This window comes from Gloeocapsopsis crepidinum LEGE 06123 (assembly GCF_015207655.1).
GTDB classification, from domain to species: domain Bacteria; phylum Cyanobacteriota; class Cyanobacteriia; order Cyanobacteriales; family Chroococcidiopsidaceae; genus Gloeocapsopsis; species Gloeocapsopsis crepidinum.
In genome coordinates, this window is record NZ_JADEWN010000035.1 from 1 (window position 1) to 57618 (window position 57618).

A 57618-nucleotide genomic window follows, 5' to 3' on the forward strand; every position below is an offset into this window, starting at 1 on the left:
CTGGTGTCGGAGACTGAGCAAAGATTATGAGGTTTTACCTGCCACTTCTGAGGCGATGATTCAAGTTGCGATGATTCGTCTTATGTTGAGACGATTGGTATAGTCTTTGACTTTTCAGACATCCTCTTAGAGCGTCAGTATTTAACCGTATCAGAAATTACTAAGCAAGCGGAACAAGGAGCAATACGCTTTCCCTCAAAGCCATGTAATACACTTCAAATTGATACCGGAACAGAAGTAAAAAAAGCGCTACATGCGTTTAATAATGGAGTATTCATTATTTTAGTAAATGGTCAGCAAGTAGAAAGCTTAGAAGCAAAAATAACGTTGAGTCAAGAAACAAAAGTTACGTTCTTGCGGTTAATGCCATTGGTAGGTGGTTAATACGATTGTGGATTGAAGAAAGTCTGAAGAAGCTTTAAAGGTATAAACTATGGAAATACCGACCTCGCTGCAAGAAAGAGTAACATTATTTGAACGAGAAATTTCTCGTCTATTTGTAGATGTATGGCAAATAGATCAGATTAAAAATTACCAGCATTTGTCTACTCAACAAGGAATCTACGAGTTGCTATTTAGGGATGAAATGGCAACATTGAGAAATGCGGAAATAATGAATATTCCTAGTGGGCAGATAGTTTTTGGTTGGAGTGTGCCTCACAATTTTGGGCAATTATCTATATTAGTACAAAGAAGTTTAGAGCAATTAGCAACACACTTGCCAATAACTGAATTAGGTAACTTGGCAGCTGATACGTATTTTAATCCGATGCTTTGGCAGAGTTGCTACATAATCAATGTACCACAGTATCAAGCTGTGGTAGAAATCTTAACTGCCTGCTTGATTGAATTTACTCCATTTGATATGTGCGATCGCTTAGCAAATAGATTGACACAAATCCTGGCAAATCCCTTTTATACCAACGAAGTCGAAATTAAACAGCGTCAGAGGATTTGCTATGTTCCTGATTTGTATCTAACACCAACTCTAGAGGATTGCTTAGCGTTACTACTAAAGCTACCGCCATCTTCGCAAAATATACATCTAGTTGAACAACTTGTGCTTGGAAAATGGGATTTTGGACCTTTCGATCCTTCTGGCTACTTTGGGAAAATGTACTATACTCCTCAAGGTTTTCCTTGTTACAACGATGATGCCAAGTCTCAACAGCAGCAATGGCAATTCAACTTTGATGCATATGCATACCCATATGATTTTGACAGTTGTAAATCAATTCGGGCATATCAAATTTATGGACGTGGTTTCTACACGCAATCAAACAAAGGACTTTGCTATTACTTTCCACACTTGATGAATCGTTTGCATGAATATGGACGTTTCGGCTATACAGAATTTTGTCAAGCTGTACAACATCTACCGCTAATTTTTCACGATGCTTGTGAATTGATGGCTGATGGAGTTGTTACTCCTTTTCACGCGCAACTTAGCGATCAATTTAGCCGAGTAATTTTAGAATACTGTGACAAATTAGTAGGGGAAACAGCCCAAAACCTTTCAAAAGAAAACTACTACATCTTGACGCGAATTAAGAAACTTCAAGGCAGTCATTATTTATTAGAAGCTGTTAGGCAACATAGCATTTATCAAATTGGCAAACTTGTGTATCCTCACGCGAACAAGTATTTTAGGAATCCGAACAAAATTAAATGGCAAGATGGAATTACTAGGGCTGTTATTAACTTGGCACAGGCAGCCGATACTGAACCAGAATTACCCACAGATCGTCAAGTACTTATTGCTCAGTTGCAAAGATTACCTTTTACTTCATTAAAATATTTACTACCGATTGCTCAAAATAGCCAGAATGTATTGTGTGTAGCTTTGGGTTGGGATGAGGCATTACCTCTGATAAATATACTGAAAATTGTTAAACACAACATTACCGATACATTTAAAGTAGAACTTGATTTGAAAACAGTTGCTACGCTGAGAAGTGCTTTTGTAAAAGCTGGGGATTTAGGACGCGAAATTTGGACGCTATGGCGTGAAGCTAAAGTTTTTGATAAGAATACTGTGTTTTTAATTGAGGCGATCGCAGGTTGGAATCGTACAGAAATTGAACAGGCGCTAGCCCAACGTAAACAACTTGCTATTAAAGCTTATGGTTTATTACCTCTAGAAGGAGGACAAGAAGAAGTTCTAGAACGTTATTTATTTCTACAGCAGTTTCTCAAAGAAAGCAAAAAATTTGGTGCAGAAAAACAGGCAAATGAACAAATAGCAGTCCAACAAGCTTTAGCTTATTTGGCACAAGTCGCTGGCTATCCCAACGCGCAACGCTTAGAGTCGATGATGGAGGCGCATTTTAACCAAAAGATAGCACCAGAAACGTGTCATTGGTCAATTGGTGAATATCAAGTAACAATCGCTTTAAAGCAAGCTGATGTGCAACTTAGCGTACGCCGAGGCGATCAGTTACTTAAGTCTGTGCCTACTGTTGTTCGCCAAAGTCAAATCTATACCGAAATTAAAGCAACAGTGCAGCAACTGCGCAATCAGATGACGCGTTTTCGCCGTCATTTTGAGGAAATAATGGCAACAGGACAGCCGTTAAGCTATGAGGAACTAACTGTCTTTAGCCAAATCCCGATCGCACGGAAAATGTTGAATCAACTTGTTTTATTGACGGAACAAAGCTGTGGCTTGTTTGTGACTGATGCTTTAGCAGTACAAGGTTTAGATGGCAAATTGATACCATTACAAAATCAAAGTTATATTGCTCATCCGTATCATTTTTTTCACAAAGGTGAATTAGCGGCATGGCAACAAGAAATTTTTCGTCAACGCCTTGTACAGCCTTTTAAACAAGTATTTCGCGAACTTTATTTGGTGACACCTGCGGAACAAGAAACTTATAATTATTCATATCGCTTTGCAGGACATAAATTAGAATCACGGGTTGTTGCAAGGCTATTACAATCGCGGGGTTGGCAGCTTGGTTATGGTGAATATCCTATACCGTTTAAAGTCTTTCCAGAATTAGATTTAGTTGCCTATTTTGAGTTTCAAGATGCGAGTTACTATTTATCTGCATCAGAGGAGATTACAAGCGATCGCATTTACTTTCAAGCCGATCAATTTATTGATGGAACTTTGTTACCGTTAATTGATATCCCTCCAATCATTTTTTCTGAAGTGATGCGTGATGCTGATTTAGTCGTTACGGTAGCACAACGCGAAGGAGAAACACATTTATCTCAAGAGACTTATCAACGACACGGGGATTTAATTAGAACACTAATAGCTGATTTGGGTTTAGCAAATGTCACTGTTGCAGGACATTTTGCGCAGGTACAAGGAAAATTAGCTTGCTATCAAGTACATCTTGCTAGTGCAGCAATTCACATTAAACCAGGTCATTATCTTTGTATTGTTCCAGATCGCTGGGAAAACGACAGAAACTTTTTTTGCCTTTTAGCGATGGTGGCGATTCAAAGATCAGCGAGGTTATCAGTAAGATTTTACTACTGGCAAATGATGACAAAATCAAAGATAAAAGTATTCTACATCAGATTCAGATGAGGTTGTAATTTATACTGCTATTAATTGATCTTCCTTTGGCGTGCGATCGCGTTTGTTGCGTATCCAAATCCACAATGCACCCAAGCCAAGAAAGATTGTCGCTAAATGGAGTAAGCCACCTATGAGGGGGATTGCAGTCAAAATCACAAATACGAATAAACCCACGATAAGAGAAACGAAACGCCTTGATGATGTGTTTGGTTGCAGTTTCTGCATCAGCCAATATCCACTTAGCAAACTGACGATAATTTGAGGCACAAAGGTAGCAAATAAAAAGAAACTAACGAATAAGGCAAGGTTAGCGAGTGTTCCTAAACCCATAATTGGAATAATGAGAATAGGTAAAGTGACAGCTGATAAGGCTGTAAGAACAAACGTCACAACAGCGATCGCGAACGCTATGATTCCTACTAAAAGAAGACTCACAATTCCCCACCCTACACTTGGTAGAGGTTTAGAAGATGCGATCGCTGCTAAGCGTTGAATCCAAGATGGTACAAATTTGAGTAATAGCCATCCTACCAATACTAAAGCAAGTAAGTACTGCAACTGCTGAACAATGATTGCTACCGGATTTGGTGCTACTGTTTCTGCTTCTGGTAATGCTTCGCGGATAACACCCCCAGCAATTTGTGCTTGCTGACTAATATTCGCGACATCAGGAGAACGATATGTTAAATTGCTACCAATTTGCACTGAATCTGCTACCGTTAAGCCAGCGCGTAATTGGGGCGTTGGAACTGGTGGTTGAGGAAAAAAAGGCGGATAAGCTTCAGGTGCATCGCCTTCTGCACCCATTGTGACATTGACATTACTACCAATACTACTACGCAGTTCTAATGCTGCCATACTTCCGATGACATTTCGCCCGACACTCCCCGCTAACAGTGCTTGCCATCCTGTAAAAGCTAAATCGCTTGCTACTGTACTACCAGCAACACTTTCAAAACTCCAACCCGCAGCGACAACATCATCTCCAATACGTGCATTTGAACTCAACTGTGTAACTTGACTAACGACTCGGAGATCGTCATTGACAGCGCCATTGATGACAACTGCTTGACCTGCAGCTAAGAGATCGCCTTGAACTGTACCATTGATGGTAATTAAACGACCAGCCGCTACAAGATCGCCGTTGACAGTGCCATTAATTGTAATTGTCCTACCAGCAACATAGAGATCGTTGGCAATCACTTCATTCGCACCAATAATCACTTGATCTTTGCTGCGACTTGCTAACGACCAAACTGGGGTAACAAGAAAGAGTAGCAGTAGTAAAGTGCAGAGAAATCCTGTGATAGCAGTACGCCATTTATGCCTCATAATTAATTTCTCCAGTGATTTTACTAATGCACCTATGCTTTAACAGCAACTTCTTGCCATTCCTGCACGACAAATCGTGGAACAGAAATACGAATGAAGCGATCGCCAACTAAAGGTAAACTCAGTTGTAGGGATTCTGTAGGTAAGTTTGGCAAAACATCTTTGAAATCATATTGAGCGATTGTTGGTGCAGGCGCTTCGTCTAAAAACACATCATTTGCGGTTAAAATGTCGCCTGTAGGCGTTGTAATTTGGAGTGGTTGTGGATGAACTAACTCTGCAACTCCTGGAAATCCTACTAGCCTCAAATTAATTAAAGCTGCTTGCCCAGATTGCACTTGTTTAAATAAAATGACCTGCCAAGAATTTCCTGAAGAATCTGTTAATCTTTGCTGAGAACGATAAAGTATTTCTCCTGGTGCTTCAATTTGATTCACAATTGCAAGTACTGGCTGTGATATAAAAGTTCCTATACCTAAGAATATAATTATTGTCCATATTCCTAGTAATAACAGCCAAAGCACAGTTTGTAAAATATTTTGGTACAATGACCTTCGTTTTCTTCTCAAACGAACCATTGTTTTTCTCCAATACTGTTAATATAGTTTGCAGATTTTGCCTCGCATTTATATCCGATAAGAAATTAGTTATTCTTTACTCTGTGCCTCTGTAGTTCAAACATAAGTAACTGCGCTAGTAGGGAACTAGCAGCAGTTTTGAAATTGAGAACTAAGATAATGCTTCTACTTGTTGCTTCTGACTGTCTTGAGGACTTTCTTTACTAACAGATTGAATCGTCAAAACTGAAGCAGAAGCGTGATGAAGAACATAATTACTCACACTACCAAGAAACAACTCTTTTAGACCAGAATGACCGCGCCTTCCTAGGATAATTAAATCAGCATTCCATTTACGTGCATAGTCACAAATCGCGCGACTAGGAGTACCAAAAACCTGCTCAAAAGCAGCTTTAACACCTACACGAGAGGCTTGTTCGCTGCGATCGCGTAGCATCTCAATTCCTTGTTGTTCAAACTCCCGCCATTGCTGACGATGCAACTCGGCAATTTCACTGCTTAAACCAGGATAGTATTCTTCTCTCATCAAAGAAGTATCTGGACTTCCTTGTTCCTCTGGAGAAAGAACGTGCAACAACATGACATTGGCATTCGTTGCTTTAGCCACATCAATTGCTTGTTGAAAAACTTGTTCGCCCATAGGAGAACGATCGAGTGCAACGAGAATTCTGGTATACATAGAAACGCTCCTCAATGAAATTTTGTAGTAGTGTAATAGAGGTCAGATGTCAAAGATCAGAGTTAACCAGTTATTGGAATTTTATGATTTGACTTCTATTCCTTCCACTGCGGCAATTTGTAGTAGATTTTTAAGTACAGAATCAGGATTGAGGCTAATTGAATCAATTCCTTGCTCAACTAAGAAACGGGCAAATTCGGGATAATCGCTGGGTGCTTGACCGCAAATACCAATTTTGCGATTGTGTTGTTTCGCAGTTGCGATCGCCATTTGAACTAATTTTTTCACGGCATCATTGCGTTCATCAAATAAATCTGCAACCATTGCTGAATCGCGGTCTAAGCCCAATGCAAGTTGGGTCAAATCATTAGAACCAATCGAAAAGCCATCAAAAACTTGGCTGAATTCCTCGGCTAACAGGACATTGCTAGGTAGTTCACACATGACATAAACTTGTAAACTGTTTTCACCTTGTACCAAGCCGTGTTTTACCATCTCCGCTAAGACTCGACGTCCTTCGTTTGGAGTGCGACAAAACGGAACCATCAAGATGACATTTGTCAAGCCCATTTCTTCACGGACTTTTTTGATAGCCTGACACTCTAAAGCAAAGCCTTCACGGTAGCGATCGCTATAATATCGGGATGCGCCCCGCCAGCCAATCATAGGGTTTTCTTCTTGCGGTTCAAAATCGCGTCCACCCAAGAGATTGGCATATTCATTGCTCTTAAAATCTGATAGCCTGACGACTACAGGTTTTGGGTAAAAAGCTGCCGCAATTGTTGCTACACCTTGCGCTAACTTATTCACAAAGTATTGCGGTTTATGTTCATATTGCGAAGTTAATGTGGCAATTTCATCTTTAATGGCATCTTCTGGAAGTTCATTAAAGTGAATCAATGCCAACGGATGCACCTTAATATGGTTAGCGATAATAAACTCCAACCGTGCTAATCCGACACCATCATTAGGAATTGCAGCCACACCAAACGCTTCTTGCGGATTACCCAAGTTAATCATGATTTGCGTGCGGGTGCGCGGTAAATTTTCCAGCGTTACTTCTTGAACTTTATAAGGTAATATGCCTTGATAAACTTTACCTTCTTCACCTTCAGCACAAGAAACTGTGACTTCTTGACCAGTTTTCAACAAACTAATTGCATTACCACTACCAACGATCGCCGGAATTCCTAACTCGCGGGCAATGATTGCAGCATGACACGTCCGTCCGCCTTGGTTGGTGACAATCGCACTTGCTTTTTTCATGATCGGTTCCCAGTCAGGATCGGTTTTATACGTCACCAAAACTTCTCCCGCTTTAAACTGATCGAGTTTGTGAACGTCTAGAATCACGCGGACTTTTCCTTGACCGATTGCTTCGCCAATGCTGCGTCCTGTCACGAGGACTTGACTGCGTTTTTGCAGCGAGTAACTTCGCAGTACATTCTGATGTTTTTGTGACTGCACCGTTTCAGGACGCGCTTGGACAATAAACATTTCTCCTGTCATCCCGTCTTTCGCCCACTCAATATCCATTGGTGTGAAAGTTCTTCGCACTTGGGAATAGTGATTTTCAATCAAGCAAGCCCAACGCGCCAGTTGCAAAACTTCCTCGTCGTTAAGGGCGAACTGCGTGCGATCGTCAAGGGGTACAGGGACGTTTTTTGTTTGTTTAGAACCACCAACATCGTAAACAAGTTTCAGTTCTTTTGTCCCAATGCGCTTTTCTAAAATCGGGCGGAAGCCAGCTTTTAAGGTTGGTTTAAACACCAAGTATTCATCAGGGTTAACCATTCCTTGGACGACATTTTCCCCTAACCCGTAAGCAGCAGTAATCAACACTGCGTCTTTAAAACCAGATTCAGTATCAATCGAAAACATCACTCCCGAAGCAGCCATATCCGATCGCACCATTTTCTGCACGCCGACAGAAAGTGCAACATCTAAATGATCAAATCCTTTGATTTGGCGATAGGAAATTGCCCGATCTGTAAACAAGGAGGCGAAACATCGGTGACAAGCGTCGAGAACTGCGGCTAATCCGTGGACATTGAGATAGGTTTCCTGTTGTCCGGCAAAACTTGCATCGGGTAAATCTTCAGCAGTAGCGCTAGAACGCACCGCAACATCGGTATCAAAACCGTAACGCTGACACAAATGATTGTAAGCAGTGGCGATCGCTTCTTCTAGTTCTGTGGGAAATGAGGTTTGCAAAATTAAGGAACGTGCTTGTCTACCTTTTTGTCGTAGTTGGTTGACATCTTCAATATCTAAATCTGCAAACAATTTACCTAATTCTGCTTCCAATCCAGCCGACTGCATAAAGTAGCGATAAGCCGTTGCGGTGGTAGCAAAACCACTGGGAACGTTAACTCCTTGGTTGGATAGTTGCTGGATCATTTCTCCTAGGGAAGCATTTTTACCACCCACCAAGGCAAGATCAGCTAAGCTAACTGTATCTAGTTCCAACACGAAATCTTGCTTACCAGCAGTTTGAGCAACCGTATGCAACATCAATCAACTTCCTCTTAGCATTAGTTAGTTTTCGTGAGAAGCTTTTGTGGAGAACTCGCGATTTACTTCTCATTCCTACATCTTTAGTTATAGGAAAACAACTTGAGGAAATTGTGAGGTTGCGTTAACCTTATTGTTGATTTAGCGTCGCAATCAACCACCGACTAATTGCCCCGTCGTCTTCAGTTTGAGAACGCTTTAAAGCTTCTTCTACTAAATCAATATCTAGTTTTGGTAACACTTGTGATTCGCGAATGAAATGACTTTGCGTTGGTGTTAAACAACTTGCAATCACTTTACCTGCATTGACATCAACAACCCAGTATTCTTGTACGCCCATGCGTTGATAAAGCTTTTGTTTACGATTGCTATCGTCTTCTAGGGAAGAAGCCGCAACTTCAACCACAAGTGTCGGTGGATCGAGTTCATTTAAGTTTACAGGTGCATTGTTGCGTGGCGGAAATCTCAAGTTTTTTCCAACATAGTATGCGATATCCGGCTGGGCTTCTTGCAATCCAGCTTTTCTAAAACTGGTGTTTGTCAATTCTTTAGTTGCAATGTTCTTGATTGCTGCATACAAAACAATCACTGTAGAAACAATTGAATTATCTTGACCATGCGCAGAACCTAATGGCGACATTTCAATCCTCATGCAGCCTTCATCGTAGTAAAATCTCCCACTTACCAAAGTCGGATCGTCCGCAAACGTTAGAAAATCTTCCCAAGCTGCTGCTACCCAGGTGTCAGTAGGAACGGTGTTTAAGACTGGAGGTGGATTAACCATCGCTGTAATGTTCCAGTATTGTCGAATATTAAATATGTTACTTCAATAGAGCCTTTCTCTATCGCTGTGTTCTTGAACGCCAAACCTCTGCAAGATAATCTAATAATTAAGAATCGTTACAATTAGAAATAAAATCACACCATGAGTCAAACTGCGCTTAATTTAACGGCGATCGCCATATTTTTAACGACAATGACGACTTTGCTAGGACCAATATTCAATGTATCTCCTACGCTACCAGCGATCGCAACTTTTAGCCTCTTAGGGCTTGCCACCTTAGATAGTTTCAGCTTACAAGGTAAGGGTGGTACTTTAATATTAGACTGGTTAGCAAGTTTTTCTCCCCAACATCGCGATCGCATTATTCGCCATGAAGCTGGACACTTTCTTGTCGCGCATCTTTTAGGCATTCCGGTTACAGGCTATGCTTTAAGTGCTTGGGAAGCTTTAAAACAAAAACAACCAGGACAAGGTGGGGTAAGCTTTGATGATACCGAAGTCGCATCTCAACTTGCACAAGGCACAATCTCAGCTCAATTGTTAGATCGTTACTGTACCATCTGGATGGCAGGAATCGCTGCAGAAACCTTAGTATACAATCGCGCCGAAGGTGGTGCTGACGACCGGCAACATCTTCATAGTGTGCTTTCATCGTTGGGATTTTCTGCTGCGAGTGTAGAACTGAAGCAGCGATTTTGTAGCTTACAAGCGTGTACCTTACTAAAACAAAATTGGGCAACGTATGAAGCTTTAGTTACTGCAATGCAAAAACGGACTAATGTTGCTGAGTGTAGTGATTTAATTGATTCATTAACACCACAATCAAATTTAGTTGGTTAAATACTTATTTAAGTAGTCAGTGAGGAGTGAATATTCAATAGACCTCCAGCATGAATAGAAGATGTCCTACGACTGAAGTCGGGGCTATCCAAGCAAAGTGTACCTTCTTACATTAGAATAAGACTTTTAGCAGTCAGTCCACGAAGGTGGACTTTGTTTATAGTGTGCGAATTCATTCGCCCAGCATTCTAGCCATTAACAATGTAGTTAGTCTGTGCAATCAACAATACAGTCTCTGCCAGCAGCTTTAGCTTGCAACAAATATTCGTCAGCGCGGGCTAACATCTGTACGCCTTCAGGATCGTCTGAGGCTCTAAGACAACTTGTCCCGATACTGATTGTAATAGGAATTGCCAAATTATTGTCAATGACAAATGGTTGCTCACTCACAACGCGTTGCAATCGACGAGCAACGACTGATGCGTCTTGACAGTTAGTATTATGCAGCAAAATCACAAATTCCTCACCACCGTAGCGAAAGGGAATGTCGTTTGATCGCAAGTTATAGCGTAAGCGCGAACTCAGTAATTTGAGAATGCGATCGCCAATCAAATGTCCGTAAGTATCATTGACAACTTTAAAATAATCGACATCTAGCATCAAAATACTTAAAGGAATTTTGTAGTTTCGGCTAGTTCTAATTTGGCGAACTAAATTACTTTCTAAAGCGCGTCTATTATTGAGTTCTGTCAAGGCATCTATATATGCGATCATTGATAGAACATCATTTTTTTGAATCAGGTCGCGGTATTTTTTTACCTTACGTAAACCAACTTGAATATGGGCAAGTAACAAACGTGTAATTGGTTGCAACTGTTTATCTAAATTCAAATCATCTGGTAGCCATACATAAGCATCAGCAGCTTCTTCTAATGCTGTAGCAGTTGCATCAAATTCCCAATCCCAATTTGCACGCTTTCTTTCTTCGATAAGTTGTGCGCGATCCTCGACGAGAATGCAATATATCCACGATAAGGGTGCTTGCTGTTTCAGCCATTGGCAAAGATCTAAACTTTGCTCTAAGCCAGCCTGTACCAGAAGAATATCTGGTGGTCTAACCTCAATCCAATTTTGCGCTTCGTTGACATTAATAGCAAATTCTACAGTAAAGTCTTTTCCATGCCGAATCTGGTATGGCAGCTTGTCAAAAAAATCTTGTCCGCCAACAGTCAGGATTGAAGAGTGCATGGTAACGCTATGTGCTCAATCTCAAATATGTAGCCTTTAGTACTCATAAAATGTATTTGCATTTACCCTAGTTTTAATTTTAAAGTCACAATTTTTACTGTTGTTTATAATTTTATTTGAAATTGCTTGCGTATATTTCATATCATGTGGCATTCTTAGTTATTCATAAGTGCTTGGTATTTCACCTATCGTCTTGTCTCATTGTTTGTAGAAAAACAGTCTCTTCATCCATATTTATTAATCATTAAACTAGGAGATCGCTTCTGAACAGTAAGTAATAAATTTAATTATATTACCTACGTATTATCACCCATAAAAAAATAGTATCACTCAAAAGACTATACTTTTGTCAAATCTTTATGCTTGTTATATCAACCATTTAAGATTTTAAAAAAAATTAAGAAAAATAGGGAGTGCGAAAAAGTGAGAAAAGGTCAGAAATAAAGTCAGTAAAGTGTTAGTGACACAAGACGAAATTGTATAAATACTCAGTATTTTATCGTATAGATCTATACATATATACTAACTAAGTAACTTTTGGTTCTGGCAAAGACCTTTATTTGCACCGAGAACCATCTAAAATATGGGGACAGAGACAATAACAGGAGTGACTTTCGTGGAGTCGCGTTACAACCCCGCAGCAATCGAGGAAAAGTGGCAACAAATTTGGGCTGATCTTGGTTTAGATAAAACTCAGACAGATAGTGCTAAGCAAAAATTTTATGCGCTATCAATGTTTCCCTATCCATCGGGTAGCCTGCATATGGGTCACGTTCGTAACTATGTGATTACGGATGTTATTGCCCGACAAAAACGGATGCAAGGATATCGGGTATTACACCCCATGGGTTGGGACGCTTTTGGTTTACCAGCAGAAAATGCAGCGATTGATCGCGGAATACCGCCTGCAAAGTGGACGTATCAAAATATTGTCCAGATGCGATCGCAATTGCAACGCCTAGGCTTATCAATTGACTGGGATCGCGAAGTCGCCACCTGTTCGCCTGAGTATTACAAGTGGACGCAGTGGATTTTTTTACAATTTCTCAAAGCAGGACTTGCATATCAAAAAGAAGCCGCAGTCAATTGGGATCCGATCGATCAAACTGTTCTCGCCAACGAACAAGTAGACAGCGAAGGGCGATCGTGGCGCAGTGGTGCGAAAGTTGAACGCAAATTATTGCGTCAATGGTTCTTGAAAATTACTGACTACGCCGAAGAATTGTTGAATGATTTAGATAAGTTGCCAGGATGGCCCGATCGCGTCAAGTTAATGCAAGCGAACTGGATTGGTAAATCAATCGGTGCGTACTTGGAATTTCCCCTTGTCGATTCGGATGAAAAAATCGGCGTTTACACAACACGCCCTGATACTGTTTATGGCGTCACGTATGTTGTCTTAGCACCCGAACATCCTTTAACAAAGCGCGTCACCACGCCCGAACAGCAAGCCTCAGTAGAAGCATTCGTGCAAGAAGTTGCAAACCAAAGTGAATTAGAACGTACCGCCGAAGATAAACCGAAGCGGGGAATTCCCACAGGTGGTAAAGCAATTCATCCTTTCACTGACGAAGAAATTCCAATTTGGATTGCGGATTATGTTTTGTATGAATACGGTACTGGTGCAGTGATGGGAGTTCCCGCCCACGATGTGCGTGATTTCAAATTTGCCCAAGAAAAGAGTTTACCAATCAAAGTTGTGATTGTTCCTGAAAACGGAGATGCATCAACACTAGCAGCATATACAGAACCAGGAATTGTGGTAAATTCGGGTGAATTTGATGGCATGATTTCTACGAATGCGAAAGAAGCGATCGTCAAACACGCCGAGAAACATGGTTTTGGTAATGCACGAATTCAGTATCGCCTGCGCGATTGGTTGATTTCTCGACAGCGATATTGGGGCGCACCCATTCCAGTAATTCATTGCCCTAACTGTGGCATAGTCCCAGTTCCCGATGAAGATTTACCTGTAGAGTTGCCAGAAGAAGTTGAATTTACAGGTCGTGGTGGTTCGCCTTTAACGCAATTAGACTGGGTAAATGTGCCTTGTCCAACTTGTGGAACACCAGCCAAGCGGGAAGCTGACACGATGGATACATTTATTGATTCGTCGTGGTATTACTTGCGTTATCCTGATGCAAGAAACGATCAACAGGCGTTTGATCCAGCAAAAACGAATGACTGGATGCCAGTCGATCAATATGTAGGTGGTATTGAACACGCAATTTTGCACTTGTTGTACTCGCGATTCTTTACTAAAGTGTTGCGCGATCGCGGCTTATTAAACTTCGACGAACCTTTCCAGCGTCTATTAACTCAAGGAATGGTGCAAGGAATAACCTACAAAAACCCTGTAACTGGTAAATACATTGCACCCGCACAAGTTGATCCTAACGATCCTAAAGATCCCGAAACTGGCGAACTGTTGCAAGTCTTCTATGAGAAGATGTCTAAATCTAAATACAACGGCATTGATCCTGAAGAAGTCTTAGCTAAGTACGGTGTGGATACTGCACGGATGTTTATTTTGTTTAAAGCACCTCCAGAAAAAGACTTAGAGTGGGAAGACGCCGATGTTGAAGGACAATTCCGCTTTTTAAATCGCGTTTGGCGTTTAGTCACCGATTACAGCAATCAACCAGCAGTTGCGAGTCAGCAAGCATTAACCAAACCAGAAAAAGAACTGCGACGGGCGATTCACACTGCAATTAAAGCTGTGAGTGAAGACTTAGAAGGCGAATATCAATTTAATACCGCCGTTTCTGAGTTAATGAAATTAAGTAACGCACTTGCTGATGCACCGTGTAAAGACTCGGCAATTTATGCTGAAGGTATTCAAAGTTTACTAATATTGCTAGCACCTTTTGCACCTCATATTGCTGAGGAATTGTGGCACAGTTTAGGTAACACCGAATCAATTCACATCCAACCTTGGTTGAAATACGATGAATCAGCCTTAGTCGCTGACGAAATCACGTTAGTAGTTCAAATCAACGGTAAAAAACGCGGTGACTTACAAGTACCCGCGCAAGCTGACAAAGCTGAACTTGAAAAGTTTGCCCGCGAATCTGAAGCTGCGCAGCGTTACATCGAAGGTAAAGACGTAAAAAAGGTCATTGTTGTACCTGGAAAACTTGTCAACTTCGTCGTTGGATAAGATATTTTCAGCGTAGAGTGATGAACTAAGTAAGCTGATATAAGTGCAGAGTTTTTATGCTCTGCCTCTTTTTTACCAATTGTGCATTTGATCTTGATGGTTGCGATCGCCCACTCCAAAAATAATATCCCAATTCGACTACCAGACGAGCGGTGGCAACACATTCTTGAAGAACATCCCGAACTTGTTGACAGCAAAACAAAACTTCTTGAAGTGATTTCTCAACCTAAATGTATTCTAGAAGGTAGAGAAGGCGAACTGTTAGCTATGCAAGAAATTCAGCCAGGAAAGTGGTTAGTAGTCGCTTACCGAGAACTCATTAACGATGGATTTGTCATTACAGCATTTTTGACGTGCCGTCGTCAATACTTAACTCGCAGGAGACAAATATGGCCTTAGCTAGTATTGATGTTAATCTATACATAAAATTAGTGACTAATATTAAACATCTTCCTTCCCAAGATTTTTATCTATCTTACGATGCTGAAGCAGATGTAGTATATATTAATTTCCAAAACCCTGCTGCAACTGCTGATGACAGTGAACTTACAAATGATGATATTATTATTCGCTACAACAAGCATGAAGAAATCATTGGTTTAACTATTTTACACGCTAGTAAGCGTTAATGAATGCTTGAAAATATGCAGATAAATTATCCCAAAAAAATTCGCAAAGCAGTAATTCCCGCAGCAGGGTTCGGAACTCGTTTATTCCCAGCAACCAAAGCTATTAAAAAAGAACTCTTTCCGATTATTGATAAAGATGGAAGAGCAAAACCTGTGATTCAACTTATTGTAGAAGAAGCGGTCAACGCCGGAATTGAAGAAGTTGGTATCGTTATACAAACAAGCGATCGCTCTCTTTTTGAAGATTTCTTTAAATCCCCACCTAAACACGAACTTCTGCAAAAATTATCACCACAAAATCAAAAATATAGCGAGTATCTCCAAGATTTAGGTAGTAAAATAACAATCCTGACGCAGGATACACAAGAAGGCTATGGTCATGCAGTATTTTGTGCTAAAGAATGGGTAAATAACGAACCTTTTCTATTAATGTTAGGCGATCATATCTATGACTCTAACACTGAAAAATCTTGTACTGCACAAGTTTTAGATATTTATAACCAAGTTAATCAAAGTACAATCGGCTTAACAATAATGCCAGCAGAAATGATTCATAAAGCTGGTTGTATTGCAGGTAATTGGCAACACGAGTCAATTCTTATTGTTACGCAAGTTTATGAGAAACCCTCAATTGAATATGCGCGTCAGCACTTACGTGTAGAGGGAATACCGGAAGACGAATTCTTGTGTATCTTTGGTTTATACGCATTATCACCAAAGTTGTTTGACTTTTTAGAAGAAAATATTAGGAATGACATGCGCGATCGCGGCGAATTTCAATTAACATCTGCACTCGATCAACTACGAGAAGCCGAAGGAATGACAGGCTACATTGTTGAGGGACATTGTTTTGATACAGGAATGCCTGATGCTTATCTGCAAACTATGATTAATTTCAGAAAGAAAACTGATTCTTAATGTATATACTTAAGCGTAGATTACTTTGGTTTATCAATGTATTTGACAATTACTAAAGACAACATTGACTTGCCACTAGGTGCAGAAGTAATCTTACGTCACCAATCTTGGATAGACTACCAAGAGTTATTAACAAGTCGTCAAGATAAAGCAGCAATTAAAATCTATTTTGACGCAACAACGCACGAGATTCGCATCATAGCACCTTTGCCCGAACATGGTAAGAAATCTGATACTCTTTCAGATTTAGTAAAGAGTCTTTTGCGTCACCTAAGAAAAGATTGGGAAAGCTTTGATTCAATTACACTAAAACGGTTTGAAAAGAAAGGAGTAGAACCAGATGCTTGCTTTTATATTCAAAATCGTGAAGCAATCTTAGGAAAAGAAAGAATTGATTTAGAAAGCGATCCGCCTCCTGATTTAGCACTTGAAATAGATTTGACATCATTTACAAAGTTTGAAGATTACACGGCTATTGGTGTTCCGGAACTTTGGATCTACCGCAATCAAACACTGAATATTTATCTTTTTGATGGGCAGCAGTATCGAGAAAGCTTAAAAAGTTCACTATTTCCAACGATTCCTGTCAAAGAACTGATTCCCATATATGTAGAACGTGCTTGGAATGCAGGTTCTAGTGTTGCCTTAAGAGAATTTGAAAACATTCTGCGAGAGCAATATTAGCGACGATCGCACTTCAACAACGCGCAGAACGCGGTAACATAAATTCCTTACCTTCAGCTGCAAACTCACCGCGTACCATCAAAAATGCCTCGTCTAGTACGTGGGGAACAGCTTGAAAATTTGCATTTAGGCGATCGGGACTAAAGTATACTATAATTTCCTTAATAGGTTGGGAAATTCTTGCCAAAATTGCATCTAATGTGGGAATATTCGTTCCTACCAAATCAAAAAGCTTGAGTTGAGTATCTTCAATTTCCATACAAATCATCACATCTAAATCTTCTGCATAGTACAGAGGACGAGTTGCTTCATTGACACAAAATAAAGCTTTCTCCTGCTGTGGTAAAACTCCGACAATATTTGAGACAGGGGTACGAGTTTCTAAAAGTCGATGCAGTAGTTTGACATCGTTTGAGTTGGAAAAATTTAATAGTCGCAGACGATCGCTACTTCCTATTGAATCACACTGCGTCACAAACTTGTGTTCTTCCACGACACGAAAGCCAAAAGTTTCATATAATTCAGGTTGTGATGTTGTGAGGACTAATGTTTCATAACGGCGATCGCAATAATCCAGCACTTCCGTCATAATTTCCCGATAATATCCCCGCCGACGATATTCAGGATGCGTTGCAACAGCGTGAATTCCTCCTGCCGTCACACTTTCGCCCATAATGTTGAGTGGAATTTCTAAAACGCCGACGTGTGAAACCGCGATGTCATCGTGAACCCGCATAAACGGAGTAGAAGCAGTCTCCCAAGGTGCGCCCAGTTTTCTTGCAGATTCGACTAAGTTGCTGATATCAAAACCAAAACTAGAAAATACGGTTTCTAGCAATGTAAACAATCGTTTGTATAAAGTGGGATCGCAAGAAAAGGACTGTTGAAAGTATTGTTGATTCATAGTTTAGCCGATAATCCCTTTAGTAGTATTCAGTTTATACTACATATACTACACAGTATTATTATGAATTCCGGCAATGCGTACGCAGTTTTAGTGCAAAAAGTGGCGTATTCCTGTAAATACCATCACTAAGCCTAAATCATTCGCCGCATTAATTGAATCTTGATCGCGCATACTACCACCAGGTTGCACAATCGCAGAGATTCCCGCAGCAGCAGCAGTTTTTACCGAGTCATCAAACGGAAAGAAACCATCACTTGCTAAGAATCCACCCTTAGCTTTTTCTCCGGCTTGATCTAAAGCAATTTGCACTGAACCAACACGATTCATTTGCCCTGCACCAACTCCCGCAGTCGTGCGATCGCGCGTAACAACAATTGCATTCGACTTGACGTGCTTGCAAACTTTCCAGGCAAACAATAATTCTGCTAATTGTTCTGGTGTCGGTTGCTTTTGTGTTACAACTTGCCACTTATGAGTATCAGCAACAACATCATCTGCTGCTTGTACCAAAAATCCACCTGCAATAACTTTGACTGTTTCTTTTGGTCCTGCACTCAAGTTTGGTAAAATCAAAACACGCACTTTAGATTTAGCTGCTAATATCTCCTGGGCGTCTGCATCACAACCAGGTGCAACCACACACTCTAAAAATGTCTTCGTTAACTCTGTTGCTGTTGCAGCATCAATTGAGTGATTTAGAGCAACAATTCCACCGAAAGCCGAAACTGAATCAGCATTAAAAGCTTTAGTATAAGCTTCTACAAGAGAATCTCCCAAGGCAACACCACAAGGATTTGTGTGCTTAATAATCGTTGCTGCTGGTGTATCTGTAAATTCAGTAGTAATTCGCCGCGCTGCTTCTAAATCGACTAAGTTGTTGTAACTCAGTTCCTTTCCCTGAAGTTTCGTAGCTGCCGCCCATCCACTTGCAATAGCACCACTTTGATACCAAACTGCCTCCTGATGCGGATTCTCCCCATACCGCAAAGCCTGCACTTGTGTCCCCTCAAGTGTATAGTGTTGTGATAATTCCTGACCTCTCAAATAAGATGCGATCGCCTGGTCATACCCCGATGTATGAGAAAATGTCTTAATTGCACATTCTTGGCGAAACTCTAGAGATGCTTCGCCATTGTGTTGACGTAATTCTTGTAAATAAGCATCGTAGCTTGCGGGGTCACACAATACTGTGAGGTAAGCATAATTCTTTGCTGCTGCTCTGAGCATAGCAGGACCGCCAATATCAATTTGTTCAACGGCATCTGCTAAGGTGACATCAGGTTTAGCGATCGTCTGTTCAAAAGGGTACAAGTTAACAACAACTAAATTGATCGGGCGAATCTGATTATTTTCTAAATCTGTTAGATCTTGTGGAACATCACGACGCGCCAAAATACCGCCATGAATTCGTGGATGTAACGTTTTGACTCTTCCACCCAAAATTTCAGGTGAACCAGTGTATTCAGCCACTTTTGTTACTGGTAATCCTGCATCTTTCAATACTTGAGCTGTACCACCACTGCTGATCAGGTCAAAGCCAAATTCTGCAGCTAAACTCCGCGCAAAATCAACCAACCCAGTTTTATTAGATACACTCAGCAGTGCCAAACGCGCCATATGCAACTTCCTTATTTCTGAATTAAAAATGATACCATTTTTTATAGCTCAAAGATTCATATCTAGTCACTGGCATCCAAGCTCACTCTTCATTCTCCAAAGCACCAAAACAACACCAGTGCTACCGTACCCCAAATCAGCATATTAGGTAAATGCAACTCTCTAATAAAAGTTAGCGGAGTTAAAACAAAGATTTCAGTTATCCAACTTGAAGTAAGAAGCAAAAACAGGATTAATAAAAATGGCGGCATAAAAGTTATATATTTTGGCAAGCAACATTTTTCCACAGCAGCGATCTGCCGAAGGCACGGGCGTTTCGCCATCGCACCCAGTTGTAATCCTAAATTATTTGCGAAGACCTCTCCTTATCTCTTTGCTCTGTATCTTCGTGGTAGCCTACCTACGTTAAACAAGAATTGTCACAAGTCAGACAGGGCTATTGCTGCTCTTCTCATTTTAAATTTTTAATTACCAAGCTACAGAAAACGCTAAGATAAATTGTGAAATGTTTTGCCTACGATGGGTATTTTAAGGTGTTCTCTACCCTGCTTGCTGACTTTCAAATTATTTTCGAGCGCGATCCAGCAGCACGTAACTGGCTGGAGGTGTTATTCTTCTATCCTGGCTTACAAGCAATCTTATTACACCGGATAGCACACAAGCTCTATAAAATAGGTATTCCCTTTATTCCTCGTTTGATCTCTTTTATAGCACGATTCATCACAGGAATTGAGATTCACCCAGGTGCAGTCATTGGACAAGGGTTTTTTATCGATCATGGCATGGGAGTTGTGATCGGAGAAACCGCAATTATTGGCAATGATGTTTTGCTCTACCAAGGTGTTACGCTTGGTGGTACAGGTAAAGAAAGCGGCAAGAGACACCCTACAGTAGGTGATAATGTGGTAGTTGGTGCTGGTGCTAAAGTTTTAGGTAATATTGAAATTGGCAACAATGTGCGAATTGGCGCAGGTTCAGTAGTACTACGTAATGTCCCTTCTAATTGCACAGTTGTGGGTGTGCCAGGACGTGTTATCTATCGCTCTGGAGTCCGTGTCGATCCTCTAGAACATGGTAGTTTACCAGATTCAGAAGCAGAAGTCATTCGTGCTTTGGTTGATCGGATAGAATCTTTAGAGCAACAAGTAGAGCAATTACAGCACAAGCAAGCTCCTGCACCTGTGTATCATATCTCGATTGCTACAGAAGATGTCAGTGACGCAACCGAAAACGAACATAACAAGATACCAACAACTCAAGGTGCAGCTTGTCAATTAAAAAACAAAGCAATTCAAGAGTTTTTAGACGGTGCTGGAATTTAAACTTTAAGGATTGATTTCTTGAGTAGACCAAATGCAATCGCTACTGCGAGTATAAAGATATCTATTCTGTGGTTCACCACGTAGTTTTAGGTGATCTACCTCGATAGGTTCGAGTAGTAACAAACAAAAATGCGGTAGAGGTTGCGTTGCATCTGGTGGTGGAACATCAAATCCTGTGTTTGCTCTTGGTTTCCCAGGATGAGGAAATGCAAAGAGTAATCGCGCTGCGTCGCTAATTTCACGCCAGGTATCTTGACGTGCTTGTTGTAGAGTTGTGTCGGGGTGATCTTCGCCGATTAAATTCAAGTAACCACCAATGCGAAATTGTTCGCGGGTATCAACAAAGTACCAACAAGCTTCCGCCCAAGGTTGATGTGCTATTTGTTCGGGTTTTTGCGTACGTGCATCGACGATAAATTTTAATTGATCGGTATCTTCAAGAAAACCGCGAAAGACAACAGTACGATTCGCAGGGCGATTATCCAAGCGCACCGTTGCAAGTTGTAAGTAGCGAGACGGTTGCGGATTTTTATGCAAAGCACGCGCTAGAGGCGATCGCCAAGGAGCCACAATTTTATCTCCAAATACGTTTATCTAATGCCATCATGCCCTAACAAACAAGTAATAACGTATTTTAAAGACTATCAGGATCAATTCCCATTTCTAGTAGACGTGCTACTAATCGTTGCACGCGTTGTTCAGCTAAATTTGCGCGATCTCTTTCTTGCTGTGCTACTTCTTCTGGGGTAAGTAATCGCTTTCCTGCCTCATCGTACCAATAAAGCCATTCTCGCCTCCAGCCTTGATGTGTGCCTTGTTCTCGCCCTATCCCTAAGCCAATTTCTGGTATCCAACACAGTTCATCAGTTTGTAGCACGTACTGACCATCAACCAAGCGATAACCCTCCAAAGCTTTCCGTTTGTGGCGTTTGCCTCTCTCTGGAGCATAACTAACATAGTACAAAATCCCTAAGGGAGCATAATCAATTTTTTTCTGTTCGTACTCGCCGCTGTAGGTTTTGGAAACGACTTCTAAAGCTAAAACTGGTACTTTGTTGTCTTCTTCCCACAAAACATAGCTTAAACGCCCTGCTTCGCCAACAAAGCAATCGACACCCAAACTCAAGAACCCATCAGGGACAATTGGTGGTTCTCCTGGGTTGTAGTAAATTCCCATATCAACACCAAAGAACCAATCGCTGCGATTTGCCCAGATCAACGCTAATATTGCTGCTAAAAGATTGGGAATCTGTCCACCGGCGTGTCGTCAGAATCAGGCAGTTCAGCAGATGTGGGCAATTGCCGTGGGTCGTACTGTACCATAACCGCCTCTGCAAAAATGTTGAGAAAAACGTACTTGCATCAACGATTGTAGCTTGGTGGATAACGGCTTTGAGTTACGTACAAATCTACATGCAAAGTAGAATTACCCACTACTGCTAGCGCAAATCTTCAAAAATTTCAACGTCTTTACCACTATATACAAATGACGTATAGTCTTAATCTATCCCAAACCAACACGACGATAAATTTCCTCATCTATGGTTCGAGAGCTTGAGCGTACTAATCAAACTAGCCAGTTCCCCGAAACTGCGCCTGCTGCTAATCCCGTATTTTTCAGAACTTATAGCCGTCGCCAGCCGAACGGCAAACGTGAAAGCTGGGAAGAAGTCTGCGATCGCACGCTCAAGGGTTTAGTTAAGTTGGGTAAACTCACCGACACTGAAGTTGCTATCCTTGCTAAAATGCAGCAGCAGATGAAGGCGCTTCCTAGTGGACGTTGGTTATGGGTTGGTGGCACAGAATGGATCGAAAAGCAAGAAAATTTTTCTGGAGCCTATAACTGCACGAGTACCAACGTTACCGACTGGCGGGCGTTTGGCTTGATGATGGATCTGGCAATGATGGGTTGTGGCACTGGTGCTGTTCTCGAACCGCAATACATCAATCAACTTCCACTAATTCGCAATCGCTTAAACGTGACAATTGCTGGAGAAATTGGGATAACACCAGCTATTCGTAGGAAAGAAAATACTGAAATTCAGATTTCTGGTAACGATATCACAATCTACGTCGGTGATAGTCGTCAAGGTTGGGTGAAATCATATCAAACTCTCCTCGAACTATCCAGTGATAAACAGTTTGCTGGAGAAGTCAATGTCCGTGTCGATCTTCGTAATGTCCGCCCTGCAGGTGAACTCCTCAAAGGCTTCGGCGGTGTTGCTAACCCGATTAAGTTACCCGAACTATATCAACGCTGTGCAGCAATTCTCAACAAAGCGGTAGGACGCCAACTCAATTCAGTTGAATGCTGTTTACTGATTGATGAAGCTGCTGTTGTCGTTGTCGCAGGCAATGTCAGGCGTTCAGCTGGAATGCGTCAAGGTGACAGCGACGATGAATTATTTGCCAATGCCAAAGGTAATCTATGGCAACAAGATGAGAATGGTAACTGGCGAATCGATCCCGAACGCGATGCGCTACGAATGGCAAATCATACTCGCGTGTTTCATCGTCAACCAACTTTAGATGAATGTGTTGATGCCGTACGCAATCAATATTATTCAGGCGAAGGGGCAATTCAATATGCACCCGAAGCGATCGCCCGTGCTAACGCAGATATCTTAACAACTCCTGAACTCAAAACCGAATTTATCCAAGCTTATTCCCAAGGTAAAGAACAAGCAAGAGCATGGTTGCGCGATCGCTTTAATGAATTTCCACCTGAAGAAATCGCCCACAGATTATCAAGATATGCTCTGAATCCTTGCGGAGAAATCGTTGGCGCAAATTTCCATTGTGTCTCAGGAGAAACTTTGTTAATTACCCGCCAAGGTATTCACAAAATTAAAGATATTGTTGGCGAAGAAATTGAAATTTGGAATGGTAAACACTGGAGTAAAGTTGTTCCATTTCAAACTAATACTGACCAGAAATTATATCGAGTAGAATTTGGTGATGGCTCATATTTAGACGTGACAGAATACCATCGATTCTTTGTTAAAGATAGATTTGGTAAAAGCTATCAAGAAGTACAAACAAAAGAACTATTATCATATAGCAAATACTCAATTCATACCGAACCATTTGTAATTGAATATCAAGATGGAGAAGCTATTAATTCTGCGTATGCTTATACATTAGGAGTAGCTGTAGGTGACGGAAATTTAGATCGGAATGGCAACGCAAAGATCAGAGTATACACCAAGAAAGCTGAACTTTTAGTTTCTGGAAAAAAATCGCCTTTAAGAAACTATGATTACTTGCCTTCTTTTGTAGACATTACTGACTTAGGGTTTTCAGGAGAACTCTTATATCGTTTGAAAACACAAGCTGATGCGTTAAATATAATTGGTTCATGGAACAAGCAAGCAATTCTTGCTTTTATAGCTGGGCTAGCTGATACCGATGGTTCTAATACTCAAGGAAATGGCATTAGAATTTATATTGCTGACTACGAAAGAGCGCATCGATTACAGCTACTTTTAACCAAATGCGGACTTCAGTCATCGGTAAATATGATGGCTCGTAAGGCATCTGCAACAAACTTAGGTAAAAGAGCGCAAGATCTATATTATTTGCAGATTACTGATTGCAATCAAATTCCTTGCCAGAGATTGGATACAAGTAAAGGATGTAAGCCTACAGCAAAAGAAAAATGGCAAGTCATCAAAAGCGTGGAAGAGTTACCAGGCTATCACGATACTTATTGCTTCAATGAGCCAGAATTACATAAGGGAGTTTTTGGCAATACTTTAACTGGAAATTGCAATTTGTCTGAGATCCATCTTAATCAAATTGATCCGAATAATCAGCAAGAACAAGTAGAAGCATTTACTGCTGGAGCGCTCTCAGTTGCGACGCTATTGAATCACAAATTTATTGAACCACGCTACCAAAAATCGCGCGAGTTAGACCCAATTGTTGGTGTATCTTTTACAGGATTATTTGACTTTTTTGTTCGTGCTTTCGGTGTTGATTGGCTACATTGGTGGACAGCAGGAAGACCAGAAACACCACAAGGCTTAGAGTATAAACAAAAAGAGCAAGAATATCTTAGTAGATGGAAAGAAATTGTTCATCAGGTGATCTGGGAATATTGCGATCGCCACAACATTAAACGCCCGAACCGCTGTACGACTGTGCAACCATCAGGAACAAAATCTTTACTCACAGGTGCTTCTCCTGGTTGGCATCCTCCCAAAGCGCAACGCTTTATTCGCCGCATCACATTTCGCAGTCACGATCCTGTGGCACTAGCTTGTATTGACTACGGTTACAGCGTTGTCCCATCGCAATCGGATAAAGATGAAAATGGCAATTTGCTTAACGATCCGTTCGATCCGCGTTGTACCGAATGGTTAGTCGAGATTCCAGTGGCTGTACCTTGGGCTGATTTACCAGGTGCGGATGAAATTGATATCAGTCAATTTAGTGCGATCGCTCAAATGGATTTCTATATGCAAGTCCAAAAGTATTATGTCTCGCACAACACCTCCGCCACCATCGAACTACGGGAAAACGAAGTTGAAGCCTTGGGTACTCGCATTTACGAGACAATTCAAAATAATGAAGGCTATATCTCAGCTGCGCTGCTAGCACGATTCGACGATCATCAAACTTTCCCTCGCCTACCTTTTGAACCAATATCTAAACAACAATATGAGCAACTAATGCAACAAGTCAAAACACAACGTCGCACCAACGTTTTTCAGTCAGCGTTAATTCAATACGATGCCAAAGATTTATCAGAGGTAGGACCTGCAGGTTGTGACTCTGACAAATGTCTGTTCTCAGACCAAAAACCTAATTGAGCAGCCACGCGCTAGAATACAAAGCAATCGAGAACATAGGAAAAATATATGTTTGGAGACGAACTGAAACCAATTTTCCAGCAATTAACTCAACACCCAGGCTCTTTTTTAGGTGGTTTCGTTTCTGGCTTGTTGCGGCTAAATCTTGGAGAAGATCCAGTCAAAAGTTGGCTCGATCAACAGCTAGGTTATACCAGTTACGCATCGCCAACGAGTCAAGCACAAAATGGTAAAACTGGTCCCCAGTCAATATCAATTGAGTAATCAGTAGGTGCGATCGCACCTACTTTGCTATTAATATGGCTTTGGTTCAACCCATCACAAATATAATTTTTGCTTATAAATTATATTTATAGAGTAAAGGTAGAAAGACTTGCTACTCAAATACTTGTATTTAGACATCGTTAGAGAAATTAAACTAATACAAAACATACAGTCTTTGTAATGCAAGTAACCTTTGACAACTGAGTGGATAGGATATGATAAAACCGTATGCGTAAGTTCAGTCCTATCATTGGTTGAGTTTTAGACACTGCCAACTCAGTTGCTAGTTTTGAAATTCATCACTGGTAAATAAGACGTACTGTACTTTTGGCAAGCCTCCTTGACAAAGTTGGAAGTTGTCTTAACTTAACTGAACTTCAGCTTCTGTTCAGACTTACGTGATCGATATGACTATTTACGTTGGAAACCTTTCCTACCGCGCTACAGAAGACGACTTGAGAGCAGTATTTGCAGAGTATGGTACAGTCAAAAGAATTGTCTTGCCAACAGACCGAGAAACTGGTAGGATGCGCGGTTTTGCCTTTGTTGATATGACAGAAGATGCTCAAGAAGATGCCGCAATTACGGAATTGGACGGTGCTGAGTGGATGGGACGTCAACTGAGAGTCAACAAAGCAAAACCGCGTGAAGAAAATAATCGACGCAATGGAACTGGTATGAGGAGAAACGAGTACTAGTTACCCTTGTTACCGCTAGTGAGTAAAAGCTACATTTGCTAACACTTAACTAGTCTGTAAAAAAGCAAAGCTGCTCCGGCAAGTTATGGAACACAGACAAGATACCATAACAAGTCGGTTATTTTTATTGGAGAATTTAACTAAAGTTTCCAACAAATAACTATCTGTTGACTTTTCTTTCTTACCTACGGTAAATTATGCATTCCTTATAGTTTAAACTAACGCTGTTTTCACCAAATTTGTCATAAGTATGGCACTCTGAAGAACAGAGAGGAATATCTAAATTTTTCGCAAGTAACCAGCGAACAGCGTTATGCAAACCTTGCCTACTCCATCAACTAATATTAACCCTATCTCTGGGTCATTAACTGATACCACGATCCATCGCCGCAAAACCCGTCCGGTTCAGGTTGGCAATGTCACCATTGGTGGTGGCTATCCTGTGGTAGTGCAATCAATGATTAATGAAGACACGCTTGATGTAGATGGTTCTGTTGCTGCCATTCGGCGCTTGCACGAAATCGGCTGCGAGATTGTCCGAGTTACTGTACCAAGCATGGCTCATGCTAAAGCTTTAGCAGAAATCAAGCAAAAACTCCATCAAACTTACAAATCTGTACCACTCGTTGCAGATGTCCATCACAATGGCATGAAAATTGCCTTGGAAGTTGCTAAGCACGTAGATAAAGTGCGCATCAATCCAGGGTTATATGTGTTTGAAAAACCGAAAACGGACAGAACAGAATACTCACAAGCCGAGTTTGACGAGATTGGTGACAAGATTCGAGAAACGTTAGAACCTTTAGTCATTTCCCTGCGCGACCAAGGCAAAGCAATGCGTATTGGAGTCAATCATGGTTCGCTTGCCGAAAGAATGCTATTTACCTATGGAGATACACCTGAAGGAATGGTGGAATCTGCTTTAGAGTTCATTCGGATTTGTGAGTCATTAGATTTTCGGAATTTGGTCATTTCGCTTAAAGCATCGCGCGTTCCTGTGATGCTAGCTGCTTACCGCTTGATGGCTCAAAAAATGGACGCTTTAGGAATGGATTACCCCTTGCATCTAGGTGTAACTGAAGCGGGTGATGGTGAGTATGGTCGCATCAAGTCCACTGCAGGAATTGGTACTCTCTTAGCAGAGGGTATTGGCGATACTATCCGCGTATCGCTTACTGAAGCACCTGAGAAGGAAATTCCAGTCTGCTATAGCATCCTACAAGCACTTGGCTTACGTAAGACAATGGTGGAGTACGTCGCTTGTCCTTCTTGCGGTCGTACTTTGTTCAATTTAGAAGAGGTGTTACACAAAGTCCGCGAAGCAACGAAACATCTTACTGGTTTAGATATTGCAGTAATGGGCTGTATTGTGAACGGACCAGGAGAAATGGCAGATGCAGATTACGGCTACGTTGGTAAGCAACCAGGTTACATTTCTTTGTATCGTGGTAGAGACGAAATCAAGCGCGTTCCTGAAGCTCAAGGTGTTGATGAGTTAATCAATCTCATCAAAGCAGATGGACGCTGGGTTGAACCATAAAGATTAGGATTCAAGAGTTTTGAGTTTTGAGTTAAATCTTCTTCAATTCATAACTCAAAATTCTCAATTCATAGTTTTGCGTAGCAGCGAGAAAAACAGTAAAGTAAATTAAGAATAATGAAGGAATATTGAAGAATATTTATCCTTCGTAAATTTTTGAATTTTAGCCCCCCGACCCCTAGTATCCGAACCCTATTCACTGAGATCGTGTGTTACATTGAGCATACTTGAATTGCATTTTCCCTACGACTTTTGCAGTCACTATGGTCATTTCAAAACGTGGACTTGTTCTGGGTGCTACAGCAGCAATGCTGACAACGGTTGCAGTTGCCGGCGCGGGAATTCACTCGCGGGGTCAGGCTTTCTTTCAAGAAAGTCCTAAAGAATTAGTAGATGAAGTTTGGCAGATTATTGACCGTCAGTATGTAGACGGTACATTTAATCAAGCTAATTGGCAGGCTGTGCGCCGAGAGTACCTTAACAAGTCTTACAACAGCAAAGAGGATGCTTATAAAGCCATCCGAGAAATGCTCAAAAGACTAGATGACCCATATACTCGGTTTATGGACCCAGAAGAATTCAAGAACATGCAAGTTGAGACTTCTGGAGAACTGACCGGAATTGGTATTCAAATTGCCCAGGACGAGAAAACGAATAAATTGACTGTAATTTCTCCCATTGAAGACACTCCAGCTGCAAGAGCAGGGATTATAGCAAAAGATATCATTCTTCAGATTGACGGTCAAAGTACTGAAGGCATGGATATTAATCAAGCGGTATCTATGATTAAAGGGAAACCAGGTACTCAAGTCCGCTTGACAATTCAGCGAGAAAATCAGCAAAGAGAATTTCAAATTACACGGGCGCGGATCGAGTTACACCCTGTTCGCTATAGTCAGCAAACATCTCCAACAGGAAACTTGGGTTATATTCGCTTAACTCAGTTCAGCGCCAACGCAGCAACAGAAATGCGTGATGCCATTAGAGACTTAGAAAAACAGCAAGTTCAAGGGTATATTCTCGACTTGCGTTCCAATCCTGGTGGTTTACTGTTTTCCAGTGTAGAAATTGCCCAAATGTGGTTACAAGATGGCACGATTGTCTCTACAGTCGATCGCCAAGGAAAAAGAGACATTGAAAAATCTAGCCACCGTGCCCTGACTGATAAACCTGTTGTCGTTTTAGTTGATGGTGGGTCAGCAAGTGCAAGCGAAATTTTGGCTGGTGCTTTGCAGGATAATAAGCGTGCTGTGGTAGTAGGGACAAGAACCTTTGGTAAAGGCTTAGTACAATCGGTACGGGGATTAGGAGATGGGTCAGGTTTAGCAGTGACAATTGCTAAGTACTTTACCCCTAATGGTCGCGATATTAATAAAGCGGGTATTAATCCTGATGTAATAGTAGAACTTACCGATCAACAAAAAGAATCGCTAGTTCAAGATCGAGAAAAAATTGGCACGCCTGCCGATCCTCAATTCTCTACAGCTTTAAACGTGTTACAAAAAGAAATTGCTGCACAACGCGGTAATCGAGCAGTCGTTACGCCGCAGTAGGCTTGATAAACTGTACTTTTTATCTACATAGGTTGACACTTTCCTGCACGAATTAAACCTATCCGTCGTGCGAAGGCTTCTTCTTGGGAAGAAAAAGGTCCCCAACGATCTTTGGCTGATACATGCAGTTTGTCATCAGTGCGATCGCTTGGTACAACTTCGCAATGACCTGTTGGACGTTTAATAATAAACCAGGCTTGGGGATGGTTACTCATATACAGGTTTGGGAATCCTTTAACTTAAGCTCAATATTATGATGTGGAGGCATCTTGCCTGCTTATCTTACTAGTAAAAACTTCATAAACAAAGGGAAGGTAAAGCCTTCCCAAGCATCATTTATTTCTTGTATTGATATTTAGCTGAACTCAACATTTGTGCTAGCGATGATTATTACCATTGCTATTGCCATTACCATTAGTAGTCGAACAAACTCTTTCAGCTAGCTTTTCGGGAACTTCCTGAAGATGGTGATATTGCCAGTGGAACGAACCAACACCTAAAGTAAGCGATCGCAACTCGATGATAAAGCTGTGCATCTCAGCTTGTGGTAAGTAAGCAGTTACGTTGTCCCAGCCTTGCCAATCGCTTCTACCTTCGTAACCTAAAATCTGTCCTCGACGTCCGCTGAGAAGTTGTAGCACCTTAGAGGTAAATTCATTCGGCGTCGTCACTTCAATAGAGACAATTGGTTCGAGTAACGTAGGTTCGCCTTGCGGTATTCCTGTTTGCATGGCAATCCGTGCAGCTTGCTTAAATGCTTGTTCGGAACTATCTACACTGTGGTAGGAACCATTTGTGAGTGTAACAGCAACGTCCACAATCGGAAAGCCTAAAGGTCCATGCGCAAGATACTCGCGCACCCCTGTTTCCACACCTGGAATATACTGCTTTGGTACGACTCCACCAACAATAGTTTCCTTGAAGTCAAAGCCTTCACCCCGTGGTAATGGTTTAATTTCTAAATACACATCACCAAACTGTCCGTGACCGCCACTTTGATGTTTATAACGCCCATGTACCGAAGAAATTGGTTTACGAATAGTTTCTTTATAAGGTACTTGTGGCAAATGCGTTGTCATGGGCAAATTGTATTTGCGCCGCAAGCGATCTAACGCAACTTGCAAGTGAATTTCACCTTGACCCCACAAAATCACTTCGTGCGTGTCACCGTGCTGTTCCCAATAAAGTGCAGGATCTTCTTCTAAAAGTTTACTTAGCGCTCCACTTAGTTTTACCTCGTCATTGCGTTTTTCAGGAGTAATTGCTAATGCATATACTGGGTCTAAATGTTCAGCTTTAGGCAATTGTGATGCTAGTTCGCTATTCGCTGACAGCGTATCTCCTGTATTAATTCCTTCTAGGCGCGAGAGTGCCACAATATCGCCAGCTTGCGCTTCGGTGAGTGAGGTTGTTTGTTGTCCCATCAAGCGATAAATACCACCAGCGCGTACTCCGTTAAGGACAATTCCATCAGTTAACTTACCCTGCCAAACTCTGACTAAAGAAAGTTTGCCACCTTGAGGAGTGTAGTAAGTTTTAAGAACCTGCGCTAATGGTGCTTCGCTGTGTAAAACGACGCCGCGACGTTCTGCGGTTGTCTCTGGTGTTGGTGCTTCTCGTAGAAGTGCTTTGAGGAGCGATCGCACGCCAAAATCTTGTTCAGCAACCCCAAAAAATACTGGAACAACTAAATCTGCTCCCAATTCAAGCCGCATATCTTGGACAATTTCTTCTTGCGGCGGGTTAATTTCTTCTAGCAATTCTTCTAACAAATGATCGTCAAAGTTGGCTAATTCTTCCAACATTTCCGCGCGTGCTGCTTGTTCCTGTTCTTTAAACGCTTCAGGAAATGGAATTGGATCGCAAGCTGCCCCTGAATGATACTGGTAAGCTTGCTCGCTCACCAAGTCAATAAAGCCTGTAATTTGTTCGCCTTGCGTAATCGGATATTGATGTGGAACAATCGGTCGGCTAGAAATTGATTTTAAGGCGTGCAACATTTCCATAAAGTTGCTGTTGCCTTTGTCCATTTTATTGACGAAGACTAGGTGAGGAATTTCCCAGTCGTCTAAGAATTTAAATATTGGTGCGAGAGTCAGTAGCCTTTGCTTTGATTCGTTTGAATTATCATTCGTTGGTTCGCAAACAACAATCGCTGCATCGACTCCCATTAGGGCGTTGTAAGTTTCTTGAGCAAATTCTACCGAGCCAGGACAGTCAATAAAGTTAAAGCGTACTCCGTTATACTCTGTACTGGCAGCATTCACTTCTACACTCATGTGGCGATCGCGGGCTTCGGTTGCACTATCTCCTACCGTATTGCCATCGCGCATACTACCTTTGCGAGAAATTGCCCCAGTGACGAAGAGCAAACTTTCTAGTAATGTTGTTTTGCCACTTAAATATGGGCCGACAATGGCGACATTGTGCAAGCCCATTTTTCCTTTTTCGTTCATAAAATCCTCCTGAGCTTTGCTCATGAAAGCGCTGCATCGTTTTAATTTGAGAAGCGATAATGATGCTGTAGGAAATTATCTGTTACTTAATCTTACTATTACCTATCTTTAATCAGAGCAACAAAAATCGTAGTCTCTTGTAAGATTTAGTTTAATAAAAATTAAGCAAAACAAATTTTTATGCAACTCTTTGAACTTTTATAAAGGAATGTCAGAATTAAGATTGATCGAACTACTTTTAAAATATTTAGTAATATTCTTAATACCCGTACTAACAATATCTTCTGTTATTCAAGCGGGCTTAACTTTACCTTACTTAGCACAGACAAAGCCCCAAACGGCTGCTGATTGGGTTAATCAAGGGCTACAATTAGTACAAAAAAAACAACTTAAAGATGCGATCGCTGCGTTTGAAACAGCAACTAAACTCGACCCTAAATTAGCACCAGCATACTACAACCTGGGACTTGCTTTGCGTGAAACTGAACAGCTCCAACCTGCTGCAGAAGCATTTTACCGTGCAATTCAAGCCGATCCAAAGTTTGCTTTAGCTTATGCTAACTTGGGAGCAGTACTACTAGAAGGAAACAACCCTAAGCAAGCGCAAGACTTTTTACAAAACGCAATAGAACTTGAACCAAACTTAGGACTAGCACACTACAATCTTGGTTTAGTAAAAGAGCAACTGCAAGATTGGGAAGGCGCGATCGCCGCATATAATACAGCACTAAAATACAGCCCAAATCTACCAGAAATTACTTATCACTTAGGTGTTGTTTATCTTCAACAGAATCAAATTGAACAAGCAGCCACAGCTTTTCGCGAAGCAATTAAACTTAAACCAAGTTATGCGGAAGCTTATTACAATTTAGGTGCAATTCTATTCGGGCAAGGCAATTTACAATCCGCAATAGAAGCTTTTCGCCAATCTACCTTAGCAAATAGAAACTATGCTAATGCCTACTACGCTGCTGGGCTAGTCTATATGCATTTGGGGCAATATCAAAGCGCACAAACATTGTTGGAATCTGCTAAAACCTTGTATGCATCTCAAGGTAATTCGCAGTGGCAAAAAAGTGCAGAAGAGCTTCTACAACGTGCTAGTAGTCAAAACAATTAGCCTTTAGTAATGAGTCCACGAAGGTGGACTTAGTTTGTGTAGCAGCGAATTCATTCGCCAAGCTTGACAACCAAAGAGCAAACATGATATTTTAATATTAAATAAATCAATGTTAAACTATAAATGGGAACGCGATATCATGGTACGGAAGAGGAGGTCAGAGCATTAGACGCGTATATTAAGTTAATACGTGCAGCAGACTCAGTATCGTCGCGCATTCATCGCCATTTAGACGAAACAAACTTAACGATTACGCAATTTGGTGTACTTGAGGCACTGTATCACCTGGGTTCGATGTATCAACGCGACCTGGCTGCAAAACTCCTCAAAAGTGGTGGTAATATCACTCTGGTGATTGATAATTTGGAGAAGCGATCGCTGGTTAAACGCGAACGAGAACCTAACGATCGCCGCTGTATTAGAGTCAACTTAACAGAAGCTGGAAATCAGTTAATTAGTCACATTTTTCCGACCCATGTGGCGGCTGTGGTGGCTGAAATGGCTACATTAAGTATGTCTGAACAAGAAGAACTTGGTCGGCTGTGTCGGCGATTAGGCAAAAAAGAATAACTATTGGCACTATTTTTTATTCAATTAATTCAATATTAAACTATTTAATTTAAAACTAAGGAGGAAGTGATGATTACCCTACGTCCAGGAAGCGATCGCGGTCATGCAAATCATGGTTGGCTAGATAGCTACCATACATTTTCCTTTGCGAATTACTACGATCCAAAACACATGGGGTTTCGGGCTTTGCGTGTTATTAATGAAGACCGAGTTCATCCAGGGAGAGGTTTTGGCGCACACGGTCATCGTGACATGGAAATTCTCACCTATGTACTCGAAGGGGCACTCGAACACAAGGATAGTTTAGGAAATGGTGCAATTATCACACCAGGCGAAGTACAGCGGATGAGTGCGGGAACGGGGATTGTTCATAGTGAATTTAACCCTTCAGAAACCGACTCAGTGCATCTGCTGCAAATTTGGATCTTACCGAATCAGCAAGGACTAGAACCAAGTTACGAACAACGAATGTTTCCTTTAGCCGAAAGACAATCGCAACTGCGGTTGATTGCAGCAGGCGATGGGCGCGATGGTGCAGTAAAGATTCACCAAGATGTTGATTTGTATAGTTCGGTATTAAAAGCAGGCGATCGCTTGTCGTATCAGTTACAACCCAATCGTTACGGTTGGTTACAAGTAGCACAAGGTACCTTAAATCTTAACGGTTACGCCTTGCAAGCAGGTGATGGTGTTGCTGTCAATGAAGCTGAGTTACTCAAGATCGCTACAGATAGCGGCGCAGAAATTTTGCTGTTTGATTTGGCGTAATCAAGATTCCTGCATCAGCTGATTCGGTTGAAACCGCAGCTACACAAACAAAACCTATCTTCATAGGTTTTTAACCAATTCTTATGTTAGTCCACCTACGTGGACTTGATTTATAAAGTCGCGACTTTAGTCGCCAGGCGTCCAGCAGCATTCATTTAAGAGGTGAAAATGAAAATTCTGATTGTTTACTACTCAATGTATGGTCACACACTGCAAATGGCAAAAGCTGTAGCAGAAGGTGCAAGTCAAATTCCGCAAGCTGAAGTCATGTTACGGCGCGTACAAGAGTTTCCAGAAGTTGACAAAATTATCGATCAAAATGAGTTTGCCAGCCAAGTACGCGAACAGCAAAAAGATATACCCGTTTGTACGGTTGATGATTTGCGCGAGGCTGACGCTGTTATTTTTGGTTCCCCAACGCGCTACGGTAATATGTGCGCGCAGATGAAGCAGCTGATAGATTCGACCACACAGCTGTGGCTCAATGGTGAAATGGAAGGTAAACCAGCAGGCGTTTTCACTTCTACAGCTTCGACTCATGGCGGACAAGAGACAACGCTATTGACCATGATGGTTCCATTGTTGCACTTAGGTATGGTAATTGTTGGCGTACCTTACTCTACACCAGGGATGATTCATACTGAGGCGCGTGGCGGTACTCCTTATGGTGCTACAACGATCGCGGGCGGAAAAGGCGAGTTGCAACCTAAATCAGAAGACTTGGAAATCTCAAAAGTATTAGGTCGTCGCGTGGCTGAGGTTGCAGCTAAGGTGCGATCGTAATAGGTGTCGCATTTCCTTGCAATTGCTCACTACCACGGCTATTTTGCGGATATAGCTGTGGTATTTCTATGTTTTACTTAACTAGGCTAAAGAAAATCGCAGCACCGACGATTAAACTTAAGAGTAATAAAGGAACCCACAAATTTGGAAGATCTGCTGCAGTCATAGCTATGTTTCATAAAATGCAACGTTTGTCAGCGCGATCGCTCGTGTTTAGTTCATAATACATAAGTAAGCCGCATTATCGGGGAATCGCCAATGACATCTCCAGACACCGCGATATGGCTACAAGAACGAACGGCTTTAGGAATTCTTTCTGCTGAAGTATTGGAAGCGATCGCGCAAGTTCTTGAAGAAGTAACTTTACCAGAAAATCATCCTCTCGTCACAGAAGACACGCCTCCAGAAGCACTCTATATTCTTAAACAAGGCAAACTCGAAAGCTACCCCACTCATCAAAGCAATTTAGCAGCAGCGTGTAGTTTTCTTCCTGGATCAGTTGTTCATCTCCAGGAACTCTTGTTAGACCAACCTGCACAACGTACTATTAAAACTCTTAGTGAAAGTCACTTTTGGGTTATTCCGGCAGCGCAATTCAAACAAATTGTGGCGCGACATCCAGAAATTACACAAGTGTTTTCGCGTCAACTTATCCAAGAAGTCGCACAACTTACCTCAGCACTTTCTTACGAACAAGAACGTTCCCAAGCGCTGCGTCCTTATTTAGTTACCAAAGCACAACGCGGTATTGTAGGGACAAGTCGCTATGCAGTGCGTCTACGTGCAGTAATTCGCGAAGCTAGCATAGAACGCAAGTCAGTGTTAATTTTTGGCGAACCAGGATTAGAGAAAGATAACATTGCGGCTTTGATTCACTTCGGTTCTCCGCAGCGTAAACAACCAATTATCAAACTTAACTGTAGTATTCTTCAATCGAGTGGTGCAGACTTATTCGGTCGCGCAAGTGGTAAAGTCGGATTACTCGAATGGCTGGGAGATGGCACACTTGTTCTCAATAATATTCAAGATCTCCCTGTGGAGTTAGTTCCTTCGTTAGTACAACTACTCAAAACAGGTACATACACTCCAGTAAGTCGTTCAGGAGAACCTACTCCTGCAACTCGGACTTCTCATGCTCGGATTTTGATGATTTCTGAAAGGACTCAGTCTATAATAGAGCGCTGCGCTGGTCAAATTATCAAAGTTCCCCCACTACGAGTACGTAAAACTGATATTAAAGCTCAAGCTGAGTATTACATTAGTCTCTACAGTCGCAGTCAAGGCATTTCCAAACCAAGAATTACTCCAGAGGCGCTACGCCGCTTACAATCCTATGATTTTCCTGGTAATCTGCAAGAACTACAAAGCTTAGTAGAAAGAGCCATTATTCAATCAGCGGGAGGATCAGAACTTACTGAAGAAATTTTTTGGTCAGCCCAAACGAAGAAAAAACAATTCCGTGTCAATCTTTTAAATATGTATTCTGGATTGCGACGATTTCTGCGTAGTCCTTGGTATCCAGACAGGATTAATTACGGCTTTACTCTATGGTTTTTTGCTGTCGTTGTCATTGTCCTCTTCGTTGGTCCGCAACATCGTAGTGAGAACTTTGCCTTAAATATGTTTTGGGCATGGTGGTGGCCTTTAATATTACTTGGATTTCCGTTTCTCGGACGAATTTGGTGTGCCTTTTGTCCCTTCATGATTTACGGAGAAATAACACAAAAGCTCTCGCTATGGCTATTTCCGCGACAATTAAAATCATGGCCGCGACATCAAGCAGAAAAATGGGGTGGATGGTTTTTATTTGGATTATTTACCTTAATTTTCTTGTGGGAAGAACTTTGGAATTTAGAAGATACAGCTTATCTCTCTAGTTGCTTGCTATTGTTAATTACTGCTGGGGCGATGATTTTCTCGGCAATTTTTGAGCGTCGATTTTGGTGTCGCTACCTCTGTCCCATTGGAGGAATGAATGGGCTATTTGCTAAATTATCAATGATTGAATTGCGGGCGCAACAGGGCACTTGTTCGGCGGAGTGTACAACATATCAGTGTTACAAAGGTGGTCCGCAAAAGGGTGAAGGAATGGAAACGAATGGGTGTCCCTTGTACTCGCACCCTGCACAACTTGAAGATAACCGCGATTGTGTACTGTGCATGACGTGTTTGAAAGCTTGTCCGCACCGTTCGGTTGAAGTTAACTTGCGTCCTCCTGGAATTGAATTATGGACAACACACGTACCCCGTTCTTATGAAGTAGCGTTGTTGTTTTTGCTCTTTGGTGGAGTATTTTTGCATCGTTTACCAGAGTTGCAAGCTACTCTAGGATGGCATCTAGATTTGACGCAGTTTTTACCACATTTAGGAGTATCGTTAACTGCTTTAGTTATTCCAGCGATCGCTGCACTATCGGTATACGGTTTGATGCAGCTATTGTATTTGTTCAGCAAGTTTATCAAACAAACCAAATCTAATTTCGTTCCTAAACCTAAACCATTTACAGAGATAGCTTATGGTTATTTGCCTCTTGTGTTAGGTGGAAATCTGGCACACTACCTACGTTTAGGTTTGGGAGAGGCTGGCAGGATTGTTCCGGTAACGTTAGCAACTTTTGGCTATAGCACTCAAGGAATGCCAATTGTCATAGCGCATCCTGCTGTCACTGCATTTTTACAAGGAGTCACGTTAGTTTTTTCTGTACTGTTAACAATAGTGTTGACACACAAAATTACCCGTCAGCCGTTACGTCTGCTTTTACCGCAACATTTAGGTGCGATCGCCTTAACCACAATGATTTGGATACTTGTTGTCGGTCGGTAAGCGAGTGCGCATCAATTCGCTGCTAAATACACAAAGTCCACCTTCGTGGACTACTTTGTAAAATTTAATCCTGCATCATGGATTTATACCCTGCCTCAAGACATGAAGATCCATGAACGATAGAAATCAATATCTTTTAGAATTAGCAAAACGCAATGTCAAAGCGTATATCGCTAACCCAAAAACTAAAGCTGCAATGGTCGCAGGTTCAGTTGCAGAAGAACTGTGTGATGAGTATTCTGATTGTGACGTAAGCATTTATGACGATGAGTTACCTTCTGAAGAAGAATTACAGCTTGCGCGTCAGCAAAATCAAGGTTCAGAACGGCTTTGGATTTTAGGCGATCGCAGATCTTGCTCATCCTTAGCTTCATTGATTGCTGCAAATAAAAGCTGTAAGGAACTTGTCATGCTGGCAGTGACAAAAAGTGTACTCGATCGAGGATTAGGCGATGCTACTTAACCTCTCCTAATCTTAGCTAAGCGTGATGATAGGAAAAAGCAATGTCTCAATATGCTCACCCTGAAGTTTTAGTCGATACGCAATGGCTGATGAATCATCTCAACGATCCGACGGTGCGTGTAGTTAAAGTTAATACGAGTTCAGAGCCATACAAAAATGCTCACATTCCTGGTACAGTTTTCTGGAATATTTTTACAGATTTGTTGCTACCCAACCTTCGGATGAATCTAGATCCAACCGCTATCGAAAAATTGCTGGCGCGATCGGGAATTTCTAATGATACAACTGTAATTGCCTACGGTAGTTATCCTGGCACAGAAGCTTGGATCTTTTGGCTTTTAAAACTATTTGGACACGATCGCGTGTATGTTCTCAACGGCGGCTATCAGAAATGGGTGGCGGAAGGTTGCCCACTCGCAACTGATTTATCTAAACGTCACGCCGACTCAGTACTCTGCCAAATCTCCTGATGTTCATTTGCGAGTTCTACTGCCAGAAGTTCAAGCTTCTCTAAACTGGACAGATTGCGTGTTACTTGATGTCCGTACTTCTCCAGAGTATCGCGGCGAAATTTTCATGATGCAGCCGCCAGAAGGTACAGAACGCGGCGGTCATATTCCAGGTGCTGTCCATCTTGAGCATACTCTCATGCTCAATGAAGATGGAACGTTTAAATCAGTCGAAGAGTTACACGCACTTTATACTAGCCAAGGCATCACACCTGATAAAGAAGTATTTCCTTATTGTGCGATTGGTGGACGGTCTGCCTATACTTGGTTCGTTCTGAAATACTTATTGGGCTATCCTCACGTCCGAAATTATGACGGGTCGTGGAACGAATGAAGCCGTCTTCCTAATGTGCCAATCGAGCGATAAGCCTGATATTACGCACCACACCATTACAGATGACGAGCGATCGCGTCACCAATACAGAATCAAAAGCGTTTTTGCGCTCTTAAACTATAAATTTAAACTGAAAATTAATCTGAATTAGCCTCTTCTCAACTACTTGTTATTCTTTCTCAATTAGCAGATATCAATTGCTCTGTTGCATTCAGTGAAACTGGCTCTAGTTCTGCTTCTGGTACATTTTCACAGGAAGTTGTAAAGTGTCGGTCAATAACTTCAGGAATTTCTGCTGCTTGGATGCGGCTGTAACGGGTTTTATCGGGCATGACAATATTAGGACCTGCTTTACATTGTTTAAGGCAACCTGTACCTTTGATGGCGACTTCGTTTTCTAAACCGCGATCGCTCAACGTCGCCTGTAATGCTTGACAAACCCCTGTACCGCCCCGTTTCATACAGCTAGACTTTTGACAAACCAGAATACTTGTTTTCTTTTTACTTGGTGCAACTTTTGGAGAAACTGCGTTTTCTGGCGCTTGAGGTGTTGTACGCGTGACTTGTGCAGCTTTGAGTTTTAGTTTGCCAGTTTTTAAGTCGAGCTTGCGTTCGCCTAGTACTTGTACCCAATCACCTGGTATTAATTGTAACTCTTGCTGCCGTAGTTCTTTGCAAGGTTTAATCCAGTATTCACCCTCGGCGCTTGCTACACGCAGATATTTTAGCTTGTAGCCATCCTCTAAAATGAAATTCAAAAAGCGTCCTTCCAATGTAAATTCTGATACTTTTTTACTCTTTGATTTACCCATATTTCTTTACCTTTTATTCAATTTGTCTTAAAAATCTTGTTCCCAGCAGCACTCTAGCCAGTAGATTAAATCATGACGAGACATTTTGAATTGTCTTGATACACTCCAAAGTTGAATGGCACTGTGGACATCAATAATATGAACTCGTAATGGTTGACTAGTGGCACACCAACAAGGAATTGCCAGCTCTTGTAGTCGTTGGTAAATTTGCCACTTATCTAGACAGTTCACCTCCACCATCTCGCCAACATTCAGCCTAGCCCCTGACCCCAAGACAACTTCCTCCATAAAGCTCCATTAAATTAAATGAACCCAACCGATTGCAGCAGATTTCCTTTGTTATGTAACGCAGGAAAATTTAACTTTAAATCTAGAATACATTAACTGCGAATAATTCTCAAAACTTTTGCAAAAGAAAAGCAAAATAGGTGGTATGTGAAGCCTTTGTAAACGCTAAAGTAAAGCGATCGCAATGATCGCAGCCGTTATAGCGAATTAGAATGGTACTGGATGCTACGTTGAGCAGACTTATTCCTGCAATACAATGCTCAAAAAGAGAGGAGAAATATGGCTGAAGCTCAAACCGTATTACGTAATTTTGGGCAGGTTTACGATAACCCCGTCCTGCTAGATCGCTCAGTAACAGAGCCAATTTGCGAGGGCTTAAACGCTGCCTTAGCTAGCTTCCAGGCTTTGTATATCCAATATCAAAAGCACCACTTCGTCGTCGAAGGCGCAGAATTTTATCAACTGCATCAATTCTTCAACGAAAGCTACGACGAAGTTCAAGAACACGTCCATGATGTCGGCGAACGTCTCGATGGTATTGGCGGCGTCCCCGCTGCAACATTTAGTAAGTTGGCTGAACTATGCTGCTTTGAACAAGAACCCGATGGCGTCTTCTCTTGTCGCCAAATGGTAGAACACGACTTAGCTGCAGAACAGGCAATGATCGGTTTGATTCGCCGCCAAGCAGCCCAAGCTGAAAGTCTAGGCGATCGCGCTACACGTCACCTTTACGAAAAAATCCTTCTAGAAACCGAAGAAAGAGCATATCACTTAGCTCACTTCTTGGCTCATGACAGTCTCACATTAGGATTTATAGGTAACGGTAATAGTAACTAGTGGTTAGTTTTGAGTTTTGAGTTTTGAGTTTTGAGTTTTGAATTAAAAGAATTTCTTAACTCAGCACTCAACACTCATAATTCAGAACTCCCTTGCTCCCCTAACCCCTAGTTAAGTCATCAAATCTTGGAAAACTTGCTAAATAAACCACAATTAATAGGGGCATTGCCGCTTAAAATAATCAGGATTCAAAAATTCCTTCTCTAGGTAGAAAGACTATGCCCCGCCGCGACGATATCCATAAAATTCTATTGCTTGGCTCCGGTCCAATTGTGATTGGACAAGCTTGCGAGTTTGATTACTCCGGTACGCAAGCCTGTAAAGCACTCCGCGAAGAAGGATATCAGGTGGTGCTGGTGAACTCAAATCCGGCGACGATTATGACTGATCCGGAAACAGCGGACAGGACGTATATTGAACCGCTGACACCGGAAATTGTCGAGAAAATTATTGCCAAAGAGCGCCCTGAAGCTTTGCTACCAACAATGGGCGGTCAGACTGCGCTCAATATTGCTGTGGCTTTGTCAAAGAACGGAGTTTTGGAAAAGTATGGCGTTGAACTCATTGGTGCGAAGCTACCTGCAATCGAAAAAGCTGAAGATCGACAACTATTTAAACAGGCAATGGAGAAAATCGGAGTGGGTGTGTGTCCCTCCGGTATTGCTTCTACAGTTGATGAAGCAAGAGCGATCGCGCTCACAATTGGTAGCTATCCCCTGATTATTCGCCCTGCTTTTACAATGGGTGGTACTGGTGGTGGTATCTCATACAACCAAGAAGAGTTTGAAACAATGGCACAAGGGGGAATTGATGCCAGTCCAGTTTCCCAAATTTTGATTGAACAATCGCTATTAGGCTGGAAAGAATACGAACTCGAAGTGATGCGCGACTTGGCAGATAATGTCGTGATTATTTGCTCAATCGAAAACCTCGATCCGATGGGAATTCACACCGGAGATTCAATTACGGTTGCTCCTGCCCAAACGCTTACAGACAAAGAGTACCAGCGCCTCCGCGATGCTTCGATTCAGATTATTCGTGAAATTGGCGTAGAAACAGGCGGTTCGAATATTCAATTTGCGGTGAATCCGGTTGATGGAGATGTCATTGTGATTGAGATGAATCCCCGCGTCTCACGCAGTTCAGCTTTGGCGTCTAAAGCTACAGGTTTCCCGATCGCTAAATTTGCCGCAAAACTAGCCGTCGGCTACACGCTAGATGAAATCAAAAACGACATCACCAAGAAAACTCCAGCGTCGTTTGAACCGACAATTGACTATGTAGTCACTAAAATTCCTCGGTTTGCCTTTGAAAAATTCCCTGGTTCTGAACCTGTACTAACGACTCAAATGAAGTCGGTAGGCGAGGCAATGGCAATTGGCAGAACATTTCAAGAATCGTTCCAAAAAGCCTTGCGATCGCTCGAAACTGGACGTGCTGGCTGGGGATGCGATCGCTCTGAAAAACTTCCTAGTGGCGAACAAATTCGCGCTCAATTACGCACGCCAAACCCTGAACGAATTTTTGCAGTACGTCATGCCATGCAGCTTGGGCTAAGTACTGAAGATATTTACGAACTGACGGGGATTGATCCCTGGTTCTTAGATAAAATGCAACAGTTGCTCGACACAGAGAAATTTCTTAAGCGGACGCCCTTGGAGAAGTTGACAAAAGAGCAACTCTATGGAGTTAAGCGTCAGGGATTTAGCGATCGCCAAATTGCGTTTGCAACGAAAACAACCGAAGATGCGGTACGCGAGTATCGTAAAAGACTCAGTGTCATTCCTGTCTACAAAACAGTAGATACCTGTGCAGCAGAATTTGAAGCGTATACTCCTTACCACTACTCCACCTACGAAGAAGAATCCGAAGTTCAACCGTCGGATAAACAAAAGGTAATGATTCTAGGTGGTGGTCCTAACCGCATTGGACAAGGTATTGAGTTTGATTATTGCTGTTGTCATGCTAGCTATGCGCTCAAAGCTGCAGGGTTTGAAACAATTATGGTTAACTCAAACCCCGAAACCGTCTCGACTGACTACGATACGAGCGATCGCCTTTACTTTGAACCGCTCACCAAAGAAGATGTATTAAATATCATTGAGGCAGAAACTCCTGTAGGAGTCATCATTCAATTTGGCGGACAAACACCACTTAAGTTAGCAGTACCGTTACAGGAATATTTAAACCGCCCAGAAGTCAAAGAATCGCTTCCGACTCGGATTTGGGGAACTTCTCCCGATTCAATCGATACTGCTGAAGATCGCGAACGGTTTGAGAAGATATTAAACGAGTTAGATATTGCCCAACCACCGAATGGAATTGCACGCAGTTATCAAGATGCCCTGGCGATCGCTAGTCGCATTGGTTATCCGGTTGTTGTGCGCCCAAGTTACGTGTTAGGCGGACGGGCGATGGAAATAGTTTACTCGGATACAGATCTCGAACGCTACATGACATTTGCGGTACAAGTAGAGCCAGATCACCCGATTTTAATCGACAAGTTTCTCGAAAATGCGATTGAAGTCGATGTCGATGCGATCGCCGACAGCACAGGTAAAGTTGTCATTGGCGGAATTATGGAACACATTGAACAAGCAGGAATTCACTCAGGTGATTCAGCGTGTTCTTTACCAGCAATTTCGCTACCATCTTCGGTATTAAATAAAATCCGGACTTGGACTGTTCAACTAGCGCAGCGACTCCAAGTAATTGGATTAATGAACATTCAATTCGCGGTTGTCGGTGCTCACGGTTATAATCCTCAAGTTTATATCCTAGAAGCGAATCCCCGTGCTTCGCGGACGATTCCTTTTGTGTCTAAGACAACAGGTATTCCCCTGGCAAAAATGGCATCGTTGATTATGTCGGGCGAAACATTAGAATCACTTAATTTTACGCAGGAACCTTTGCCAAATCACATCGCAGTGAAAGAAGCTGTACTGCCATTTAATAAGTTTCCTGGTACAGACACAATTTTAGGACCAGAAATGCGCTCGACTGGTGAAGTTATGGGCATTGACAGTGATTTTGGTAAAGCCTTTGCTAAAGCAGAATTAGGCGCTGGCGAAACACTACCGCGTCAGGGTACGGTGTTTGTCTCAATGAGCGATCGCGACAAGACACTTGTTGTCCCGGTTGTCAAAGATTTCATCGATTTAGGTTTTACAGTTGTTGCGACTGACGGTACGCGGCGGGTTCTCAAAGAGCATGGTTTAGAGGTTGAATTAATTCTGAAGCTTCATGAGGGACGCCCGAATGTTCTAGATTCAATTAAGAATCAACAAATTCAATTGATTATCAATACTCCCTCTGGCGAGGAAGCCCAAACTGACGCCCGCCTAATTCGTCGCACGGCACTAGCTTACAAAATTCCAATCATCACGACAATCGCTGGTGCTAAAGCAACTGCTGCGGCTATCCGTTCTTTACAAGCAACGCCTTTGAGTGTGAAGGCAATTCAAGATTACATCAGTGCTAGGTAAGAATGGGTATATGTAGCTGAAGCGAAGGGCTGTGTACTCTATTTATACTGCGGCGGCTTGGCTGTAATTCTAAATTTACCTATCTCAGGGGACTACACAACACTCGGTTGATAAAGGTTTGGAGAACTAAGCTGTCGCATCCTTTTGTCGAATTACCATAAGTTTTACCTAGTCTATGGCTTGTTGCAACATTTAGTATTATGAAATATCTTCCCTAAAGATATAAAGAGTTTAGAAGTTTCAAGAAGTCTTTCTAAATTCTGCTGTATTATTTAACTTCAGTATTTTAGGTGTAGTAGTACTTTATGTAATTCAAAAACTCTACGAATCTCAACTGATCTCGTCATTAACAGGCTATAAGTAAGTAAAAACAAGGTAACTAAAAATACATATATATCATAACTCTCATTTTTAACTACTAAAATGTAAAAAAATGTATCTAAACCAAATTTACGGCAGAAAACTCAATTCCTGCATTAAAATAAACATTCTAAGTACAACTAGCGAAAAATTAAATCAAACTTTACAACGTTTTGTTTTCCAAGATGCAATTGTGAGAACGATTAGTAGTTAGGCTGTAGAAAAAAATCAGTCAGACTAACTTTGTAGTAACTCAGTTCAGCTATTAGATCGGTGGGGAGTACAACAGCAGCGTAAGAATTTAGCAGTTACCCTTGGAGTTCAAACACTGAAAATTAGCAACACTGGACTAATAAAGGTTACAATAGTTAACATAGGAGTATTTAAATTTAATGAAGTGGTGACAAGACAAGTTTTAGCTACTTTGTCTGGAGTTATCGTTTCCAAGGTCAAATTTTGGGGTCAAACACTTAAGTTGTTCATCATCAACAATCATTTAATCTTTGTTGAGTGTGACTTTGCACAAAAGTTGCCAGTCAATGATCGCACCATCTCGCCAAACCTTTGATTATCAATTTACTAGCGTAGTGCCATGAAGACTGCTCAGACAGCCACAGACCTCGTGCGGACTTATCTGCGAGAAATTGGTCGTGTACCACTTTTAACCCACGAGCAAGAAATATTGTATGGCAAACAAGTGCAGCGCTCAACTGCCCTGCAAGAAATTAAAGAGACTCTCAGTGTCGAGTTAAACCGAGAACCGACCATAGAAGAGTGGGCTGCAACTGCAGGGATAGAGCCTGCTGAAATTAGCAAGACGATCGCTTTAGGAGAAATTGCTAAACGAAAAATGGTAGAGGCAAATCTCCGACTAGTTGTGTCGGTAGCTAAAAAATACATCAAGCGTAACGTGGACTTGTTGGACTTAATTCAAGAAGGAACCATTGGGATGCAGCGTGGTGTAGAAAAGTTTGACCCAACAAAGGGATATCGGTTTTCAACGTATGCTTACTGGTGGATTCGTCAAGCAATTACGCGGGCGATCGCAGAAAAAGGTCGAACAATTCGGCTACCAATTCACATCACCGAGAAGCTGAATAAAATCAAAAAAGCACAGCGACAGCTATCTCAGCAACTAGGACGTGCTGCTACCATTTCCGAGTTAGCCACCGAACTGGAGTTAACTCCCAAACAGGTAAGAGAATATTTAGAACGGGCGCGACTACCATTATCTTTAGACCTACGTGTAGGAGATAATCACGATACAGAACTCGGAGAGTTGTTAGAAGATACCGGCGTTTCTCCAGAAGATTTTGTGCTGCAATCGTGTATGTCTACTGACATTGAACAGATGATGGCGGATCTGACGCCACAGCAACGTGAGGTATTGTCACTCCGTTTTGGTCTAGTCGATGGACAATCAATGACACTAGCAAAAATTGGCGATCGCCTTAATATTAGTCGCGAACGTGTTCGCCAAATTGAGCGTGAAGCCCTCACAAAGCTGCGCAAACGCAAAGCTGATATGGATCAGTACTTAGCAAGCTAGTAGGAGTGAGTGGTTAGTGGCTGGTGAAAGAGTCGGAATGTGGGAGTGTAGGAGATTTAATTATTGTTCTTTACTACCCTCATACCCGCCTACCCTTGTCTTCCCAGGGTGAGAGAATCCGTCACCGTTGTGTTCGGTTTCACCAACAACAGCAAGCATTAGAGCTTGTTACATTAGTTTGCAGAAGAAAACGATAGTTAGTTCAATTTTTAAACAGCATAGTCAAGCCTCTCAATTGAGAATAGACTATAGCTAAACCGGAGGTACACAGTGAGCGACGTATCTAACCAAGCTTCAAGATTTTTTGATGGCGAAGAGAACAGCGGTCTATTATGGCAGTATGTTCAAGGGCTAAGTCCAGAATCCGTTAATCAACTCTCTAAACCTACTTCTGGGGAAGTGTTTCAAATTATGGAACGCAATATTATCGGACTTTTAGGAAATTTGCCTCCAGAAAATTTCAACGTTAGCATTACAACAACCCGCGAGAATCTAGGGCGTCTGCTAGCGTCAGCCATGATGAGTGGTTATTTCTTACGTAACGCAGAGCAAAGGATGCTGTTCGAGAAATCTCTGCAAGCAGCTGAAGCCAGTAACTCAGCACATGAATAGCTACTATGATTGTACTATGTTACATCGAACATCGCTGCAGCATGTATTACATGCATATCTAACTAACAATGAACTCGGCAAGCAAACATCTCGCTCAGCCGAGTTATATAATTTTGGCAGAGAGATTACCAGTATTCAAAACTCAACAGATACTATTGCTAGTAGTAGCTGAATAGATGACTATATATCTGTACGCTCGATAACTCCATTAAGAGGTTTCTGGGTGATAGTTCCGCATAAAATTATCGGTGTTGCTGTTGTTTGGAATGACCAAAAACAAATTCTGATAGATCGCCGTCGTCCAGAAGGAAAGTTGGGGGGACTCTGGGAATTTCCTGGTGGTAAGATTGAGCCAGGAGAAACGGTGGAAGAGTGTATTAGAAGAGAAATTAAAGAAGAATTAGGAATCGAAATTGACGTTGGCGAACATTTAATTACAATTGACTACACTTACCCACACTTACAAGTGACTTTAACAGTACATTTGTGCAAGCATCTATCTGGTGAGCCAATGCCAATTGAATGCGACGAAGTTCTCTGGGTCAGTTTAAACGAAATTGAGCAGTATTCTTTCCCTACAGCTAATACTCAAATTATTGCTGCCATTAAAAGATACTCCCAAACAAGAAGCTAGTTTCAGTTTGAGAAAACATCTTCAAGTTGGATAAACTGGTAGCGTGAAGTGAAAGCAAGAGCCACCTGTGGGTGGGCAATCTACCCAAATTTGACCATAGTGTGCTCTAATAATTCGCTGGCACAGACAAAGACCAATTCCATAGCCATCTTTTGCTTGGTCTCTTTCTAAGCGAAAATGGTTTTCAAAGATGCGATCGCGATTTTCTTCAGGAATTCCAGGACCTGTGTCACAAATACTCAATTGAATTTTTTGAGTTGTGCGATGTAGCGCAGAAACTCGTATGGTGCCATTTGTTGGCGTGTATTTGATTGCATTATCCAATAAATTGATTAAAACTTGGCGAACTCTTTCTTGATCGGCATAAATACGTGGTAGATCGTGAGGAATATCAGTTTCTACTTTCTGATTTTTGTCGTTCGCGCGATCGCTTAATTGCGTAAGCACATCATGACACAGTTGCTTTAACTCTAATTTTTGTGGCTGAATGTTTAATTCAGCTGCGGTTCCGCGTGCCGCTTGCAACAACCCAGCAATCATTTTATCAATTGACTTTGCTTGTGTCCGCGCTTGCTTCAATAACTGCGCTATTAAATTTGGTGTGAGTTGAGGTTGTCCTTGACGTGGATTTAAATTTGTTTCTAGAGTCTCAAGAGCAATCGATACAGCAGTAAGAGGATTTCGCAAATCGTGTGCCAACATAGCAATGATTTGTTCTTTAAAGTGTAGCTGTTCTAATAACTTTTCTTGTTCGCGTTTTAAGCTAAAAATTTCGTCTGCCATCAGCATTGCTTCTGCTGAATCGGCAATTGAGCGCATACCATCTTGTGATGATATGATATCTGCTGATTTGCTGTTATTCTCTAGTTTCTCTGCGATCGCTTGTTGCCAACGCGGCCACCAAGATTGTAGTTGGGCAATTAAATTGCTGCCAGCTAAAGTTTGCCGTGGTTCTGGATAAATTTTAATCAGTGCTGGTGTAGCAACTAATTTAAAGTGTTCTGCGAAATATGGTTGCTCGCCAACGTCAATACTTTGAAGTTCAAATACATATTTTTCTTGTAACTCTTTGAGGTAGTGATATATTTGCTGATTCTGTTGCTGAGAACCGGAACGTTCATCAACAAACAGCAATAGCTGAAGCGGTGCGCGAGAATCACTAAGCTTTTGAGGAAAAACCTGCATGAAATTTTGTTGCAGCACAGGAAACAGGTTAAGCTTGCTAATATCTTATACTTAAATTTAATATTTATTTTGTCTTTTGGATACTAGGCAGAGCGCAAGTTTTCCATAACTCATCTACCATCTCATCAAAATCTCCCTGATTTAGTAGAAACATATACAAAAAAATATTGTCCAGCTAGTCATCCATAACCTTCTTCATAAGCAGTGTCAGCAACTCTCAAAAAATTACGTTAGCGTAAGAAGTGACGGTATCTTCTCTGAACGACTGTGTTGACATCAAGATGCTTTTTCCGAGTAGCTAGTATAGCTGTGTTATTGGCATCTGTAAGTGCCTGTGCGAATAGTCAATCTAGCAGAAGTCTAGAGCAGATGTTAGCTGCAGATCCTAGATTGGAGAATAACCCTGCGATCGCCTTTAGTACAGGTAATAACAATAGAAATCAACCTACTCCAAATCCCAATATTCAGCTACCAGCAGACTTTCCACCAGAAATTCCGCGTTATCCTAATGCTCAACTGCAGGAAGTTACACAATCAACAACGCGCTGGACAACTTCTGACCCAATGAATGCTGTTCAAAGCTTTTATCAAAATGAGCTTCAGACAAATAATTGGGATGTAAGTCAGTCAACTCAAGAGGGAATATTAGAAGCACAGCAAAACGGGTTGCGCGTTACACTCGCGATTCCGGCAACAACCAATCAAAGTAGTACTGCTGAGTCAAACTTAGCAGGAAATACAGAATTCACAATACAATACACTCGCGATACCACGGCTGCAGCTAGTCCATCAATATCGGCTGAGACAGACAACGTACCACAACCAGGAGATGCAGATTTTATTGGTCCAGTCCCATCACAGCAAAACGAGCAAACAGCACAATCTGTAGATAGCACGGGTCAACAGACAAATACTCCACAAACTTTCAACGATACTAACCAAGCGCCACAAGAATTACGTCAGTATCTCCAAGACTTAATAGCATTAGGTGTGCTGCCACTGCAAGCAACATCTAAAAGTAGTGCTCCTACAACTCAATTTGAACCAAGTAAAACTGTAATGCGGCGAGAGTATGCGCGTTGGTTAGTTACTGCAAATAACCAATTTTATGCTAGTAGCCCTGCGCAACAAATTCGCGAGGCATCTTCTTCTGCCCAACCAGCATTTCAAGATGTACCGTCATCCGATGCAGATTTCCCAATTATTCAAGGTTTAGCAGAAGCAGGTTTAATTCCTAGTCCGCTCTCAGGTAGTTCAACAACCGTGCTATTTCGCCCTGATGCACCGCTAACGCGAGAACAAATGATTCTATGGAAAGTTCCGCTAGATACGCGCTCCTCACTCCCTAATGCTTCAGTAGAGGCAGTACAGCAAACGTGGGGTTTTCAAGATGCAGCAAAGATTGAACCAAGAGCATTACAAGCCGTCTTAGCAGATTTTCAAAATAGCGATCGCTCAAACATTCGCCGCGTTTTTGGCTATACGACGCTGTTTCAACCCAAAAAAACGGTAACTCGTGCAGAAGCCGCAGCTGCATTGTGGTACATTGGCTCCGCAAGTGAAGGCGTTTCAGCGCAAGAGGCACTACGATTACAGCAATCTGGTACATCACAAGCTACATCAGAGTCTTTATCTCCAACTACTGAATACGATTAGTCAGATTCTCTTGGTTTTAGGTAATGGGCAATAGGAAACTGGGAGAGTTGATTAAAAAGAGAGTTATGAGTTTAAGAGAGTTCTTCTAATTCAAAATTCAAAACTTAAAATAATTGCCTCCGGCACGCTGACGCGAACAAAACTCAAAACTGATTACTAATCATAAATGCCTCCCAACTATGAGCGCTTTCCGAAACTCAAAATTCAAAACTCTTTCACTAGCCACTAATCACTCGCCCCCCACTCCTCAAACAAGAGATAATAGTACAGTTGAAGTCAGTCAGAATGATTACATGACACAGCAATTAAGTGCCACTGAAATATTTAAAACTGCTTACGAGAATCGCTATACCTGGGATGAAAACTTTCCTGGATATAGTGCTGATGTAGAGTTAAAGCAAGGTTCTGAAGTCTACACAGGTCACGTACGCATCAATCAGGATTGGAGTGTGGAAGTCACTGGGATTGACAATGAAGAAGTGCAAGAGAGTGTCTACACGCAACTGCGAGATATTGTCACGCATCGCAAGCGCTCTAGTTTTGAGCAGTCGCATAGCAAGCACGAATTCAATCTAGGTGAAACTGACTCTTCAGGTGCTGTTGAGATCCTAGTGAAGGGCGATTCAATGGGGTCTAACTACAAAATTCGCGGTACAGAAATTTGCCAAGTGAGCCGCGTTATGGGGCGTATGGCGTTTGTGATTGATACTCACGAAAGCTTAGATACTGGAAAAGGTTATGTTGCATCGCGCTATGATGCTGTATTTCGCAATCCGCAAACAAACGACGTGATGAGAGTTTTGAATTTTGAAGATACTTACGAGAAAGTCGGTGACTACTATGTCATGACCAAGCAGGTTGTGCACTCGTATGAGAATGGCAAACGGACTACAACAGAATTCAATTTTTCAAATATTAAGTTGCTCGAACCAGTAGCTGTAGAGGCATGAATGAACTAGTGGGTGTATCCGCGATCGCGCCAAGCCCACGCTCCGCGATCGCATAAATTAGATCTAGGATCAACTTATCAACATTTGCAAGCTGAACGAGGTCTAGATTAATGGAACTGACAACAAATAACGTAGAAACAGTTCTGGATGAATTGCGTCCTTACCTGATGTCTGATGGCGGTAATGTAGAGTTAGTAGAACTCGATGGTCCTATTGTCAAATTACGGCTTCAAGGAGCCTGTGGTAGTTGTCCTAGCTCAACAATGACGCTGAGAATGGGAATTGAGCGCCGTTTACGGGAAATGATTCCAGAGATTGCTGAAGTTGAGCAAGTTCTGTAGTTAATAGGTAAAAGGGACTAGGGACTAGGAAGGTAAATTAGGATAAAGTGGTTAAGAAAATATCATAGTTTTTCTGGCTTACCTGGTAAACCTAGTAATACCTAGCCTCTAGCCCTTAGCTTATGGCGCATCCTCTATACGTTGCATTTGTTTGGCATCAACACCAGCCTCTGTACAAAGGTCGAGATAGCAGCATTTCATTATCTGCACACAGTCAATACCGACTACCTTGGGTACGGCTGCATGGCACAAAAGATTATTTAGATTTAGTCTTACTGTTAGCACGCTATCCGAAGTTGCATCAAACGGTAAACTTAGTACCTTCGTTGATTTTGCAACTCGAAGATTATATCAATGGCACGGCGTTTGACCCGTATTTAGCTGTCAGCTTGACGCCAACTGAGCAACTCTCTCAACAACAAAAACAGTTTATTATTGAACATTTTTTTGATGCGAATCACCACACACTAATTGATCCGCATCCACGTTATGCCCAGTTGTACCACCAAAAACAAGAACAAGGCAAAGCGTGGTGTTTAGAAAACTGGCAGTTGCAAGATTATAGCGATTTACTAGCGTGGCATAATTTAGCGTGGATCGATCCGTTGTTTTGGGACGATCCAGAAATCGCAGCATGGTTACAACAAGGTCGGAATTTTACTTTAAGCGATCGCCAGCGGATCTATTCTAAGCAGCGCGACATCTTGGGTAGAATTATCCCCCAACACCGAGATATGCAAGACGCTGGGCAGTTGGAAGTCACCACAACGCCTTACACGCACCCAATTTTGCCTTTACTCGCGGATACTGATTCGGGACGTGTCGCTGTACCCAATATGACATTGCCCCAACATCGCTTTCAATGGGCAGAAGATATTCCTCGGCACTTGTATAAAGCATGGGAATTGTATCAAAACCGCTTTGGGCGAGAACCTCGTGGATTATGGCCTTCCGAACAATCGGTGAGTTCTGAAATTTTGCCTTATATCGTTAAACAAGGATTCAACTGGATCATATCTGACGAAGCTGTACTAGGCTGGACACTGCATCACTTTTTCCACCGTGATGGTGCAGGAAACGTGTGCGAACCCGAATTGCTGTATCGTCCGTATCGTTTAGAAACTCCAGCAGGTGATTTATCGATTGTCTTTCGCGATCACCGCTTATCAGATTTAATTGGTTTTACGTACGGTTCAATGCCTTCTAAGCAAGCAGCGACAGATTTAGTCGGACACTTAGAAGCGATCGCGCACTCGCACAAACACCGTCAACCTGAACAGCCGTGGTTAGTCACAATCGCGCTTGATGGCGAGAACTGTTGGGAATTTTATCCGCAAGATGGTAAGCCGTTCTTAGAGAATTTGTATCAAACTCTCAGCGATCATCCTCACATCAAACTTGTCACTGTCTCGGAATTTCTTGAAAAATTCCCTCCAATAGCAACAATTCCAGGAGAACAATTACACAGTGGTTCCTGGGTAGATGGTAGCTTTACAACGTGGATCGGCGATCCTGCTAAGAATCGTGCTTGGGATATGCTAGCTGAAGCTAGGGCTGTCCTTGCCAAACATCCCGAAGCAACCGAAGAAAATAACCCTGAAGCGTGGGAAGCTTTGTATGCGGCTGAAGGTTCTGATTGGTTTTGGTGGTTTGGTGAAGGTCATACTTCAAACCAAGATGCTATTTTTGACCAACTATTTCGCGAACATTTGTGCGGAATTTATCAAGCACTAAATGAACCGATTCCGCCGTATCTGCGCTTACCTGTAGAATCTCACAAAGTTCAAGCCGATCATCGTCCCCAAGGTTTTATTCATCCTGTGATTGATGGTATGGGTGATGAGCAAGACTGGGATCGTGCTGGACGTTTAGAAGTTGGCGGGGCGCGAGGAACAATGCACAAAAGCAGTGCAATCCAGCGATTGTGGTATGGGGTAGATCACTTGAATTTCTACCTGCGAGTAGATTTAAAACAGGGCGTACAACCAGGGCGTGACTTGCCTTCAGAGTTACATTTACTCTGGTTTTATCCCGATCGCACAATGCACAACAGCCCAGTGCCACTAGATGATATTCCGAATGAAGCTCCGGTAAACTATTTGTATCATCACCAGCTAGAAATTAACTTGCTCACTCAGTCAGTTCATTTTCAAGAGGCTGGAGAACACCATCAATGGCATCCGCGTTACAGTCGCGCTACTGTAGCATTGAATAAATGTTTGGAAGTTGCCGTTCCGTGGGCTGATTTACAAATGCCTCCAGATTATCCGTTACGATTGGTTTTAATGTTGGCAGATGAAGGTAGTTTCCGCAGTTACTTGCCAGAAAACACTATGATTCCGATTGAGGTGCCTTAGAAAAATTATTTCAACGAAAGGGCTTATTCTAGTTCAGGGTTTCAAACTCTATCGAAGCCTTGAACTCAACTGTGTTATGCATGCATCACAGATGCCCTTCGACTTTCTTCGGAGCTACCTAAACAAAGTGGGCGCGTCTGTTGAGTTTTATGAGTAAGTCTGTGCAGGTGGACAGGGTTTATCTAGTAGCGAATTTATTTGCAATTCTTTTCATGCAGGAGGTCTAATCGCTTGAAAGTACGTAAAATTTTTACTGGAGAGAAGCTTTTAAGTTGATCGCTACACTACCTCGTAATGCATTAGAAACAGGACAAATCTGTTCAGCTTCCTGCGCAATTCGATTGAATGTTTCAGCATCAATACCTGATAGCTGACCTTGTGTTTCTAACTGCATCTTCGTGATTTTGAAGCCTCCATCCTGCGATTCAATAGTACAGGTAGCCTGGGTTTGAACCTGTTGGGGCTGATATCCTTTTTCGTTAAGCGTCAGTGTCAGTGCCATACTGTAACACGCAGCATGAGCAGCGGCAATCAGTTCTTCTGGATTGGTTCCTTGTTCATTCTCAAACCGCGTAGCGAAGCTGTAGGGAATATTGAGCAATACTCCACTTGCTGCACTAATTTGACCTTGCCCTTCTTTCACAGTGCCATTCCAAGTCGCTGATGCAGTCCGTTGTAGTGCTGGCATAACTTTCCTAACCGTTAAACTTTAGTGATTGTTTATAGTCTGACAAACATTTTTAATTCTTTTATTGAGGTAGCTCAGTTTTAACGTTGCCTTAAATATGATTTGAGCTTTGTAGCGATCGCCTAATACCTGTCAGAAAACAACGCAAGGCAACCTGGCTTTCGTGTTGGAAGCCTACTTACGCCTTCCATCTTTACACTAATGATGTTTGTGGCTCTAATTCACAGCTTTGTACTTCTCGACGCGACACAATCCGCAACTCACTGGGGTAACGCGGACGCGGATCATCGACTAACCAAATCGGAGGTACCATCATAGCTTCATAGTAGTCAATCCGATGCAGAACGCCTGGATTGTTTTTGAGTTCTACAATCGTTCCTGGTAGATACTCAAACATTTCATCCCAATCGATAACTGACTCGGTATTCATTGCTATCAACCAATTTCATTTTTTCAATCAACAATAGAAATCGCTTCTGTCGAGAACAACCTCACCATGATCTGGTACCCAGGCGAGCCAAGTATCTGGAGACTCTTGACAGAGCAACTTAGCTTCGTCAAATGCGTATTCACTCGGCGATTGCAGTAGCTTAACCCAAGTGTCGCGCGTGTAAGTGATCTGGCAAACTGGATTCCAGCCAGAAGCGATCGCACTTAAGGGTGCAGGTGCTGGAAGACAAATTGGATTGGTTGATTGAAGCGACATGCTTGTTCTCCGTCTTAAATCCATTAAAACTTAATAAAATCTCCCTACAGCGAACTGGGGAATTCAATTTAAATATTTCTGTATTCAATTTTACAAAATGACTGCGCAATCATCCAATTATGCTAAATAAATTAATAAATCCTGACATAACAGATTCGGATGCTGTTCAAACTCCTGGGTATTCTGCATAGCTTGGGAGTCCTTGTCTAGACAGGCAGAAGGTGCCTAAGCATCACAGCGCTGGTTGCGTCGATGAGTTTGCGAACATTCCAAGCGATTGGCAGCTTTGTTGCTAGATCGACTGAACTACCTTGACAGTGTTATTTGTAATTTAAGGCGTGAGAATTGATTTCGTAGGTTTGGTTTAGAGATTGACTGGTTTTCAATTTTGTGAATGCCGAGAATATTTAGGAGATATGTCAATGACGCCTTCGCAACCCAACTCTATCCAAGAAAATTCTGCTTCTCAGTCCCAATCATTATTTTCTCATGCTCCAGTCTGGTATCGTCCTACATTTTCACCAGAGCATGGAGTCTATGTCGTGCTATTTGTGTCATTTCTGACAGGAGCGGCAGCCGCGCAACAGTGGACGTTAGCAACAACGCTAGCACTGATTTGTGCTTTTGCCGGATTTCAGGCAGAGCATCCGTTGGTATTGCAAATTAAACAACGGCGCAGTTGGAAACCCCGATTTCTTGTTTGGGGCGGAATTTACACTGGAATAGCATTAAGCCTTGCGGTTTATTTGTACCTGCAAACGCCTGTATTAGTATGGTTATATCTAGGTGCGATCGCGGCTTTTGCGATTGATGCAATTTCGGTTTTTTATCGGCAGCAGAAATCGGTAATGAATGAACTACTTACTTTTGCTGCTGTTTGCCTTGCTGCCTCTTTTGCCTATATTGCGACAACCGGAACTTGGGTGGTTTCGCTACTGGGTTTGTGGCTCTTAAACACGCTGTTTTTTAGCAGTGCCATTTTTACCGTGAAACTGCGCAAACCTAAAACGGCATCGCTCGTTCCAGGAGTAATTTATCATGCGATCGCAAGTGTGATTGTTGGGGTTCTCTGGTACATCGGCTGGCTGACTCCCATCGCTGCGATCGCTTTTGGCATAGTGCTGCTCAAGTTTGGCTTGATTCTGGTACGGCGAGAATGGTATCGAACCACTCGAATTCAAAATGTTGCAATGCTAGAAACTGTTTCTGCTTTGCTCTTTTTCGTGATCGTTGCGATCGCGCTTTTACCTGCGCACCTTAGCTAGCTTAAGAGCCTCACAAAAAGAAATCTGTACAGATAAGAGTTTGAGTGAATGCTCAACGAACCTCTACGGATTCAACAAAAATATGCATAAAATAATATTATTAATTACAAATAAAAGCCTACCAAAGTATAACGTCAATTCCTGATTTTAATGGTTGAAAAAGATTTATTTTAAGTAAGTTTATTCTACTCAAAACATGGGTCTGTAGCGTTTCAAGCCTTGATAAGTATTTATCTTAATTAAAATTTGATTAGATCGATTCTTTCTTGAGAAATGTGCATAAAAGTTTCATTTTTTGACAAGGATTTATGTTAATTAAAAGAATGTATTTACAAAAGCTTTAAATTAAATAGCTGAGTTTCAAGCCTTGATAAGGATTTATGTTACAGCCTATTGCAAGTTTATGAGGTACAGTAAGAGGAGTACACAAATGAAGTCTAATGAAACCGTACTCGCTCGACTTGCGAGAAAAAATAGTTAAGGCATACACACAAGGTGACACCTCAATCAG

Annotated in this window: 47 protein-coding genes and 2 pseudogenes; 31 read left to right on the forward strand and 18 right to left on the reverse strand. The window is 41.9% G+C overall.

The annotated features are described in order from the left end of the window. Positions 1-1408: 1408 nt before the first annotated feature. A pseudogene (locus IQ230_RS14615) lies at positions 1409-3552 on the forward strand (DUF4132 domain-containing protein). A 1-nt stretch (position 3553) separates the two neighbouring features. Here IQ230_RS14615 and IQ230_RS14620 read toward each other — a convergent pair. From IQ230_RS14620 to IQ230_RS14640, 5 genes are all read right to left on the reverse strand, one after another. Beyond that, the gene (locus IQ230_RS14620; protein WP_228054950.1) at positions 3554-4867 is read right to left on the reverse strand and encodes a bactofilin family protein; all 1314 of its coding nucleotides are present in this window, start codon (positions 4865-4867) and stop codon (positions 3554-3556) included. Positions 4868-4899: 32 nt separating this feature from the next. Next, a complete protein-coding gene (locus tag IQ230_RS14625) occupies positions 4900-5445 on the reverse strand; it encodes a DUF3122 domain-containing protein (protein ID WP_193932696.1) in 546 nt (181 codons plus the stop codon). A 151-nt stretch (positions 5446-5596) separates the two neighbouring features. Next, the gene (locus IQ230_RS14630; protein ID WP_193932697.1) at positions 5597-6124 is read right to left on the reverse strand and encodes a universal stress protein; all 528 of its coding nucleotides are present in this window, start codon (positions 6122-6124) and stop codon (positions 5597-5599) included. Between the two features lie 81 nt (positions 6125-6205). After that, positions 6206-8638, reverse strand: a complete 2433-nt coding sequence (gene ppsA, locus IQ230_RS14635) for a phosphoenolpyruvate synthase (RefSeq protein ID WP_193932698.1) — start codon at positions 8636-8638, stop codon at positions 6206-6208. 130 nt (positions 8639-8768) lie between these two features. Next, positions 8769-9422, reverse strand: a complete 654-nt coding sequence (locus IQ230_RS14640) for a Uma2 family endonuclease (protein ID WP_193932699.1) — start codon at positions 9420-9422, stop codon at positions 8769-8771. A gap of 141 nt (positions 9423-9563) precedes the next feature. On the opposite strand from IQ230_RS14640, the gene IQ230_RS14645 reads away from it, so the two are divergent. Beyond that, positions 9564-10262, forward strand: a complete 699-nt coding sequence (locus IQ230_RS14645) for an ATP-dependent Zn protease (RefSeq protein ID WP_193932700.1) — start codon at positions 9564-9566, stop codon at positions 10260-10262. A gap of 207 nt (positions 10263-10469) precedes the next feature. Here IQ230_RS14645 and IQ230_RS14650 read toward each other — a convergent pair whose 3' ends face one another. Then, on the reverse strand, positions 10470-11450 hold the full coding sequence (locus IQ230_RS14650; RefSeq protein WP_193932701.1) for a GGDEF domain-containing protein: 981 nt from the start codon (positions 11448-11450) through the stop codon (positions 10470-10472). A gap of 583 nt (positions 11451-12033) precedes the next feature. Between IQ230_RS14650 and leuS the strand changes: the two genes are divergently transcribed. The 5 genes from leuS (at position 12034) to IQ230_RS14675 (ending at position 16841) form a co-directional block, all read left to right on the forward strand. Beyond that, entirely contained in the window at positions 12034-14610 is a 2577-nt protein-coding gene (gene leuS, locus IQ230_RS14655) for a leucine--tRNA ligase (RefSeq protein ID WP_193932702.1), read from the forward strand. 81 nt (positions 14611-14691) lie between these two features. Next, entirely contained in the window at positions 14692-15009 is a 318-nt protein-coding gene (locus IQ230_RS14660; protein WP_322742419.1) for a hypothetical protein, read from the forward strand. Beyond that, complete coding sequence (locus IQ230_RS14665; protein WP_193932703.1) at positions 15000-15239, forward strand: DUF2283 domain-containing protein; 240 nt, start codon at positions 15000-15002, stop codon at positions 15237-15239. The genes IQ230_RS14660 and IQ230_RS14665 overlap by 10 nt, the downstream gene beginning before the upstream one ends. A 15-nt stretch (positions 15240-15254) precedes the next feature. Further along, positions 15255-16157 (forward strand): UTP--glucose-1-phosphate uridylyltransferase, encoded by a 903-nt coding sequence (locus IQ230_RS14670; RefSeq protein ID WP_193932736.1) that lies wholly within the window; start codon positions 15255-15257, stop codon positions 16155-16157. A gap of 36 nt (positions 16158-16193) precedes the next feature. Further along, entirely contained in the window at positions 16194-16841 is a 648-nt protein-coding gene (locus IQ230_RS14675; RefSeq protein WP_193932704.1) for a Uma2 family endonuclease, read from the forward strand. 13 nt (positions 16842-16854) lie between these two features. Here IQ230_RS14675 and IQ230_RS14680 read toward each other — a convergent pair whose 3' ends face one another. Together IQ230_RS14680 and purH are read right to left on the reverse strand one after the other, a co-directional pair. Then, positions 16855-17745: a GNAT family N-acetyltransferase gene (locus tag IQ230_RS14680; RefSeq protein ID WP_193932705.1), complete on the reverse strand. Its 891-nt coding sequence runs from the start codon at positions 17743-17745 to the stop codon at positions 16855-16857. Positions 17746-17835: 90 nt separating this feature from the next. Beyond that, positions 17836-19365, reverse strand: a complete 1530-nt coding sequence (gene purH / locus IQ230_RS14685; protein ID WP_193932706.1) for a bifunctional phosphoribosylaminoimidazolecarboxamide formyltransferase/IMP cyclohydrolase — start codon at positions 19363-19365, stop codon at positions 17836-17838. A gap of 533 nt (positions 19366-19898) precedes the next feature. On the opposite strand from purH, the gene cysE reads away from it, so the two are divergent. Further along, complete coding sequence (gene cysE / locus IQ230_RS14690; RefSeq protein WP_193932737.1) at positions 19899-20687, forward strand: serine O-acetyltransferase; 789 nt, start codon at positions 19899-19901, stop codon at positions 20685-20687. 3 nt (positions 20688-20690) lie between these two features. Here cysE and IQ230_RS14695 read toward each other — a convergent pair whose 3' ends face one another. Together IQ230_RS14695 and IQ230_RS14700 are read right to left on the reverse strand one after the other, a co-directional pair. Next, positions 20691-21257: an Npun_F5749 family FMN-dependent PPOX-type flavoprotein gene (locus IQ230_RS14695; protein ID WP_193932707.1), complete on the reverse strand. Its 567-nt coding sequence runs from the start codon at positions 21255-21257 to the stop codon at positions 20691-20693. A 64-nt stretch (positions 21258-21321) separates the two neighbouring features. Next, a pseudogene (locus IQ230_RS14700) lies at positions 21322-22010 on the reverse strand (Uma2 family endonuclease). Positions 22011-22228: 218 nt separating this feature from the next. Here IQ230_RS14700 and nrdJ point away from each other — a divergent pair. The 5 genes from nrdJ (at position 22229) to ctpC (ending at position 29556) form a co-directional block, all read left to right on the forward strand. Further along, positions 22229-25501, forward strand: coding sequence for a ribonucleoside-triphosphate reductase, adenosylcobalamin-dependent (gene nrdJ, locus IQ230_RS14705; protein WP_193932708.1), 3273 nt, complete (start codon positions 22229-22231; stop codon positions 25499-25501). 48 nt (positions 25502-25549) lie between these two features. Further along, positions 25550-25765, forward strand: a complete 216-nt coding sequence (locus IQ230_RS14710; RefSeq protein WP_193932709.1) for a hypothetical protein — start codon at positions 25550-25552, stop codon at positions 25763-25765. Between the two features lie 407 nt (positions 25766-26172). Then, the gene (locus IQ230_RS14715; protein WP_015190968.1) at positions 26173-26463 is read left to right on the forward strand and encodes an RNA recognition motif domain-containing protein; all 291 of its coding nucleotides are present in this window, start codon (positions 26173-26175) and stop codon (positions 26461-26463) included. 313 nt (positions 26464-26776) lie between these two features. Then, the gene (gene ispG, locus IQ230_RS14720) at positions 26777-28003 is read left to right on the forward strand and encodes a (E)-4-hydroxy-3-methylbut-2-enyl-diphosphate synthase (protein ID WP_193932710.1); all 1227 of its coding nucleotides are present in this window, start codon (positions 26777-26779) and stop codon (positions 28001-28003) included. A gap of 263 nt (positions 28004-28266) precedes the next feature. Next, positions 28267-29556 carry a carboxyl-terminal processing protease CtpC gene (gene ctpC, locus IQ230_RS14725; RefSeq protein ID WP_193932711.1) on the forward strand — a complete coding sequence of 430 codons (1290 nt, stop codon included), beginning with the start codon at positions 28267-28269 and terminating at the stop codon, positions 29554-29556. Between the two features lie 23 nt (positions 29557-29579). Here ctpC and IQ230_RS14730 read toward each other — a convergent pair whose 3' ends face one another. Then, the gene (locus IQ230_RS14730) at positions 29580-29771 is read right to left on the reverse strand and encodes a DDE transposase family protein (protein ID WP_193932712.1); all 192 of its coding nucleotides are present in this window, start codon (positions 29769-29771) and stop codon (positions 29580-29582) included. A gap of 162 nt (positions 29772-29933) precedes the next feature. Further along, positions 29934-32012 carry an elongation factor G gene (locus tag IQ230_RS14735; protein WP_193932713.1) on the reverse strand — a complete coding sequence of 693 codons (2079 nt, stop codon included), beginning with the start codon at positions 32010-32012 and terminating at the stop codon, positions 29934-29936. Positions 32013-32220: 208 nt separating this feature from the next. On the opposite strand from IQ230_RS14735, the gene IQ230_RS14740 reads away from it, so the two are divergent. From IQ230_RS14740 to IQ230_RS26715, 8 genes are all read left to right on the forward strand, one after another. Then, positions 32221-33132, forward strand: a complete 912-nt coding sequence (locus IQ230_RS14740) for a tetratricopeptide repeat protein (RefSeq protein WP_193932714.1) — start codon at positions 32221-32223, stop codon at positions 33130-33132. Between the two features lie 123 nt (positions 33133-33255). Further along, positions 33256-33702 (forward strand): MarR family winged helix-turn-helix transcriptional regulator, encoded by a 447-nt coding sequence (locus IQ230_RS14745; RefSeq protein WP_193932715.1) that lies wholly within the window; start codon positions 33256-33258, stop codon positions 33700-33702. A 69-nt stretch (positions 33703-33771) separates the two neighbouring features. Beyond that, a complete protein-coding gene (locus IQ230_RS14750; protein WP_193932716.1) occupies positions 33772-34470 on the forward strand; it encodes a pirin family protein in 699 nt (232 codons plus the stop codon). A gap of 168 nt (positions 34471-34638) precedes the next feature. Further along, positions 34639-35253, forward strand: a complete 615-nt coding sequence (gene wrbA / locus IQ230_RS14755) for an NAD(P)H:quinone oxidoreductase (RefSeq protein WP_193932717.1) — start codon at positions 34639-34641, stop codon at positions 35251-35253. A 258-nt stretch (positions 35254-35511) separates the two neighbouring features. Then, positions 35512-38076: an AAA-type ATPase lid domain-containing protein gene (locus tag IQ230_RS14760; RefSeq protein ID WP_193932718.1), complete on the forward strand. Its 2565-nt coding sequence runs from the start codon at positions 35512-35514 to the stop codon at positions 38074-38076. A gap of 112 nt (positions 38077-38188) precedes the next feature. After that, the gene (locus tag IQ230_RS14765; protein ID WP_228054953.1) at positions 38189-38539 is read left to right on the forward strand and encodes a hypothetical protein; all 351 of its coding nucleotides are present in this window, start codon (positions 38189-38191) and stop codon (positions 38537-38539) included. Positions 38540-38580: 41 nt separating this feature from the next. Further along, the gene (locus IQ230_RS26710; RefSeq protein ID WP_228054955.1) at positions 38581-39009 is read left to right on the forward strand and encodes a rhodanese-like domain-containing protein; all 429 of its coding nucleotides are present in this window, start codon (positions 38581-38583) and stop codon (positions 39007-39009) included. A gap of 7 nt (positions 39010-39016) precedes the next feature. Beyond that, the gene (locus IQ230_RS26715) at positions 39017-39382 is read left to right on the forward strand and encodes a sulfurtransferase (RefSeq protein WP_228054957.1); all 366 of its coding nucleotides are present in this window, start codon (positions 39017-39019) and stop codon (positions 39380-39382) included. Between the two features lie 179 nt (positions 39383-39561). On the opposite strand, the gene IQ230_RS14775 is transcribed toward IQ230_RS26715, so the two are convergent. Both IQ230_RS14775 and IQ230_RS14780 read right to left on the reverse strand, forming a co-directional pair. Then, positions 39562-40194, reverse strand: a complete 633-nt coding sequence (locus tag IQ230_RS14775) for a (2Fe-2S) ferredoxin domain-containing protein (RefSeq protein ID WP_193932719.1) — start codon at positions 40192-40194, stop codon at positions 39562-39564. Between the two features lie 27 nt (positions 40195-40221). Beyond that, a complete protein-coding gene (locus tag IQ230_RS14780) occupies positions 40222-40482 on the reverse strand; it encodes an Asr1405/Asl0597 family protein (RefSeq protein ID WP_193932720.1) in 261 nt (86 codons plus the stop codon). Positions 40483-40761: 279 nt separating this feature from the next. Between IQ230_RS14780 and dpsA the strand changes: the two genes are divergently transcribed. The 5 genes from dpsA to mutT all read left to right on the forward strand — a co-directional run bounded on the left by dpsA (position 40762) and on the right by mutT (position 47959). Further along, positions 40762-41319, forward strand: coding sequence for a DNA starvation/stress protection protein DpsA (gene dpsA, locus IQ230_RS14785; RefSeq protein ID WP_193932721.1), 558 nt, complete (start codon positions 40762-40764; stop codon positions 41317-41319). 218 nt (positions 41320-41537) lie between these two features. After that, a complete protein-coding gene (gene carB, locus IQ230_RS14790) occupies positions 41538-44804 on the forward strand; it encodes a carbamoyl-phosphate synthase large subunit (RefSeq protein ID WP_193932722.1) in 3267 nt (1088 codons plus the stop codon). 952 nt (positions 44805-45756) lie between these two features. Further along, on the forward strand, positions 45757-46713 hold the full coding sequence (locus IQ230_RS14795) for an RNA polymerase sigma factor, RpoD/SigA family (protein WP_193932723.1): 957 nt from the start codon (positions 45757-45759) through the stop codon (positions 46711-46713). 270 nt (positions 46714-46983) lie between these two features. Next, positions 46984-47325: a DUF760 domain-containing protein gene (locus IQ230_RS14800; RefSeq protein ID WP_099703863.1), complete on the forward strand. Its 342-nt coding sequence runs from the start codon at positions 46984-46986 to the stop codon at positions 47323-47325. Between the two features lie 223 nt (positions 47326-47548). Next, the gene (gene mutT / locus IQ230_RS14805) at positions 47549-47959 is read left to right on the forward strand and encodes an 8-oxo-dGTP diphosphatase MutT (RefSeq protein WP_193932724.1); all 411 of its coding nucleotides are present in this window, start codon (positions 47549-47551) and stop codon (positions 47957-47959) included. Between the two features lie 21 nt (positions 47960-47980). Here the strand turns inward: mutT and IQ230_RS14810 are convergent, their stop codons facing one another. Further along, positions 47981-49144, reverse strand: coding sequence for a histidine kinase (locus IQ230_RS14810; protein ID WP_228054959.1), 1164 nt, complete (start codon positions 49142-49144; stop codon positions 47981-47983). A 369-nt stretch (positions 49145-49513) separates the two neighbouring features. Between IQ230_RS14810 and IQ230_RS14815 the strand changes: the two genes are divergently transcribed. The 4 genes from IQ230_RS14815 to IQ230_RS14830 all read left to right on the forward strand — a co-directional run bounded on the left by IQ230_RS14815 (position 49514) and on the right by IQ230_RS14830 (position 54448). Then, positions 49514-50800, forward strand: a complete 1287-nt coding sequence (locus tag IQ230_RS14815) for an S-layer homology domain-containing protein (protein WP_193932726.1) — start codon at positions 49514-49516, stop codon at positions 50798-50800. Between the two features lie 293 nt (positions 50801-51093). Then, the gene (locus IQ230_RS14820) at positions 51094-51750 is read left to right on the forward strand and encodes a DUF3386 domain-containing protein (RefSeq protein ID WP_193932727.1); all 657 of its coding nucleotides are present in this window, start codon (positions 51094-51096) and stop codon (positions 51748-51750) included. Between the two features lie 110 nt (positions 51751-51860). Beyond that, a complete protein-coding gene (locus IQ230_RS14825) occupies positions 51861-52091 on the forward strand; it encodes a NifU family protein (protein ID WP_193932728.1) in 231 nt (76 codons plus the stop codon). 122 nt (positions 52092-52213) lie between these two features. After that, entirely contained in the window at positions 52214-54448 is a 2235-nt protein-coding gene (locus tag IQ230_RS14830; protein ID WP_193932729.1) for a glycoside hydrolase, read from the forward strand. 250 nt (positions 54449-54698) lie between these two features. Here the strand turns inward: IQ230_RS14830 and IQ230_RS14835 are convergent, their stop codons facing one another. The 3 genes from IQ230_RS14835 to IQ230_RS14845 all read right to left on the reverse strand — a co-directional run bounded on the left by IQ230_RS14835 (position 54699) and on the right by IQ230_RS14845 (position 55842). After that, the gene (locus tag IQ230_RS14835; protein ID WP_193932730.1) at positions 54699-55136 is read right to left on the reverse strand and encodes an OsmC family protein; all 438 of its coding nucleotides are present in this window, start codon (positions 55134-55136) and stop codon (positions 54699-54701) included. Between the two features lie 193 nt (positions 55137-55329). Next, the gene (locus tag IQ230_RS14840) at positions 55330-55566 is read right to left on the reverse strand and encodes a hypothetical protein (RefSeq protein WP_193932731.1); all 237 of its coding nucleotides are present in this window, start codon (positions 55564-55566) and stop codon (positions 55330-55332) included. A 27-nt stretch (positions 55567-55593) separates the two neighbouring features. After that, entirely contained in the window at positions 55594-55842 is a 249-nt protein-coding gene (locus IQ230_RS14845) for a hypothetical protein (RefSeq protein WP_193932732.1), read from the reverse strand. A 422-nt stretch (positions 55843-56264) separates the two neighbouring features. On the opposite strand from IQ230_RS14845, the gene IQ230_RS14850 reads away from it, so the two are divergent. Beyond that, positions 56265-57107 (forward strand): YwiC-like family protein, encoded by an 843-nt coding sequence (locus tag IQ230_RS14850; protein WP_193932733.1) that lies wholly within the window; start codon positions 56265-56267, stop codon positions 57105-57107. The last annotated feature ends 511 nt before the right edge of the window (positions 57108-57618 follow it).

Excerpts from the sequence above, each read along its gene's own strand:
- wrbA (WP_193932717.1), top strand. The coding sequence starts at position 34,639 with ATGAAAATTCTGATTGTTTACTACTCAATGTATGGTCACACACTGCAA.
- IQ230_RS14830 (WP_193932729.1), top strand. The coding sequence starts at position 52,214 with ATGGCGCATCCTCTATACGTTGCATTTGTTTGGCATCAACACCAGCCT.
- IQ230_RS14815 (WP_193932726.1), top strand. The coding sequence starts at position 49,514 with ATGTTAGCTGCAGATCCTAGATTGGAGAATAACCCTGCGATCGCCTTT.
- IQ230_RS14645 (WP_193932700.1), top strand. The coding sequence starts at position 9,564 with ATGAGTCAAACTGCGCTTAATTTAACGGCGATCGCCATATTTTTAACG.
- IQ230_RS14810 (WP_228054959.1), bottom strand. The coding sequence starts at position 49,144 with ATGCAGGTTTTTCCTCAAAAGCTTAGTGATTCTCGCGCACCGCTTCAG.
- IQ230_RS14630 (WP_193932697.1), bottom strand. The coding sequence starts at position 6,124 with ATGTATACCAGAATTCTCGTTGCACTCGATCGTTCTCCTATGGGCGAA.
- IQ230_RS14710 (WP_193932709.1), top strand. The coding sequence starts at position 25,550 with ATGTTTGGAGACGAACTGAAACCAATTTTCCAGCAATTAACTCAACAC.
- ispG (WP_193932710.1), top strand. The coding sequence starts at position 26,777 with ATGCAAACCTTGCCTACTCCATCAACTAATATTAACCCTATCTCTGGG.
- IQ230_RS14820 (WP_193932727.1), top strand. The coding sequence starts at position 51,094 with ATGACACAGCAATTAAGTGCCACTGAAATATTTAAAACTGCTTACGAG.
- IQ230_RS14650 (WP_193932701.1), bottom strand. The coding sequence starts at position 11,450 with ATGCACTCTTCAATCCTGACTGTTGGCGGACAAGATTTTTTTGACAAG.
- IQ230_RS14850 (WP_193932733.1), top strand. The coding sequence starts at position 56,265 with ATGACGCCTTCGCAACCCAACTCTATCCAAGAAAATTCTGCTTCTCAG.
- IQ230_RS14765 (WP_228054953.1), top strand. The coding sequence starts at position 38,189 with ATGAACGATAGAAATCAATATCTTTTAGAATTAGCAAAACGCAATGTC.
- IQ230_RS14740 (WP_193932714.1), top strand. The coding sequence starts at position 32,221 with ATGTCAGAATTAAGATTGATCGAACTACTTTTAAAATATTTAGTAATA.
- ppsA (WP_193932698.1), bottom strand. The coding sequence starts at position 8,638 with ATGTTGCATACGGTTGCTCAAACTGCTGGTAAGCAAGATTTCGTGTTG.
- IQ230_RS14825 (WP_193932728.1), top strand. The coding sequence starts at position 51,861 with ATGGAACTGACAACAAATAACGTAGAAACAGTTCTGGATGAATTGCGT.
- IQ230_RS14845 (WP_193932732.1), bottom strand. The coding sequence starts at position 55,842 with ATGTCGCTTCAATCAACCAATCCAATTTGTCTTCCAGCACCTGCACCC.
- IQ230_RS14750 (WP_193932716.1), top strand. The coding sequence starts at position 33,772 with ATGATTACCCTACGTCCAGGAAGCGATCGCGGTCATGCAAATCATGGT.
- IQ230_RS26710 (WP_228054955.1), top strand. The coding sequence starts at position 38,581 with ATGTCTCAATATGCTCACCCTGAAGTTTTAGTCGATACGCAATGGCTG.
- IQ230_RS14670 (WP_193932736.1), top strand. The coding sequence starts at position 15,255 with ATGCAGATAAATTATCCCAAAAAAATTCGCAAAGCAGTAATTCCCGCA.
- IQ230_RS14775 (WP_193932719.1), bottom strand. The coding sequence starts at position 40,194 with ATGGGTAAATCAAAGAGTAAAAAAGTATCAGAATTTACATTGGAAGGA.
- IQ230_RS14715 (WP_015190968.1), top strand. The coding sequence starts at position 26,173 with ATGACTATTTACGTTGGAAACCTTTCCTACCGCGCTACAGAAGACGAC.
- IQ230_RS14640 (WP_193932699.1), bottom strand. The coding sequence starts at position 9,422 with ATGGTTAATCCACCTCCAGTCTTAAACACCGTTCCTACTGACACCTGG.
- IQ230_RS14625 (WP_193932696.1), bottom strand. The coding sequence starts at position 5,445 with ATGGTTCGTTTGAGAAGAAAACGAAGGTCATTGTACCAAAATATTTTA.
- ctpC (WP_193932711.1), top strand. The coding sequence starts at position 28,267 with ATGGTCATTTCAAAACGTGGACTTGTTCTGGGTGCTACAGCAGCAATG.
- nrdJ (WP_193932708.1), top strand. The coding sequence starts at position 22,229 with ATGGTTCGAGAGCTTGAGCGTACTAATCAAACTAGCCAGTTCCCCGAA.
- IQ230_RS14620 (WP_228054950.1), bottom strand. The coding sequence starts at position 4,867 with ATGAGGCATAAATGGCGTACTGCTATCACAGGATTTCTCTGCACTTTA.
- carB (WP_193932722.1), top strand. The coding sequence starts at position 41,538 with ATGCCCCGCCGCGACGATATCCATAAAATTCTATTGCTTGGCTCCGGT.
- IQ230_RS14760 (WP_193932718.1), top strand. The coding sequence starts at position 35,512 with ATGACATCTCCAGACACCGCGATATGGCTACAAGAACGAACGGCTTTA.
- IQ230_RS14680 (WP_193932705.1), bottom strand. The coding sequence starts at position 17,745 with ATGAATCAACAATACTTTCAACAGTCCTTTTCTTGCGATCCCACTTTA.
- purH (WP_193932706.1), bottom strand. The coding sequence starts at position 19,365 with ATGGCGCGTTTGGCACTGCTGAGTGTATCTAATAAAACTGGGTTGGTT.
- leuS (WP_193932702.1), top strand. The coding sequence starts at position 12,034 with ATGGGGACAGAGACAATAACAGGAGTGACTTTCGTGGAGTCGCGTTAC.
- IQ230_RS14840 (WP_193932731.1), bottom strand. The coding sequence starts at position 55,566 with ATGAATACCGAGTCAGTTATCGATTGGGATGAAATGTTTGAGTATCTA.
- IQ230_RS14665 (WP_193932703.1), top strand. The coding sequence starts at position 15,000 with ATGGCCTTAGCTAGTATTGATGTTAATCTATACATAAAATTAGTGACT.
- dpsA (WP_193932721.1), top strand. The coding sequence starts at position 40,762 with ATGGCTGAAGCTCAAACCGTATTACGTAATTTTGGGCAGGTTTACGAT.
- IQ230_RS14780 (WP_193932720.1), bottom strand. The coding sequence starts at position 40,482 with ATGGAGGAAGTTGTCTTGGGGTCAGGGGCTAGGCTGAATGTTGGCGAG.
- IQ230_RS14730 (WP_193932712.1), bottom strand. The coding sequence starts at position 29,771 with ATGAGTAACCATCCCCAAGCCTGGTTTATTATTAAACGTCCAACAGGT.
- IQ230_RS14835 (WP_193932730.1), bottom strand. The coding sequence starts at position 55,136 with ATGCCAGCACTACAACGGACTGCATCAGCGACTTGGAATGGCACTGTG.
- IQ230_RS14795 (WP_193932723.1), top strand. The coding sequence starts at position 45,757 with ATGAAGACTGCTCAGACAGCCACAGACCTCGTGCGGACTTATCTGCGA.
- IQ230_RS14745 (WP_193932715.1), top strand. The coding sequence starts at position 33,256 with ATGGGAACGCGATATCATGGTACGGAAGAGGAGGTCAGAGCATTAGAC.
- IQ230_RS14675 (WP_193932704.1), top strand. The coding sequence starts at position 16,194 with ATGTATTTGACAATTACTAAAGACAACATTGACTTGCCACTAGGTGCA.
- IQ230_RS14735 (WP_193932713.1), bottom strand. The coding sequence starts at position 32,012 with ATGAACGAAAAAGGAAAAATGGGCTTGCACAATGTCGCCATTGTCGGC.